This is a genomic window from Bacillus sp. J14TS2, from assembly GCF_018333015.1.
In the GTDB taxonomy this organism is placed as follows: domain Bacteria; phylum Bacillota; class Bacilli; order Bacillales; family Bacillaceae_C; genus Lederbergia.
In genome coordinates this window covers 115,344-173,014 of record NZ_BORE01000007.1, presented here as the reverse complement: position 1 = coordinate 173,014, position 57,671 = coordinate 115,344, and the positions used below count along the sequence as shown (strand labels likewise).

Genomic DNA, 57,671 nt, shown 5'->3' with positions numbered 1-57,671 from the left:
CGGCTTGAGATAGCCCGGGAACTCTTGCTTACTACAAATGAGACAGCATCTAAGATTAGTGAATCGGTTGGAATGCATAATATTACGTATTTCTCCACCCTGTTCAAGAAAAAGTATGGAATGTCCCCCGCCACTTACCGTGAGCAGCACACATCCATCAGAAAAATAGAATAGGGGTAAGGTCATGGGAAGTGATACTTTGACAAAGTAGATACCAGTTTGGGTATACTTAAACTGTTATACTGGTTAAACCGATCCAACCTATCACAATGAAGCAACAATAAGAGAATAAAAAGGAGGTTAAGACAATGCTAGCGACAATAAAGCAAGTGAACGATGGATATATGGCTCAATTTGAGCGTCACTTTCAACATTCTGTGGACAGGGTTTGGGCGATGCTGACAGACAATCAAAAGTTGAAGCTTTGGTTTCCAGAATTATCAATTATAGAACTACGTGAGGGAGGAAGCATTCAGTTTGATATGCAAGATGGGACATATGAAGAAATGACCATCACCTCTTATTCTCCGCAGTCTATTTTAGCCTTCACATGGGCGGATGATCTAGTTCGCTTTGAGCTATACGAAGAGTCTGCAGGCTGTTTTTGTATTATGAAGGAAGAGCTTCAAACGATTACAGAGCATACCCCGCGAGATCTTGCCGGTTGGCATGTATGCCTTGATGTAATTCAAGCCTTATTAGACGGGCGGGAGATCGAGACAAGAAAACAGGAATGGGAGAAATGGTACGAGCAATATCGGGAGGCTGTGCACAAGCTGAGCTAAAATGGAATTGAAGATAGACTAAGGGAGGGATAGCCTGAATGGCTATCCTAATTCTTGTCCTGTGACGACGATATAAACAATCAAAAATATGTTTAACACAATGATGATGGCTGTGCAAATCCAAGCAAGAACTTTGATCCACGTACGATTAGCGAATTCCCCCATTTTTTCCCTGCTGTTTGTAAAAACAACAAGCGGGACAACGGCAAAGGGAAGTTGCAGGCTTAAGACTACTTGGCTCCAAAGTAAAAGATCAGCTGTTCCACGTGAACCCGCAATCCAAGTAACAACAAATGCAGGTACTACGGCGATTAGGCGTGTGATAATTCGACGAAGCCAAGGAGAGATTTTTAACTGAATAAAGCCTTCCATCACAATTTGTCCTGATAGCGTTCCAGTTATGGTTGAGTTCTGTCCTGATGCTAGAAGAGCAACAGCGAATAAGGTACTGGCTATCCCAATTCCAACCGTCGGGCTTAAAAGTCGATAGGCTTCTTCAATTTCTGAGACTTGAATTCCTTTTCCATGAAAAGCAGCGGCTCCAAGGATTAAGATCGCTGAATTGATAAGAAAGGCTACTGTCAAGGAAAAGCTAGAGTCCATGACAGAGAACTTGATCGCTTCTTTTTTTCCAGGTGTTGTTCGTTTATATTGTCGTGTTTGGACTATTGCTGAATGTAAGTACAGATTATGCGGCATCACTGTTGCTCCTAAAATTCCGAGTGAAATAAATAGCATTTCTGGGTTCACAACAATCTCCGGATCAGGGATATATCCTTTTAAAAGAGCGGAAATTTCTGGTTTAGAAGCAATCACTTCAAATACGAAGACAGCGAATATCGTGACCATTAACACTATCACAATTGATTCAATAATACGGAATCCCTTTTTTTGTAATAATAATAGTAATAAGACATCCAATGTTGTAATCAAAATACCAACAAGCAATGGGATACCGAAAAGCAAGTTCAAGGCAATGGCTGACCCAATGACTTCAGCTAAATCTGTCGCAATAATAGCAAGCTCGGTTAGAATCCACAGCACAAAAGAGAGCTTTTTACCTGTTGCATCTCGTGTTGCTTGAGCCAAATCTCGTCCTGTCACAATCCCAAGTTTAGCGGACAATGTTTGTAAAAGAATCGCCATTAAATTAGCAATGAGAATAATGGACAGTAATGTGTAACCAAATCGCGCTCCACCTGCAATAGAAGTGGCCCAATTACCAGGATCTACGTATCCAACAGCCACGAGTGAACCAGGACCGGCAAAAGCAAAAAACTTTCTCCAAAAACCGGCATTTTCCGGGATGCGGACAGAGTTATTCACCTCTTCTAAGCTACGATTAGAACTATGCTGCAACCAACCACGACGTGAGTTTGATGATGGATCATGTTCGTTCAAGTTACCACCTCATAAAATATGCGATAGGGAAAGTAACTTTCCTTAGGGCAAATGTTGTAGTATAAATACCTTTAGACGGAATTTCTATCATATAGATATAATACCCATTTAATGCATTTTTAACATTTACCTTATAAGATTTTAGTGTGGAGAGAAGTTTGTGGTATAAAAGGGGCTGCGAGGAAATCCCCACAGCTCGGGAACTTTTGGGGCAGGCAATCTCTTTCTTAGCAAGTCCTCTTTTCGCCAATGACTCGTATTCTTTTATAATCAGCCAGCCAATGCCCATTTTGGAACATCGTTGCCTGTAGATGTTTTTCCGTACCTTCGATAAGCTTGTCCTTTTCGTCTGTGGTTAATCCCTTGAAAAGGGAATCGCCAAACATATTAAGCCATTTTTTTAATCCGTCTTTCCCCTCCAAAGGAGTTGGACGATCAAAATGCTGAGCAAAAGTTACGTGGAACCCCGCTTTTTCCATTAAAGTTGTATATTCTCCAATGCTAGGGAAATACCAAGGAATTCGCCTTTCCCCCTCTTTAATTCCATTCTTTTGAAACTGAAGAAGTAGAGCATCGACAATTTTTTGTACATTGCCTTTTCCTCCAAACTCTGCGATCAATCGTCCGCCGGGGACTAAGGCTTTATATATAGAGGAAAGAACTTCTTCGGGAGGTTGAATCCAATGCAAAGTAGCATTAGAGAACACTGCATCAAACTCGTCCTGGTAGGGGAGGGAGCGCGCATCCTCTACTTTAAAAGGAATATGGGGATATTTCTCTTTTGCTTCCGCAATCATGTTGCTGGATTGATCGACCCCAAAGACTTGAGCCCCTAAATCAGTAATTTGCTGGGCTAAATCCCCAGTACCACAGCCTAGATCCAAAATTCTCTCTCCATTTTGCGGGGCTAATAATGTTATAATACTTTCCCCAAACTTTGATACAAACGAATGACTTTGATCATATAGTTTTGAATTCCATGCATCATGAACGTTTTTCATCTCTATTCCTCCTATTCCCATTTTGTAATGATATTATATCGATTAAGTTCTATAATGAAAATAAACAATTTTAGCTGTAATAAATAACAGTTTGTTATCGGAGTGGATGTATCGTGGAGATAAAATGGATAAAAACCTTTTTAGCAGCCGCTGAATATGAAAACTTCAGAAAGGCATCAGAGGAGTTGTATTTGACACAACCTGCCGTGTCTAAACATATTAGGCAATTGGAGAAAACGCTCCATACAGCTTTATTTAAAAGGGAAGGGAAAGGTGTTAATCTTACAGCGGCAGGTCTTATATTTCTCCCGATTGCAAAGAAAATCTCGGAAACGTTTGACCAAGGAATGGATGACTTTGAATCATGGAAACAAGGATACACCCGTAAACTAACAATGGTAGCGGCACCGCAAATCGCGTCATCCTTTTTGCCCACATTATTGCGTTTATTTATGGAGCAACATCCAGAGATAGAAGTTATGATTCATGTTTTGAAATCATATGACATTGGCGAAGAAGTAAGCGCGGGAAGAGCAGATATCGGATTAACAAGAATTCAGCCGATCCAGTCAAATATACGTTATGAAATGATTCATGAAGAGAGAGTGCTTTTAGTAGGAAGTCCATTTATGCCACAAAAAGATAGTGAGAATGAGACGAATGCTCTCCGGACTTATCGACTGATTACAGATAATCACCCAGACTATTGGGATGACCTTTTACCGTTAATTAAAGGTTTTTATCCTTATGTACAGACAATGCCGGTTCATCAAATAGAAGGAACGAAGCGATTTATTAAGGAAGGACTTGGTGTCTCTTATTTACCTTATTCCATGGTTAAGGATGAATTAGAGCTAGGAGGGTTGAGGGAGATTCCATCTATTCATATCCAACCGCCGACTTCTAAAACTTATTTGATCTCGAAGGTGGACACGGAGGAAGCCCAATTGTTTTCTCGGTTTTTAAAAGTGATGGTGGCCAGGCTATAACGTGTGGCATAATTTCGAAAGGTGGTCTTTAAAGTGATAAAAGCGATAATATTCGATTTAGACGGGACATTATTGAATCGACAAGCATCTGTCGAAAGGTTTATTCACCATCAATATGAACGGTTATATGAGTCTCTTTGTCATATACCAGAGAAACAATATATATCTAGATTCATAGAGCTAGATGATCGTGGATATGTATGGAAGGACAAGGTCTATCAACAAATGGTTGAGACATTTTCTATTCAAAAAATAACTTGGGAAGAGTTATTAGCGGATTATGTTAGTAATTTTCATAAGCAGTGTGTCGCTTTTCCCAACCTAATTCCGATGCTTGAACAATTGCAAGGTAGACTTTCACTTGGCATGATCACGAATGGAAAAGGGACATTTCAGCTGGAAAACATCCGGGCTTTAAACATTGAAGCTTATTTTAGCTCGATTTTGATATCTGAATGTGAAGGGATCAGTAAACCAGATCCAAAAATTTTTCAAAAGGCTGCCAATGAATTGGGATTGTCTCCAAGTGACTGTATCTATGTAGGAGATCATCCCGCCAATGATGTCAAGGGAGCGCAAGCTGTTGGAATGAAGGCGATTTGGAAGAGGGATCCCTATTTTAGAGAGGCGGAAGCCGATTATATAATAGAGGATTTAGAGGAAATACCCCTTCTATTAGGGGTTGGGGAGTAGAATGCTAGAAACTCGAGAAGCTGTGCTTCAATGTATTCGACAAGACACTTGGATGATGGAGATCTTAAAAAATGCTAAAAGCTTAGAACTGCCTGATTGGTGGATTTGTGCTGGATTTGTCCGCTCAAAAATATGGGATCAATTGCATGATTTCTCTGTCCGTACTCCACTTGCGGATATCGACGTGATTTACTTTGATCGATCGGATCCGAATGAGCGAATTGAAAAGGAGTATGAAAAAAGGCTAGCAGAATTATCTTCCCATATCCCTTGGTCTGTTAAAAATCAAGCAAGGATGCATCAGGTAAGCAAGATGTCTCCATATACTTCGAGTATTGATGGAATGGCAAAATTCCCAGAAACGGTAACAGCTTTAGGAGTCAAACTCGATGAAAAAGGGGAAGTTGTATTAACGACGCCATGGGGTTTAGACGATGTGCTGAAAATGGAAGTCAGACCCACAAAATATTATACAAAAAATAGTGGTAGGGAAGCCATCTATGCCCGTCGTATTGCTGCAAAAAATTGGTCGCAGACTTGGCCTTATCTAAAGGTTTATGATACAGCTGGAAAACTCATAAGTGACCAATAGGATAAAAAACGATTAGAGATCTCTACAGATTTTGGTAAATTCGAAGAACAAGTAGGGTATTTCCTTGCAAAATAAGGAAAGGAGCAATTATGAGCAGATTGCTCCTTACAGAAATATTTTTACTGTTCTTTGGTTTCCTGTAAAAAGGCTTCTTCCTCTTCCGAACTCAAAATGCCTGTTGCTTCTCCAATTGTGCCTCCCTGTAATTGCCAAATCGCATTATGGTCTTGGTCCACTTTAGAAAAGTCGTCTTCTCGCCATCGTTCTAAAATTTCCCTATAAACATTCTTATTCTTTAAATCTGCTTTATCTAAACCTTGCCATAACCAGTCAATACGCTCAGAAGTAATTTCATAAAAACCCCACTTCTCATCAGCAATGACTTTTTGATGGGACATTTTATGAAGGTAATTTCGATAATCTTCGTCTGTTAACTCCTCTTGTGTACTATTTTTTCCGAAAGGATTGGGAGCCTCTGTGTCCACTTTCACAACTTCCTCCTCTTCAGAAGTTGAAGCAGCACGGACCTCTGTTCCTCGCCTTTCCTTGTTTGTTTTATCTGCTGATTGAGATGAATCTGTGTATACAAGGATAACGAAAATTCCCACCATAACAACGATAAGTCCAATTGCGGACCAAACGATTTTTTTATACACGCAATAATCCTCCTTTAGCAAAATAAAGTATAATTGCATAATCAGCTTTTAAAGGGTTTCTTCTTATATTCGGTATAAATCATGAATTACCTGCAAAATATTAGTACTCGAAAAATAGAGGATCTAGCGTTATAATACTATAGTTAAATACTCAAACTTGAAAGAGAGTGTTACGTATGGGACGTAAATGGAATAATATTAAAGAGAAAAAGGCACTTAAGGATAAAAATACAAGTCGGATCTATGCGAAATTTGGACGGGAAATCTACGTAGCGGCAAAACAGGGTGAACCAGACCCAGAGGCAAATCAAGCTTTAAAAGTCGTTTTGGAACGAGCTAAAACATACAATGTACCGAAAACGATTATTGATCGTGCCATCGAAAAGGCAAAAGGTGGTTCAGAGGAAAACTATTCAGAGCTTCGTTATGAAGGCTTCGGTCCAAATGGATCAATGATTATTGCTGATGCTCTCACCAATAATGTGAACCGAACAGCATCCGAGGTTCGATCAGCGTTTGGAAAAAATGGCGGTAATATGGGAGTAAGCGGTTCTGTTGCATACATGTTTGAACCCACTGCTGTATTTGGCTTTGATGGGAAAACTGCTGATGATGTATTAGAAATTCTAATGGAAGCTGAAATCGATGTTCGCGATATCATCGAGGAAGAGGACACAGTGATCGTGTATGCGGAGCCAGATCAGTTTCATGCTGTACAAGAGACTTTGGAACAAGCGGGCATTACAGAGTTTTCTGTTGCTGAATTAACGATGCTTGCTCAAAATGAAGTGTCTTTGACAGAAGAGGACCAAGAGCAGTTTGAAAAATTGATTGATGTGTTAGAAGACTTGGAAGATGTTCAACAAGTGCATCATAATGTAGCATTGGATGACTAGTTCTGAAAGGCTGTTCAAAAGGTTCGGATTTATCCTCTTTTTGAACAGCTTTTTGTTTTCTAGTCCTCACTGGAATCTCTTATTTAAGTGGACAATAAGGTAACGGTGAATAAAAGCAGCGTGATGACGCATAAAGACAAAGTACGACGAATAAACTCCGTTCTATGATGGATAAATCCCCTCAGCTTCCACAATAGTGAAAAAATACGCCTCAATAACGTGGATATCTCGCCAAATTTCTGTATCATTAGACAAATCCGATTTTGTAAGCGATAATTTTTATATAGAAGTTCGACTTCCCGATTATGGAGGTGCTACAAAGATGAAAAACGAACAGGAAAATAAAAATCAAATGGAAGATCTGATTAAATCTATATATGAAGCTTTAGCAAAAGCAAAAATCCCCGGAAAGGTAAAAGATAAAATCCGTGTGGAGTTGGATCATTTAAAATCTTTTACATTGGATGCACGACCTGCTCGCTTTGCAATTGTTGGGCGGAGAGGAGCTGGAAAGTCTAGTCTCATTAATGCGATTTTTAGTGAAAAAAGAGCGGAAATCGGTGATGTCAAGGCGCGAACAGGAGCTGGGAAGTGGCATCGTTATCAATCAGATGCTGGAGCACTTGAAATATTGGACACACGAGGCTTAGGAGAGGCAGATGATCCGGAAGAGGCTTTCTCGAAAGACACTGCATTCGAGGAAGTACAGTCCTCAATCAAGGAAAAATGCCCGGATGCGATTTTATTTTTGAGTAAGGCAAAAGAAGTGAGCTCACGGATTGATGAGGATTTGTTGCAATTATTAGAATTGAAAAAGACGATTCAAGAGGTACATGAATTTGACGTACCGATTATTGGGGTTGTAACACAAGTCGATGAGCTAAGCCCAAAATCAGCGGACAAGCCACCATTCGATCATCCAGTCAAACAGGAAAATATTCAAGAAGCGATTCAAGTACTAGAGGAGAAATTGCGCGAAGCTGTTTCGAATCCTGTGCAGGTTATCCCTGTCGCTGCCTATATGGAATTTGATAATGACGAAATTGCTTACGATATTCGTTGGAATATTGATCGCTTATTGGACTATTTAATTGAACAGCTGCCAAATGAGGCACAAATGGTACTAGCGAAATTATCCAAGATAAAGTCCGTGCAAAAAAAGGTTGCCCGGCGGTTGGGAAAGAGTATAGCCGGTATAACGGGGGCGATCGGGGCTAGTCCAATTCCAGGACCTGATCTGCCGATTATTACTGGCCTACAAACAACGATGATCGCTTCGATAGCACTAATTTCCGGTCAAAAACTCGGAAAAAAATCGGTTGTAGAATTTATGGGCGCCTTAGGCCTTAACGTTGCGACTGGGATTGTTTTACGTCAGATAGCCAGACAATTGGTGAAATTTATTCCCGTTGCGGGAAGTGTGATCTCTGGGGCCATTGCAACAGCTGGAACCTACGCTTTATGTGAGGCAGCCATAGCTTATTTTATTGATGGAAAATCAATGAAACAGGTTAAGGAAACCTTTGATGAAGAATTTGAAGAGAAGAAAAAGGAACAATGAGCTAGATGAGGCGGTCCTTGATTGCCTCATTTTTAATTTCTGAATAGGCGAAAAATCAGGAGAAGGGCTCAAGAGAAGAGAGGATAGTGAATTTGGAGGTGGGCAGATGACTTATTATGCTTATTTTGCATCGCATGCACCGTTATCAACGGAAGCAATTGGATATCAGCCAATCCGTGAAAATGTTTATGCTTCTGAGCTTGATTTTACGGGGTTATGGTTTGAGGAAAATATGGATGAAACCACTCAAAAAAGATATCCATTTTCGAAACTTGTGCGTCTTCGCTATCAAACAAGATGCACTTCAAATCATTTACCGATAGAAGGAAACTATCGCCCCAATCATCCATTTTGCAAGAAAATTTCTGTTCTCCTATATGAATATATTTTAAGGGCTTTAGAAGATAGTCCTATTGTAGTTTATTATATTTCATTGGATAGCCATGAGAATGAAGAGTTTAATACGGTTAAAACGGTCCACTTATCGGAAATTCAAACTCATGAGGACCTCCATATCAATGATCGCGATTGTTTGCGAATTATTCGTGACGATCCGATTTTAGAGTATTTAGAGGATGAATCTGGATTTATCTATGTAAAATCACCCTGAATATATACAAAGGTATCTAAAATCAGATAGAATGATAAACTATTCTATGGAAAATGGTGAATAATTTCTAAGATCTTAAAGAAGGAGTTTTGAATAAGATTGGATATCCCTATTTTATATGAAGATAATCACCTACTTGCCGTTGAAAAACCGGTCAATATCCCCGTACAGGCAGACCAAACCGGAGATCCGGATTTATTGACTATGTTAAAAGCAGATATAAAAATTCGATACCAGAAGCCCGGGAATGTATATTTGGGGCTTGTGCATCGACTGGATCGCCCAGTCGGAGGTGTAATGGTATTCGCAAAAACGTCGAAGGCTGCTTCAAGATTATCAGACGCCATTCGTAGGCGGGCTTTTGATAAAACGTATCTAGCAATAGTCAGGGGAACCCCGCAGGACAAACAAGCCAAATTGCTACATCATCTATGGAAGGACCAAAAGAAAAATCAAGTGTATGTCGTTCCAGAAAATGACGCACGAGGGAAAAAGGCGATACTGGACTATAAAGTAATCGGAGAGGCAAAAGGTATGAGCCTTTTAGAAATCAAGCTTCACACTGGCCGTCCTCACCAAATTAGAGTTCAACTCTCTACTATTGGCTGTCCTTTATACGGAGATCAGAAGTATGGACAAACCGTGAACAAGCCTGGTCAGCAGATTGCTCTTTGGGCATCTGAACTTGGATTTGAACACCCAACGACAAAGGAATGGGTAAAAGTATCGCAAGCACCGCCTCATCATTTCCCTTGGAATACATGGGAGTATCAACAACAATCATAAAAACGGGATACCCTCTTCATTCAGGGTCTCCCGTTTTTCTCTTTGTCTCACATTCTATATGCAAGCAGGACTCTTAGAATACTCGGCAAGCTAAAAAAGGAAAGTCAGAACAAGAGTATAACAAAGACAACAATATAAAACCTCCCCATATATTAAGTTAAGAGACCTAGTATGATATACTTATGTTGTTAGTCTCATATAATATAGTACAAGTGACCCACATATGTAATTGTCTTGCTAAACAAGTTCCATTCAAGAAAACGGTAATTTCTAACTAAAATAAAGCTCATGTGATTCGACGTAAAGTGGAATTTATTGGAAGGGCTTACAAATATTTACATCTCTATATTCAATGAAGAACTAAATGGTGTTTTAAGCAATAAGTTTAAGGGGGTGGAATAGTTGCTTCAACCAAAGGTGCTTATTGTAGATGATGACGATGATATTCGCAGAATGCTTCATATGTATTTGGTGAAGAATGGCTATGATGTTTTAGAAGCTAAAAATGGTGAAATCGCCATAGCCCTTACGAAAGAGGAGGAGCCCGACATTTTAATACTGGATGTTACGATGCCAGGTATGGATGGGTTTGAAGTATGCAGAATAATTAGACAGAAGAGTGATGTTCCCATTTTATTTTTAAGTGCAAGGGAGGATGATATTGATAAAATAGTAGGCCTTAGTATTGGAGGAGACGATTTTGTTACGAAACCGATTAGTCCCCCTGTTTTCATTGCCAAAATTAAGGCCCATTTGCGCCGTAGTCAGCAGATAAATGATTCAAAAACGGATTTAAGAAAGCAAAAACTTTATTATCCTGGCTTGTTGATTGATCCAGAGCGCTATACGGTGAAAAGAAACAACCTAGTTGTTCATTTATCAGCAAAGGAATACAAGATTTTAAGTCTTTTAGCCACGAATCCTAACAGAGTATATACACCTGAGGAAATCTTTGAACTAGTCTGGGAGAAGAATAGCTTTGGCGATCATAGAACCGTTATGGTTCATATTAGTAATATCCGTAAGAAAATTGAAGCTGATCCTGTAAATCCAGTGTACATTCTGACTGTAAGAGGAATTGGCTATAGATTTAATGGACCCTAAACCTTATAAAGGAAAGGTGTTGTGAAAGCTAAAATGCCTAATTCGTTACTGAGCTACTTAGCAATGCTTTTCATTTCAAAGTATGTTCTTTTTCATGAGCCATATAGGCTCTAATTTGTTCGATCGTGATCCCTGATTTTTTGGCCATAAGCATTAATTCCACCCATTCTTTATCTAATGGTTTTTTGGAAGGATAAGAATGACAGGTTACCTTGTTCGCGCTCGTTCTCATACAATCACTCCCTCGTATTATATGTATACAATACACGAGCTTTTCTAAACTGTATTTAAAATTGTTTAAAGATTTGTTAAAGTTTTTCCGTCAAGACTAGGAAATTAAATCGGGCTAACAATCTAGATTTCTTAGTATTAAGAAAGCGGGGTGTGCAAGGTTGAATCAAAACGATCCTTTTTACTTACCAGGCTATGATATGATCGAAACCATGGAGATCAATGAATCCTGGCATTTTGTTAAGGCGATTGAACATCATTCGAAAAAGGCTTTTTTGATAAAAAAAATGGTCGGAAAACAAATATATCCTGAGGGTTTTCAGATGGCGGTTCATGAATATCATATCAAGACGAGCCATCCGCTTAAAGGGATTTTAAAGCCTATTTCTCTTCAAAGACACGGCAGACAACCCTTGCTGATTACAGAGTTTTTCCCGTTTTCCTCGTTAGAAAAGCTTTTGCAAAGAACAGATATGAACATGGATCGTTTCTTTAAGATAGCGATTAAGTTAGTCACGGTCATAAATGAGTTGCATAATGGTCAGATTATTCATAAGGCGATTCATCCTGGAAATATCTTAATTGGTTCGAAGCAAGGTGATGTGAAGTTAACAGGTTTTCAACATGCTGTTGCTATAAAACGTGAAAGTTATCGTGCGCATATCAACCCTAGCTTATTAGGAAAAGAAATTGCTTATATTTCACCTGAGCAAACGGGGAGAATTAATCGCTTTCTTGATCATCGTTCTGATTTATATTCGTTGGGCGTTGTTTTTTATGAGATGCTAACAGGACGTGTACCGTTTGTTGGACAGGACTCACTTGAGCTTATTTATGCACATATTGCTAAAAATCCTATCCCGCCAAATGAAGTCAACGCGGAAATCCCTGAATTTCTCTCCGAAATGGTGATGAAATTATTAGAAAAGTTACCTGAATCCCGTTACCAAAGTGCGTATGGACTAAGAGAAGACCTTTTGGAATTGAGTCGGCTTTATTCCAAAACAATGGATTCTAAAAACTACTTTACCTTAGCTCAAAAGGACTCTCCTCAACAATTTGACTTAGGAGAAAGATTATTTGGAAGAGAAGCAGAAAAAAGGGCTCTTATGGACAGCTTTCAAGATTGTTGCCAAGGGAAGAGTGCCTTTGTTCTAATTGCGGGAATTTCGGGTGTGGGCAAAACAGCATTAGTGAATGAAGTGCGGGAACCACTTGTGCGCAATAAGGGTTATTTTATTTCTGGAAAGTTCGATTTATTAAATCGACAAACGCCATACGCTCCTCTTATCGCAGCATTTAAGGATTTAATGAAACAAGTTTTATCAGAAGGGGAAGCGAAAACAGTCATATGGAAGGAATGCCTTTTAGGGGAACTTCGTTCACATTTACCGATTATCGCCTCCTTATTACCTGAGATTCAATGGCTTGTTGGGCAGCAGCCAAAGCCAGATTCAAGGTCAGCTATAGAAGTTCACAATCAAATTCTGTTTGCCTTTTATCAGTTGATTCGAGTCTTTGCAACGAAGGAGCATCCACTTGTTTTATTTATGGATGATCTACAATGGGCAGATCAAGCGACATTGGATTTATTACATTATATTTTGCTTCATAATAAAGAACAATGTCTTTTGGTGATGGGAGCATACCGTCCTAACGAGGTAGATTCCATGCACCCCTTTAAGGTAACAACAGATGAGCTAGCAGCAAAAGAGGTGCAAATTCGTACGATTGAGTTAGAACCATTAGAAATGGCCGCGATGTGTGAATGGATCCAATATCTTTTTCTTTGTACAGATGAACAAGCACATCAATTGGCGATGTTTATACAAAGAATTACAAAAGGAAATCCCTTTTTTGCTCAACAATTGTTTCAGTCCTTTTATGATCATCAGTTATTAGTTTTTGCTGAAGATAAAATGAGGTGGATTATCGATTTCGATCAATTAACAAAACTACCTATTCAAGATGATATGGCTAATTATATTATGGAGCGATTTTACCGCCTTCCTTTAGAAACACAAGAAATTTTAGCAGTGGCTTCCTGTATTGGTAATCAATTTGCCCTTCATATTTTAAGTGCAATTTTTCATGAAGAAAAATCCAACATTGCCAGACAGCTTATGCGTGCAATCAATGAAGGTCTAATTTTGCCACTAGACCCAAGATATAAATGGACTTATTCAACCCAAGTGAAAGATGGGGAAGAAAAGCTTCCCCTTTTATATAAGTTTTTACACGATAAAGTTCAACAAGCTGTTTATTCTACTATGACCTTGGCAGATCGAGAGAAAAGCCATATGACAATTGGAAGATTGCTTGTGTCCTATTATCAACAAGAGAATACATTTGAGGAACATATATTTGATATCGTGAATCATTTAAATGCTTGTCATCATCACCTAGAAAAAGAAGAGATAGTACGATTAGCTGAATGGAACACGCTGGCAGGAGAAAAGGCCAAAAAGGGAGCGGCTTTTAAAGCTGCGCATTCTTTTTATCAACAGGCTTATGAATTATTAAATAGAGCAGAGGGAAAACCCGCGGATTCTATCTTTTCAAACGTCATCCTCGGTCTTGGCGAATTAGCCTATGCCAATAACCAGTTTGAAGAGGCTGAGTCCAGGTTTAATCAAGCGATCGATCTTGTACAAACAAGGGAAGAAAAACTTAAAATTTATAACTTGAAAATCACCCTGTATACTCACCAGCATCGTGTGGAAGAAGCAGTTGCTTCAGGATTAACAGCTCTGAAACTATTTGGATGGCATTTAAACGATAAGCCAGGTAAATTGGCGGTCGCAAAAGAGTATATTCAGTCTAAACTAATGTTAAGAAATAGAAAAGCGGAGGAATTAAAACAATTACCGAAAATGACGAATGAAGAACATAGGTTGATTGTCCAAACATTTATTAATATGAACGCCCCTGCTTTTCATATCAACCAAAATTTAGCGACATTATTAATGTTAAAGGCCTTTAACTTCATTCTAAGACATGGAACAACCGATTTAGCTATGCTTGTCTATAATAATTATGCATTAATTCTAAGTGCGGGCTTTCAAAATTTTCAAGCAAGCTATGAATTTGGCAGGCTTGCCTTACATCATGCGAAGGAAAGCGGTAATGCTCATTTATTAGGGAGAGTGTATTTTGTATTCGCTAGTTTTATCAATCATTGGAAACATCCCCTCATTAATAGTGAACAATCATTAGTAAAATCGCAGCAATATTGTATTGAATCAGGGAATTTCCATTTGGCTGGAGCTAATAGCTCGTTTATTTGTATGTCCAATTTTTTAAAAGGACATGACCTGCTTGAAACGGCAGAAACCATTGAACAACAATTACAATTTTCTAACCAAATTCAATATGATTTATCTAAAGGCTATTTAAATGAAATGAATGATTGGATTGCCTATTTAAATGGGCATACACATCGACCTGATTGGTACCAAAATCAATTTATTGAGGATGAATCGGCAGAAGTTGTTCATTACACAATGCGTTTGCAAATGTCCTATTTGCTGGATGATCAGCCCGCTGCTGAGCGTTTAATGGATAAATTGAATAAATTAGTGGATCGTTCGCTCACTTTAGTGATTGCCCCGGAATATTACTTTTATGAAGCTCTATGGTTAGCTAGAATGTATCCTACTTCCAATCGACGGAAAAGGCTTCAGATAAAAAGGAGAATCAAAACCATTATTGGTTTATTTCACCGGTGGAAAACATATGCTCCAGAAAATTATGAGCATAAATATTTGCTGATAAAAGCAAGGGAATTGCAGTTGAAAGGAAAAGTGAGTCAAGCAGGACATTATTTTGAACAAGCGGTCAACTTGGCACAAAAAAATGGGTTTAATCAGGATGAGGCGATTGCTTGTGAATGTGCAGAGAATCATTACTGGGAATGTAGCTACCAGCGTTTTTCCAAACTGTATTTATCGGCTGCCATCAAAGCATTTGAAAAGTGGGGAGCACCTAGAAAAGCTGGAAAACTAAGGGAAACCTATTATGAACGGTTCAGTGAACATCATGAAGAGCTATTCGACGTCAATCAGTCAACCACTTCATATCTTGATATGACAACGATTTTGCAGGCGGCAAGAACACTATCGGGAGAAATGGTGATGGAAAAATTATTGGCAAAGCTAATAAAGATTGTCTTTATAAACAGTGGGGCACAACAAGGATTACTGTTTTTGAAAAGGGATGATCATTTGCAGCTTGTTGCCAAAGGGAAAGCTGATGGAGAGGTTGTTATTGTAGATGGCAATTTGCAAGAAGATTACCCACGGGCGATTTTTAATTATGTGGAGAAAAGCCTTGAACCCATTGTTTTATATGATGCGAGAAAAGAGGAGAGATTTGGACAGGACCCCTATATGAAAGCACATACCCCTATATCTGTTCTATGCTTCCCTATTTTACATTTAGGGAATCTGACGGGGATTTTATATCTTGAAAATAATACATTAGCCGGAGCCTTTTCAAAAGATAGAATCGAAATTTTGAACGTTCTTGCTTCCCAAGCAGCTGTTTCGCTTGAAAATGCTGCTCTATATGGAAGTTTGGAGAAAAAGGTACGGGAAAGGACAGCTCTTCTAGAAACAGCACACAATCATCTTGAGAAGGCAAATGATAAATTAGAAAAGGCCGGGCAGATTCGTCGTCGTTTTCTCTCTGATATTTCTCATGATTTAAGATCCCCTATCACTTCTATTCAAGGATATATAGAAGGGATATTAGATAGAACTATTGATCCGCTTGATCACGAAGAGGTGCTGAAAAGAAGTCATCATCACATTGTAACGTTAAATCAGATGATTCAGGATTTATTTGAATTGGCCAAAATGGAGTCAGGAGAGATTTCATTTGAAATGGAATATATTCCAGTAGATCAACTATTTGCTTATCTTAAAAAGCAGATGGAGGGAGAAATTCGAGAGGCAGGACTTCAATTTGAAGCAAAAATTCAAGACCCACTCCAAGAAGAATACCCTCTAGTTGAAGTAAATGAGAGGAAGTTGGAACAAGTTCTCCAAAACCTTGTTGCAAATGCCGTCGTATTTACGAAAGCTGGTAAGATATCCTTTGAGCTAGTTTATGATAGGGATCTGCGCAGAATTTCCTTCATGTTGAGGGATACAGGGCGTGGTATTCCTGAGGATGAACTTCCGTATATATTTGATCGCTTTTATACCAGATCAGCTAATGGGAATGGTTTAGGTCTTGCGATATGCAAAGAAATCATTCGTTACCATAAAGGTGAAATGGAAGTAGCGAGTGAAGTAAACGTAGGAACTTGCTTTACCTTTCATCTACCTGTGTATGTTTTGCAAGAGCATGAGTTATTGGATTTCGCGTAATCCTCTAAAGGACCAAGTATATTTTTTTCAAGTGTAGTTAAAAATATACAAAAATGGAGCCTGGAGTGAGGATGGATGATTGTACTGGACACAGAAATTGAAGGGAAAACAGCAAAATTCGGTGAGATGATGGAACATCTTTGCCCTTTAGGCTATTGCCTTGGGGGAAATTGGGATTATGATAAGGGGCATTTTGATTCAATATTATGGCGAGAAGGTGGAGAAACCATCTATATGCGGATTCCTTTCCATGTTGTAGATGGGATGCTTGATGAGTATCGCGCTCGTATTCAATTTGATAAACCCTATGTAATCAAACATGTTGTGAATATTGGCTTAGATCGAGATGAGAGCTCTTTACTTACGACAACGGGGATAAATCAGTTTCAAGAACCACTTGATCGAGATGGAGATATACAGCGCCCACAGAAATGGGAAGAAGTAGGGGAAGCTGCCATTAACGAAATCTTAAATGGAATTCACCCGATTTCATCTTGACGGAAAGGGGCTGTCCCCAAAGTCGAAAATCTCCAAAAAGGCTCCCTTGCCGCGGGCATCGCTTCAGCCTCCTCGCTTCGTGGGGTCTTCAGCTGATGCTATTCCCGCAGGCGTGTCGCCGTTTTTGGAGATTTTCTTAGCGTTTGAAAAAGAAGGAGGGATATTTCATTTCTCTCTTCCTTTTTTGTTGCTGAATACTTATTGGACAGCCCCTTTTATGTAGAAAAAGTCGCTCAAAGATCTATCTGCTGGCATTTATTATCCTTCACTCACTGGGATGGCGACATTATAATACTCTTCTAGTGTGATGTCTTGCTCAACGATTTCCTTCGCCAAGTCTTTTCCAATATAGCGAATATGCCATGGTTCATACATATATCCAGTCAAGTTTTCTTTATCCTTTGGATAGCGAATAATAAATCCATATTCATGAGCATGATCCGCTATCCATTTGGCTTCCGCTGTATCTGCAAAGCAATCCTCGATCACGCACTCTGCAGATATACCCGAGAGATCAATTGCTAATCCCGTTTGGTGTTCACTATGCCCGGGCCTAGCACTATAACGATCTGCTTCCTCTTTCCCATCTGCGTTTACATAATTATTATAAACCGTCATTTGTGTTTCTTGTGAGCGATACCCTGAAGCACCAGCTAAGTAAATCTCATCTTTTTCAGCGCCCGCAAACATTTTTTCTAATGCCTTGGCTGCCTCCTTGCGCATTTTTCGCTTTTCAATTTTCTCCGAAAAAACAAAAGGGACATCTGGATAGACTAAATCATCAGGCTCATAATTATCAGGTAATTTGTATTGTTTGTTAACGAGAATGGCGATTTCCTTAGGCTCAGCCACAACTTGGATCGCTTCATCATGATAAGTGGTTGGGTCCACCTTAGCCGCATTTGCATAAGGATTATCCTTTTCTTTATCCTTGCGTTGATCCTTTTTATCCTGATCGGAAGTTTGATCCTTTTCTGCTGGAGGTGGATTTTTGTCCTTATCAGGGTTGTTTTGTTTGTCTTGATTTGAACTAGGCGCAGGCTTTTCTTCAACAACAGGTTTTTCTTCCTTTAAAAATCCGTCACATCCTGTCAGAATGCCTCCGGTTAAAAAGGAAATAAAAGTAATAGATAATAAGATTCGAAGTGATTTCATATATGTTCCTCCCAATATTCTATTCTAACTGTTTTTTGTGTCAATTACCAATCCCTTTTATGTTTAATCGTAATGGTTCTGGTAAAAAATTTACTAGTAATAAGTAAAATTTACAAACTCAGGGAAATATGGTTTACTTAGTAAAAGACCTTTTAGATTTGGGGTTATGGGGGGACGAAATTGGTTGGCTTAAAAGATATAGCAAGAGCGGCAAATGTGTCTGTTTCCACTGTGTCGAATGTTTTGAACGGGAGAAAGAATGTTGGCAAGGAAACGAAAGACCGTATTCTAAGACTCTGTGAGGAAATGGGATATCAGCCGAATATTATGGGAAAAAGTTTAAAAACTGGTCAAACGAATACGATTGTGTTTAACTTTAGCGATTTTGAACGAAGTTTTTACTTGAAGATCATTAAAGGAATCCATGATTATTTAAGTGAAAACGATTTTGATCTAATCGTTTGTACGACGAATTCAAGTAAAAACTTTATGCGTGGTAACTTCACAAGAGGTGCCATTGTCTTGGATAAAAAGATGGCTGATTCCTTTCTTGCATCAACAGCAAATAGCCAATTTCCCATCGTCGTCATGGATAGAATGCTTGAAAGCGAAAACATTAAGAGCGTGATTACAGAGAATTATAGTGTGATGTCCGAATTGACTCAAGTTCTGATCGATAAGGGATTCCGCCATTTCGGATATCTTGGTGGGATGGAAACCTCTCTGGATCATCAGGAAAGATATCAAGCATTTACGGATACGTTAGCTAAGAATAATATCACCTTTCAAAGAACAAATTATTATCACGGAGATTTCTCAGAACAAAGCGGCTACCGTGCAACCAATATTTTAATTCTTAGTAATCAATTGCCGGAAATTCTCATGTGCGCAAACGATAATATGGCCATTGGGGCGATAAAGGCACTCAGGGAAAATCATTATGATATTCCTAAAGATATATCAATTACTGGCTTTGATGATAGCAGCAATGCGGAGAATTTTGATTTGACCACAGTCACGATTCCGCGTTACGAAAGTGGATATATTGCTGCCAAGGAATTAGTAGAAATGATTCACGGGACAGCCAATAAAGAGGACTTTAAAATTACTGCAAAAATAAATTGGCGAGGGAGTGTCAAATAAAGTGGAACTCCTATTCAATGTTTTTTCATCTCCACTTGTTCCCTTCAAAGTCTTAAATGGAGGTTTACTGCTCATTCATTAGGGATAAATAAAGAGATAGTAGAGCGAATATGATTATTCGTTCTTTTTTATGAATAAAAAAGTAAATTTTATTTAATATATAAGGGAGGATAAATAAAAGGATAAAATTTTTAATAAAACATGGATAAATTTATTGACTTTCGTGGTGAAAACGCTACAATACTAGTATAACGTTTTACTTATTATTTTATAAGGGGATGAAGGTGTGAGAAAGGTAAACAAAACATTTACTTTTTTAATGGCTATATTGATCGTTGCTGCAGTTGCTTTGGCAGGGTGTGGCTCAACAGGTGGTGAAGGTGGAAAAGGAAAATCTTCTGGCCCAACTATTACTATCTTTAATAGTAAGGTTGAAATCGTCGATCAATTGGAAGCACTCGCAAAGGAATATACAGAGGAAACAGGTGTGAAGGTGGAAGTGTTAGGTGCTGCTGGTGACCAATATATGCAGCAACTACAAACGAAACTAACGAGTAATCAAGGCCCGTCCATTTTCAGTGTAAGTCCAGATAAAGCTGAAAAGCTTAAATCTTATCTTTATGATTTGAGCAATGAAGATTATGTGCAGTATATTGCGCCGGATATGGAACTGAAAATAGATGACAAAATTGTTGGTATTCCATATGGGGTAGAGGGATACGGAATCATATATAACAAAGATATGGTTGACCCTAAAGATGTGACAGATTATGATTCTTTTGTAAGCGCATTGGAAAAGTTTAAGGATCAGGACATCAATGGTTTTGGGCTTTCTCAAGAAGCTTATTTCCTTATTGGCCATATTTTAAATACGCCATTTGCTTTACAAGATGATCCACTTGCCTATATTGAAGAATTAAATAAGGGTGAGGTGAAAATGGCGGATACAAAGGAATTTCAGGATTTTGCCAAATTTATGGAGGCCATAAAAGCGAATGCAAAGAATCCTGTCGAAGTGACTTATGATGGTGAGATTGGTGATTTTGCTACTGGTAAATCAGCGATGATTCATCAAGGAAACTGGGCATATGGAATGTTCGAGGATTATGATTTAGATTTTGAACTCGGAATGATGCCTTTTCCGCTTGAAGGAAATGACAAAATTGCTGTTGGGGTAGGAAATAACTGGGCAATTAATAATCAAAAAGATGAAGAAGAAATTAAAGCAGCCAGTGATTTCTTGAACTGGATGTTTACAAGTGAGACAGGACAACGATATATTGTCGAAGAATTTGGCTTTATTCCAGCAATGACAAATATTGAAGCAAAAGATCTTGATCCATTATCCCAAATTGTGCTTGAAGCTTCCAATAGTGGGGAAACCATTACTTGGGCACATAGTTATTTTCCAGCAAATGTGGTGGTCAATGATCTTACACCGGTAACACAGGAATTTTTCTTATCAAAGGATATGACAGGTCAGCAATTCCTTGAAAAACTAGATGCTGCATGGGCAAATGGTGTGAAATAGGAGCTTGTTAAAGGCAAATTGAATAATTCGTAAACAAAAAAGGCCCTTCGTGAAATGTATGTTATCGCTCGTGAAAAATACATTAAGGCGACGGGCCTTTCACTTTTTTGATTATTAGGAAAGAAGGGATTGACTTGAATAAGAAAAAGATGGACAGAGTCTGGTTTGCATTGTTCACTGTTCCACTACTATTAATTTTTGCTACGGTTGTCATTATTCCGTTTTTGATTGGGATTTATTATTCATTTTTTGATTGGGATGGTATCCCTTCTAATCCGAAAACCTTTGTGGGATTCGGAAACTTTGTGCAATTATTTGATGATCCTCGTTTTCTTAGTTCCGCGTGGAAAACAATTAAATTTACGGTATTAGCACTTATTTCTGTCAATGTCTTAGGGGTTACTTTTGCTTTATTGGTGACTACGAAGCTGCGGACATCGAAAGCAGCAAGGACGTTGCTATTTATGCCTAATTTGATTGGCGGCTTAATCCTCGGTTATATTTGGCAATTTATTTTCACAGATGTTTTTAGAACAATGGGAGAATCAACTGGAATAACAGGTATTTTCTTCAATTGGCTCTTAGATTCAAATTATGCTCTTTATGCACTGGTGGCTGTTTTTACATGGCAAATGGCTGGTTATACGATGATTATTTATCTTGCAGGTATTCAGGGAATTCCGAACGAGTTAATAGAGGCGGCCCGTGTCGATGGAGCTAATTTTTGGCAAAGACTAACGAAGATCATTTTCCCATTACTAATGCCGTCTTTTACAATTGCATTGTTTCTCACTCTCGCTAATGCGTTCAAGATTTATGATGTAAATTTATCTTTAACGAATGGAGGACCGGTAAACTCCACGGAATTATTTGCGATGAATATATTCAATGAAATCTTCGGATACAGTCATTATGGATATGGACAAGCAAAGGCAATTGTATTCTTTGTTGTTGTAGCGGCCATTACATTAACACAGGTTTATATGACGAAGAAGAAAGAGGTGCAAATGTAAAATGAAGAAGACAGGGAAAATAGTATTGGAAATCTTGCTTGTTTTAGTTGCACTTGCTTTTTTATCGCCTGTTTATATAATGCTTGTCAATTCATTTAAAAATCGGGAAGAGCTTTATAGTAATGCACTTGCATTTCCTTCCCAATTTAGTTTTCAGTACTACCAAACAGCAATGGAAAAGATGAATTTTCTACTTGCGCTGAAAAATTCATTGTTTGTGACGATTGTTTCCATTATTATCATTGTTATTTTGGCGTCCATGACAGCTTGGATGTTAGTAAGAACAGACAATAAACTGAGTAAGGTTATTTTTATGACTTTTGTGGCAACTATGCTTATCCCTTTCCAAACATTAATGATGCCTTTAATGGAATTCATGGGGATCATTCGCGATACACTTCATATCCCAATGTTGAATACCCATGGTGGGTTGATTTACATGAATATTGGTTTCCATGCCAGTTTGTCTGTTTTCCTTTACCATGGTTTTATTAAATCGATTCCGGTTTCTTTAGAAGAAGCAGCAACGATTGATGGTTGTTCAAAATTTGGTGTGTTTTGGCGAATTGTCTTTCCAATGCTTAAACCAATTACTGTAACTGTCATGATTTTGAATGTCATCAGCATTTGGAATGATTACCTCTTACCATCCTTGGCACTCTCTGATAAGGCGTTGCGAACGATTCCGTTAACAACCTTCTATTTCTTTGGTGAATTTACGATTCAATGGAATTTAGCGATGGCAGGCTTAACCATGACGATTATTCCAGTTGTTATCTTCTATGCATTTTCACAAAAACACATTATCAAAGGGATTGGTGAAGGAGCAATTAAATAAGAAAGAAGTGGGGTATATGGAAAAGTTTACAGAAATCTATAAGACGGCGATATCTTGGACGAAGGAAGCTGGCAAAAATATTAAAGAAAGTCTGAACGAGCAGTTACATGTGGAGTACAAGACTTCTGAAGCCGATTTGGTAACGGAGAAGGATCGCGAAATTGAAGAGTTTTTTATTCATAAAATTAAAGAACGATATCCAAGTCACTATATCATTGGAGAGGAAGGGATGGGAGAAGATACTTCCTTCAATCCAACGGAAGAGATCGTTTGGTTAATTGATCCTATTGATGGAACGACAAGCTTTGTCCATCAAAGGGAGAACTTTGCTATTTCAGTAGCCGTATATGAAAAGGGTCATCCGCGAGTAGGCATTATCTATGATCCCATTAGGGAAGAGTGCTACCACGCCTTACATGAGCATGGTGCATTCAAAAATGAGGAAAGACTCGAGAAGGTAGGAGAGACTACAGTAAAGCATTCTCTTTTAGGGATTGATAGCAGTTGGCTTGTACCAAATGACCAATATGATTATCGAAAGTTTCATTCATTAATTCAAGATCTTAGAGGAACAAGGGTGATCGGATCAGCTGCTTTAGAAATGGCGGCAGTTGCGAGTGGAAAGCTAAATGGTTTTATCAGTTTACGGTTATCTCCATGGGATTTTGCCGCAGGCATAGTTTTATTGGGAGAGCTGGGCGTTACAGCTACTACGATTGAGAATAAACCAATTAATCTATTTGAGAAAACATCTATTTGTGCAGGCAATCCAACTTTTCATAAGCAACTTATGCAGGAGTATCTAGAGACAGAGTAAATAATTTTTGAAGGGTATGTATGACATGAATAACAAGAAGCTAGTGTATGAAATCTCAGATTTTAGTCTAGAAAACGATGGATTATTAGTGAATGAAACTTTATTTCACAATGCGAACGGATACTTAGGTGTCCGTTCTAATTTTGAAGAAGGTTATCCCGAATCATTTCAGTCAATCCGGGGAAGTTATATCAACGGTTTTTATGATTTGGCTGCGATGAAGCAGGCAGAAAAACTTTATGGGTTTGTCGAGGAAAAGCAGACAATGGTGAATGTGGTTGATACTCAGGGGATAAAGCTAAGGATTGACCAAGAGCTTTTTAGTATGTTCGAAGGAGAAGTACTCGAGAGTTCACGAACATTGGATATGGGAAAGGGGATAACAAGAAGAACGATTCTTTGGCGTTCTCCCAAAGGTCACGAAGTCGAAATCGTTGTAACAAGGATGGCATCCTTTGTTTTGCTACCTCTATTTACGATCCAATATGATGTCACAGCTAAGAATTTCACAGGGGATCTCCAATTTCTTTCCTCGCATATTGGGAATGTCCAAAACTATTTCAATCCAGATGATCCACGGGTAGCGGGAGAGAGCTTTCGCCATATTCATGTAGAGAAAGTGGAAGAGAGGGACGGTGTTTCCCTGATTCAATCTCGAACATCGGCATCTGCCTTACAAGTTGTCACAGCGGTTCAGCATCGCTTGTCAAAGAAAGGGGAAATCGACTATCACAATTATGGTGAGTCGATTGACTGTGAGTTGAAAACATCGATTGAAGCGGGGGAGACAGTTTCTTTAAGAAAATATACTGTTTTTTCCGATTCGATTCGTGAAGAAAATCCATATGCCCATGCTTTACTAGTAATGGAAGAGGCAGCTGCGGGAGCCATTGAAACGTGGTACCAAAAGCAAGAACAGTTCCTAGCGAACTACTGGGAATATGCAAGTGTGGATATTGACGGTGATGAAGAATTAAGCATGGCTATGTATTATAATCTCTATCAGTTGCTGCAATCAGCTGGAAAAGACCAGTATAGCAATATTGCTGCTAAAGGTCTGAGTGGTGAGGGCTATGAAGGCCATTATTTCTGGGATACGGAAATGTATATTCAACCGTTCTTTTTGCTGACACAACCGGAAATGGCGAAAAGCTTAATTCAGTATCGCTATAATATTTTAGATTCTGCCAGGGAGCATGCTCGGATTATGGGGCATACCAAAGGTGCTTTATATCCTTGGAGAACAATCTCTGGGAAGGAATGCTCGGGATATTATCCTTCAGGATCCGCACAATACCATATTAATGGGGATATCGCTTATTCAGTAATCAATTACTATCTAGTAACCAAGGATCTCGACTTTATCGCAAAATATGGAGCAGAAATGATCTTTGAAACAGCTCGATTATGGCTTGATGCTGGTCACTTTTATCAAGGCCGATTTATGATTCATGATGTGACAGGTCCTGATGAATATACTTGTGTTGTTAATAATAATTACTATACCAATGCTTTAGCACAATACCATTTACAATGGGCCGTGAAGTTTTACAAGCTACTGCAAACAAATGGTCAGACAGCTGTATATGAAAAGATTCGACTATTACCGAAAGAAATAGAGGAATTCTCAAAAGCAGCAGAGCAGATGTATTTACCATATGATTCAGAGTTGGGTATTAATCCGCAAGATGATTCGTTCTTAAGCAAGCGAGTTTGGGATTTGGAACACACGCCGAAAGATCATTTCCCATTATTACTCCATTATCATCCTTTACATCTCTATCGTCATCAGGTGTGTAAACAAGCTGATACGGTATTGGCTCATTTTATTGTCGAGGATGCGCAAAGCTTACGTACGATTGAAAACTCCTTTCATTATTATGAAAAGATTACGACACATGATTCTTCTTTATCGACGTGTATTTTTAGTATTATGGCGGCTAAATTAAAGGAATATGAGAAAGCATACGATTACTTCGGAGAATCGGCGAAGCTTGATCTGTTTAATACGCATAAAAATACCAAGGACGGTATTCATACGGCGAATATGGGCGGAAACTATATGGCGATTGTCTATGGATTTGCAGGCTTACGCATTAAGGAAACAGGCTATCACTTTGCTCCGTTTTTGCCTGAGAAATGGACAGGTTATGAATTTAAAGTTCATTATGAAGACAGTGTAATCAAGGTAAAGGTCGACTCGGGGTCCTGTCAGTTCACACTTGTAAGCGGAAGTGAAAAAACGATTCATGTATATGGACAAGCTTATCAGCTAAAAGAGCAATTGAGCCTGTCGCTGGAGGGGAAATAAATGAAGCATACATGTGCGATTTTTGATTTGGATGGTGTCTTAGTCGATACTGCAAAATATCATTATTTAGCGTGGAAGGAACTTGCTGACCGACTTGGCTTTTCCTTCACCCTTCAGGATAATGAGCGGCTCAAAGGTGTGTCGAGGATGGCCTCGCTAGATATTTTATTAGAGGTTGGCCAAATGACAGAGCGTTTCACGCAAGCGGAGAAAGAAAGTTTAGCAGAGGAGAAAAATAACCGCTATGTAGAGTTTATTTCTAAGCTAGATGAATCAGAACTGCTGGAAGGTTCCCTCGCTTTATTGGAGACATTAAAAGCAAAAGGGATAAAAATTGCTTTAGGTTCTGCAAGTAAGAATGCAAGCATGATTTTAGAGAATGTCGGAATTACCTCTTTCTTCGATGTGATTGTTGATGGAAATGCTGTCTCCAAGGCAAAGCCAGATCCAGAAGTATTTACAATAGGGGCAGATCAACTAAACGTGCCTTACGAACAATGTGTGGTGTTTGAAGACTCACAGGCTGGGTTAGAAGCAGCTAAAGCGGTTGGAATGCTTGCGCTCGGAGTGGGCCAAGGACAGGATCTCCCTCAAGCAGATGTTGTTTATTCAACTTTAAAAAAATTCCCGGTCGAGGTATACTTTTAGGAAAAAGAGTAGAGGTGTTGTGCATTGATCCATGAAGTGATTCGAATACAGACTGAGCAATCAGAGGCAAAGCTTTACACGTATGTGTTGGATAACTCACCAGAAATTGATCAAAACCGAAAAAGGCCGGCTGTCATCATTTGTCCAGGTGGCGGGTATGTTAAGACTTCTGACCGTGAGGCAGAGCCAGTGGCGATTCGGCTGAATGCGATGGGTTTTCATGTCTTTATTTTAAGGTATAGTGTTCAACCAGCTATCTTCCCAACAGCCTTAACTGAACTGGCTACAGCAGTAGCCCATGTGAGAACAAGAGCGCAAGAGTGGAATATTGACCCTCAAAAAGTAATTGTTTCTGGCTTTTCAGCCGGTGGGCATTTAGCCGCAAGTCTCGGTGTCTTCTGGGAGAAAGAATTTTTAGCTAAAAGCGTACAAGTCGACAAGCAACTCTACAAACCAAACGGACTTATTTTGAGTTATCCTGTCATCACATCGGGGGCTCATGCTCATCAAGGCTCATTCGACGCTTTACTAGGAGATCAGCATGAAGAATTACGAGAGAAGCTTTCCTTGGAAAAGCAGGTAAATGCTGAAACACCGCCTACATTCCTATGGCATACATTTGAGGATGCTGGTGTCCCGGTGGAAAACTCGATGCTCTTTGCTGTTGCTTTAAGAAAGCATAGCATTCCCTTCGAGTTACATATTTATCCTCGTGGGGGACATGGGCTTTCCCTGGCGAATGAAGAGAGTATGAGTGTTCAGAACAATTTTGGTATCCAAGAAGAATGCCAAAATTGGATCGACATGGCAGGGGTGTGGATTCGGAATTTAAAATAGGGATGGAAGAAGGAACTTTCTCAAAAATCGCCAAAAAGGCTCCCTTGCAACAGGCATTATTTCAGTCTCCTCGCTTCGCTGTGGTGGTCTTGATGCTATTCCGCAGGTGTGGCGCCGTTTTTGGCGTTTTTTTTTAGAGTTCATTCATCGATAAAAACAAAGAGAGAGATTCATTCTTTTTTCGTTGGTGACAACTTATTGTCACTAGCAATTCCGACCGTTTCACATTCTAAAAAGTCGCATAAGTAGAGAAAGAACCAGTTAAAGTTTACTAATAACACTTTGGCTGGTTCTTTCAATTCTAAATATTGTGTTGGATCTCCATGACCCTTTCCATAGATAGACCAGTAGATTCAACAACAAATGCTATATCTAACCCTTTCTCCAAAAGGCGTCGGGCCATGGCTTGCTTTCTTTGCTCTAATTCCCTTCGCTCTTGCTCCAACTCTTGCTGTCCTAGTTCCAGCTCTTGCTTCTCTTGTTCCAGCTCTTGTTGTCCTAGTTCCAGCTCTTGTTGTCCTTGTTCTAGCTCTTGTTGTCCTTGTTCTAGCTCTTGTTGTCCTAGTTCCAACTTTTGCTGCCCTTGTTCAACCTTCCGTTGTAATGATTCCATACTGCTTTTGAAGGCTTCCTCATCCATTACCCGCTTTAAACGCGATTCATAAGCTAGTCGCTGCTTTTGGTTGAGGCTTAATGCCGTCCAGCTTTCGAAAGCCGAGTATAGAAGCTCATCCTTCATCGCGATCTCCTCCAATTCCTTATAGATTTTATTATAAACCTTGTTCTGCCTGCGATCGACCATCCCCAGCATCAGTAGCCACCTAGCTAGCACATCATTCCAAGGGTCGAGCTTATCACCTTGCCAATCCTTTATGAGCTTTGTCATTTCAATGAAGTGGAATTCCATTACATTCGTTAACTTGAATCGTTTTTCATCCTCGTATAAATGGAACGAAGTATGAAAATGATCTGTCTGCTCAAAGAGATCGAAATTCAGGATATTGATCGTGATGACGGGTTGTAAAACATGATAATCCATCCCTTTTTCAAGAGGATTTCGGTATGCACCGGCCCAGTAATAGATAGAACGTTTGATCATATCATATTTATTTGTGAATTGGATTTCAACATGTATCTGTTCATCTATATCTGTCACAACTAATAAATCTAGTCTCGACTGCTTATCATCGACATATTCACCACCCGCTTCCGTATTCGTAAATAGGATATCTTTGATTATACCCCTGCCTGTTTTTTGTAGAATCGAGTTCAAAAAGACAACCGTGATCTCCTTATTTTTTTCGTTGCCAAAAAGTTGCTTAAAAGCAAAATCGACTTTTAAATCCATGAGTTTCTTGAGTGATATTTTTTTGAGAAATCTTGTTTGTGGGTTTTCTTTTGCATAATCATTGGGCTTTTCTCGCAGTTGAATAAATGTGGGGGGATAAGTAGATTGTTCATAGCTTAAGGCTGGGTCTGCCATAAGGACACGTCCTTTATATTTGATGAGGACTGACTGAGTAGAAAAATCTAATTATATAATATCAGAAATTTATGTATGGAACAAGGGTTCCTATTGCTTTTATCTTAAATTTCCTTATCTAGCCTTAAAAGTTAGTAAATTGATACAACGATTAATCGTTTAGCCATTCCTCTTCCCCTAATTATGGTAATATTTACATAGATAGTTTTATGAAGCGTTTGTGTTGGCAAGGGAGGGACAATGTTGCTGAGAGAGAATAATCAACAGCCGATCACACAGGCAGATTATGAAAAATATATTTTTGAAACGTATTATCAAGAGGTTTATAAGGCTGTTTATTTTATTATCCATGATCAGTACCTCGCTGAGGATCTTACTCAAGAGGCTTTTATAAAGGCATTTCGAAATTTCCATAGCTTAAAAAGAGATACGAAAATAAAAGCGTGGCTAGTGACGATTGCTACACGAACGGCGATTGATCATATAAGAAAAGAAAAAAAGCGAAACGATTATCTCACAGATGACGTCTATATATTAGATAGAAATTCCAATGAAAATCATTCTGGATCTCCTGTAGAGGGAAAAGTGGAAAGACGGATGCTCAAACAATTGATTAAACGATGCATTTCTGTTCTAAGACCTCCAGCTTATAAAGAAGTGCTGCTGCTGAAGTTTGAGTACGACTTAAAGGAGGAGGAAATCGCAGCATTGTTGAATATTAGCCAAAGCGCGGTGAAATCTCGCCTTCATCGTGCGAAGAAGAAGTTGAAAAAAGAATTGCAAAATCATGATGAGTTTAGGGATGGTGGTCATTTTGAGTAAAGAAAAAGGTGATTCTCTGGACCAACTGATCAAAGAAGTGATTAATGAAGAGATGGAACGGACGCCAACTCCCACGTATTCTTCGGGAGAGGCATGGAAGAAGCTAGAAGAGGCCCGAAAGAAACATCCTGTGCGTCAGCCGAGAAGCTTTAAGAAGGTGTGGATGTATGCCGCATCCATTCTTGTTATTCTTGCCTCCATTACTCTATTTTCGACCTCTCAAGGTTTAGCCTCCCCAATGTTAACCCAATTTTTCCAAGAGGCTCAAGGAAAAATGGCTCATTTATTTTTGAAAGTGGGGGAGGATACAGGATTTGGTGACCCTCCTCAAACAGGAGAATCAGAAGAGGGTTCCGTGGTGGTGGAATCGGAGATTGAATCTGTCCAAATGAGTTTGCAAGAAGCACAGCAGGAAACCGCATTTCCAATTGCGGTGCCCACCTATATACCGAAAGCCTATCATTTAGAAAATGTGACTGTTATGAAGGGAGAGAATGAATTAAGTCAAGAAATTTACTTGCATTATGAAGGCGTTGATGAGAAGGGCTTTTTAATCAATCAACAAGAAATTGGCGAGGCCTTTGGGATGGGAGCGGTATTTGACAATGAAGACGCCCAAATTGAGAATATCATTGTGAATGGACAACAAGGCCAGCTCGTAACTGTCCAAGATGATTTCAGTGAATTATTTTGGGTAAAAGACGACCAAATGTATTATTCCATAAGCGGAAATTTGTCAAAACAGGAGATTATAGAAATTGCGGAATCGATGGACTAAGGAAAGAAATGTCTCCCTCTCTAATCTTGGAGAATTAGCTGAGATCAGCAGGGGGTTTTTCTGTGCCCAGCTCTAATTATCCGAAAAAGAACTAGTATTAGAGAATTCTCTATCACTAGTTCTTTTTTTATCTTTTATAGAGAGTCTAGCTGATTATTTCACTTCAATATAGGTTGAAATACTAGTGGCACTTTCCACTTTGCTCCCTTTCTGTACCCAATGGAAGCATGAGGCTCGATACCTTCCTTTTGCTACGGTCACTTTTTGCTGTCCTGAGACAATAGTGCCTTTTGACTTGTACTCCCCTAAATTAGATAGGTTAACCCAGGCCCCTTTTTGCGCGTCCCATTTTTGCAAAGTAATTCTTACACCAATGACATCAACAGATGTACGGGCTGTTGTATTGGCGCTGACTGTGACAGTTGTACCTGATCCACTAATGGTACTTTTGCCACCGGCTAAATATTGATTGGCAAGGAGCCGAATCGAAGAGTTTTCGATACTTCCTTCTCCGTAATTTGGATTAGTCGAAGGCTCCCCTGTTGTTGGAATCATAGAAGCATCCTCATTTTCAGCAGCGAAAGTGGGACTGGACATAAAGACTAGCATGAGAACAGCGGAAAACAGTGATATTAAGAACCTACTCTTCCTCATTTTACTTCATCCTCTCCTATATATTCATTATAACTAACGAATAAGTAGAGGAAAGGTTACGACTTTTATGAAAGTTTTTGAAAAATAGTTCGAAAGACCCTAGGGGAAACCAGTATTTAGAAATAATAATCGACTTCATCTGGTAAAACAATCCCAAAATATGTTTGCAATGCTTGTTTGTATTCTTCATAGGAAGCTGGAGTAAAAGCGTGCACTTGATCATCTGTAAAAATACGAAACTCTTTACCTGATACAGAGTTTCGGCCTGCTTTGGTACGGATCGCTAGCATGGCTTCTTTAGTGAAAATGGAATCAGGCGCATGTTCACACCAAAAGGAGGCCATAATATAATCCTTTGCCAGCTGCGGCTCTTCCGTGAAAGAAAAGATCTCTCGCCACTGCTCTTTCTTTTTCTCATACAGCATCCAGCCAAACTCCGGAACTTTTTCAAGTTTATATACTTCATCTCCCTGGGTCTGTATCAACCCTTCCACCATTTCGATTGGCCTTCTTGGGACAATGCCCCCAACACCGACATCACATAAATAGAATTTCCCCTCTGCCTTTACTTTTAAAACATGATGACGGCGCTTTGGAGGTAAATTTGGCTCATCTCGCCAAAAACGAGCGAAGTAATCGGTCACAGAAAATCCAAGTTCATGTAATAGCCAGCTAAATAAGGCATTAAGCTCGAAACAATAGCCACCCCTGCGTTGGATCACGATTTTTTTATACAAATCGGCAATGTTTAATGATAACGAGATCTTTTGTAAGATATCTAAATTTTCATATGGGACTGTATGTAGATGATTTTCTTGCAGCTTGGCTAGAGTTTGAGCACTGGTATCCAATGTCCCTTTATACCCAATCCGTTCTAAATAAGTCTTTACATTTAAATTTTCTTGCATCCTCATACCCCTTTCCCTTTTTTAAGCTTACACTTATTGTAGTGAATGCTTTCAGAAAAGGAAAGGGGGAGTAGAATCAATGCTCAACACGATGACGGTGACTTGGTAATCGAATCGCGAGAATAACGACCAATGAGCAAAAGATCAGACAAACTAGTGCGACATTATGTAAATGTTGCGTATCTAAATGACCATTAAAGGCAATGCCAAGCAAGCTTGAGGAGAGAATCGATCCGAGATAACGACTTGTTTGAAATAATCCTGAAGCAGAGCCGGTATCTTCTGGTTTTACATGTTCATATAACGCAGTTTGCATGGAAATATTATTAAATCCATTACTAGTCCCTAATACGACCATAATTACGAGCAACCACAACAAGGAAGAGTTTTCTTGTAAGGTTAGCAATAAAGCTGTTCCAATCAATAAAATGATCGCTCCGATAACAAGCGGCCTTTTGGAACCATGTTGATCAATCATTTTTCCAGCGAAAGGGGCAATGATGACGCCCGCTCCGGCAAGGGCCAACATAATTAAGCCGGTATTTCTTTCGCTATAATGATGAACCTGTTGCAAAAAGGTCGGAAAACCAAAGAAATAACAATAATACACTAAGTTAATACTGATAAATTGTAAATAGATTAAGGAAACCGTGGGATTTCTTTTTAATGACGGTAGGTCAATAAAAGGTTCTTCTTGTCGCTTTTCATATTGATAAAAGCTGATTGCGCCCAATATGAAAATGCCTAGTGCCCACCAATGAATTTTATTTTCGAGCGATAGAAGGAATAAAATCAATCCAATAATTGCGAAAATAAATAGGAAAATGCCAATGAAATCAATTCGTCTTAGTTCAACTTTTCCCTGGCTAGTATTCGGTAAAATAAAAATAGCCAATATAAAAGCAGTAAGAATAAAGGGGAAATTGATAATAAAAATCGATGGCCAATCCCAGCTTTCAATTAGAAATCCACCAATTGAAGGGCCAAAGGCGGCAGAGGTGGAAGCGAAAATAGACAAGGTGGCTAATGCTTTAGCCTGTCCCTTTGTAATATGTGTACGCACCATACTCATTCCACTTGGAAACAAGGTTGAACTGCCGATCGCCATTAAAGCACGACAACCGAGCAAAAAGGGGAAATTAGGTGAAAAGGGAGCGAGTATGGCAGAGCATGCGACAAGCAATAATCCGGACAAAAATAATTTTTTCGGTCCAAACATATCACTTAATTTTCCCATCACTGGCTGGCCTGCAGCACTTGCAATGTAAAAAATGGAAATCAGCCAAGAAGCGTCTGCGAACGTCAAAGCAAACTCATGCTGCATCCGAGTTAGTGCAACAGAAATCATCGATGAATTAAGCGGATTAAGCAACGTACCTAGACCAATAGTAAGGACAAACAACCATGTTTTATGTGTTTTTACTGCCAAAGTCATCACACCAATGCTGTCAAAATAGTATACCAAAACAACTTAACGCATTTTACGTATAATTTCAACTTTATCCAAGCTTCAGGAATTCGGGAAAAACGTTAAAAAACCTAATATGGTCACCAGAACCATTTCTGGTAAATCCAACTTACGATATAGAAAGTTGAACCAAGGACAATGTTTGCCCATCCTAAAAAAAGGGTGACTTTTTTCTCCTTTTTCTGGTTGGTTGTTGAATGTGTTTTTACATCTAATAGGAGGATGATTATTCCTGTTAGAATGAAGAGGCTAATCAGGTAGTAGCCATAACTGATATCCAACATGTCCATTAACTCCTTTCATGCAGTAAATCTAAGCGAACTGTAGCAATGTTTAATTAGATTTAATACCAGATTGTTGAATTTCGGTGTCCACCTCGATGTCAAAGTCGACCTCTTTAAAAACCTGCCGCCAATTTTCTTTTGTTTTTATATGTTTCTTCCAATAGGCAGGTTGTTTTGCTCGTACGTGTTCACCGAAACCAAAGATGTCAGATTCCTCTCTTTGCATTTTTCGGATTAATTTTTTCAAGGAGGCTGTTGTAGCCTTATTGGTTTGTTTTTCAATTTTTTTGATTAAGTCGATACTGGCAAGATTCACATCACTTTTTGCATCTTCATCAATTTCATTTTCATAGCGAATTTTAATACGGATTTTAGGTTTCCCGTCTTTAATGCTTACTTTCATTCTGGAATAACGGCGAATAGCGCGTACTAGTACCTTGTCGTCAGTGCCTGGAACGTTGATGAAGACCCCGTAGCCTCCTTGCTTTTCCCCAAGGATACCCATGAATTGGCCAATTTCAATCGGCTCAATCGTTCCTTTCATTTTATCTTCATGAAAATAAGCAAATCCTTTGATGGCTATATTCTCCGCTTTGTGTATTTTTAAATAGGGTAAGGCGCCATCTTGCCCTTTACTTGAGAGTGTTCTCCAAAATATTCCCATATCAGAGGAAGGGATTTTCCCTAATTTTTCGGAATTGCTTACCATATCTGTTAAGTATAAAGCAGGCACTCGTTCCAATTTTGGCGCGATTTCCATATACTTTTCTGCCTTTTCCTCCGAAATGACCATCCAAGTTGTTCTTCTCACTTGCGCATTGCGTCGGAAAAAGTCATTGAGTTCTTTCACTCCCTCTTTAGCAATTTCTTGGTTGATAACAAGGATGCGCAAATGACCTAAAAATAGCTGGTCGGCTAGTTCTTGCTGCAAATTTAATAAAGCATCATCGACTGTATGACCTACAGTGCTAATCACCCACACTGGCGCTTTATCTTCTCCGCCTGTTGTTTCAGGGCCTAAGGGAATTCGTCCCGGAACAGAAACCTGAGCTGTGACCTTCAGTAACTTATCGGTTGCTGGTTGGGATCCAGGCATGTGAGTAATATATCCCTCTTCTTTTTCTTCACCCGGCTCGGCTTTATCGATCGCAATCGCCAGTACAGTGGCCCTTTTTTCAATATCGATACTGTCCCAGCATCCTCCGAGGAGTGGAATCAACAGGGAAATTATGATAAAGACAAGAATTGATTTATAGCTCATTTCCCTGCTCCTTTCTTCTTCTTTGGCACTTTGCGGATTTTGGCGACAATTAATAAAATAAATGGAAAAATAAAAGTGAGGATAAGTCCCAATATGCCAAATACTTTTATATATCGATACATTTCGATCGTTTCAACGGGAAACATCGCTACGAAGAAGATAATCGGCAATAGAAAAAGTGCCAGCGCTTTATGGTCCCGCAGGCGCAAAAATTGTTTCAGCGCCTGGGTTGTCAGCATATAATTCGAAAAGATCGTTGTAAACACCGCCGTTACCCAAATGGCCAAGAAAACGACATCAAGACGTTGTAATGTATTGCCAGGAAGGGAGGTCGCCCGCGCGAGCCCTAGTGTCGGCCACATGATCGTTTTTATTTCTTCTACTCCAAAGAGGGCGATGCAAGCGACAATAATCATGATGAAAAAGCCACCAGAAATGGCTACTCCCCAAAAACTAGCCTTTAGTGCCTTTTTCGGCTTCTGCATAAGCGGGATTAGGATCGCCAAAACAAAGGAGCCTTGAAATAATGCTGCTATTTCTGGAATACCTGTCATCATTTTGAAGCCATTTCCCAGTACTGGTTGGAGAAAAAGGGTATTGGCATCTTTTAGAGAGACCAATGTAATAATTAATAGTGGGACTAATATAACAGGTAAGTAGAAGCTATGAATATAAGTAAAGGTGTTCATATCTCCCCGAGTAAAAATCACGGCCATTACTAGCATGACAATCACGGTCACTTCAAGTGGTGTTCTTGGTAAGACAGATGTTACGACTACTGCTCCGAATTCTCTTGCTGCAAAACCAGTTAACAGGATAAAAAAGGCGATAATCATAAAGATATATAGCCACCCCAACCATTTTCCAAGGATGTGTTTACTGTACTCCACGAACGTTTCATCTGGAAACAGATTCCCAACCTTTGCAATGCCCCACATCCCAACAAAAACGAAAATGGCGGATAAAAGTATTAAAAGTGGAGCTCCCGTATCAGCAGATTGTACGGCAACAAGGGGAAGCCGTAAAACCCCAACTCCGATGATGGTACTAACTAGTATCGCAATTATTTGGCCCACTGTTATATTTCTCGTTGGTTCCATTGTTTCTTCCCCCCATTATTTGTTTCGCTTATTCAATGGATTAAGAGGTTGGCTGGGCTTTGATTTAATCTCTTCTTTACTCACTTTTACACGAGTCTTATTTTTTGGTTGAAACATTTTCGGCCTTTTTGGCATCCACCAAAACGGAAAGCGAATCACACTGTCCTTCATTCCTTGTGTATTCCAAGGAGAGGTTGGACTAAGATAAGGAACACCGAATGACTTCAGAGAGAGCATGTGATTTAAGACCATAATCAATCCAACCATTAGTCCATATAATCCGAATAGTCCAGCGAGAATCGCTAATGGAAAACGGAGTAATCGCAAGGCAAATGCTGCACTATAAACCGGAGTTGCAAACGAAGCAATCGTTGTAACCGCTATGACTACGACTGTGATTGGACTTGATAGGCCTGCTTGCACCGCGGCATCACCAACAATTAAAACACCGACAATCGATAAAGCATTCCCGATCTGTTTTGGTAACCGTACAGTGGCTTCCCGTAATATTTCCATTGCTACTTCCAAGAGTAGCACCTCAATGACAGCAGGGTACGGAACCCCCGATCTTCCTCCTGCGACAGCGACCGCAAAATCAGTTGGTAATAATTCTGGATTAAAGGAAATAAAAGAGACATATAAACCTGGAACAATTAGGGAAAAGACAAGGGCAAACATGCGAATAAATCGTTGAAAACTCCCCATCGCAAAACGGGTCGAATAATCTTCTGTTGCCTGATAGAACTGGTTAAATACAGCAGGCACTAACATAGCGAAGGGAGAGCCATCGACAAGAATGGCGACCCTTCCCTCGATTAAATTTCCAACCGCACTGTCTGGCCGTTCCGTTAATAAAGTTTGAGTAAAGGGAGTATAATGATTATCTTCAATATATTGCTCGATATAGCCAACATCTAAGACGGCATCGATATCGATCTTCTTTAGGCGTTTTTCTACTTCATCAACTAGAGCTTGATCGCTTATTCCTTTTAAATAACAAATCGCGACTTTAGATTTCGTTAGCCTTCCAACCTTTAGCGACTTTACACAAAAATCTGCTGTCGGTAATCGATAGCGTAACAAGCCAATATTCGTTCCTAATCGTTCAATAAAGCCTTCCCTGGGTCCAATAATGACTTGTTCTGTTTCAGGCTGAGAGACAGCTCTTTTTTCAATATAACGTGTGTCAATATGAATAGCTTCATAAGCACTGTCTATTGCAAGGATCGTTTCTCCTGCTAAAATGGCGTCCACTAGCTTTACTAGATGTGATTCCTTTCCAAGTTGCCCATGATAGATAATTTGCTCCGATAATGTTGAAAGAAGTGCAGCTGGTTCAAGTTCCTTGATATCTATCTGGGTAGGCAATTCCATTAGAGGCTTTAACAGTTCATGGTTAATGGTTTGTTGTTCAACGAGGTTGGAAATATAAAATAAAGCAGCCGAATGTGTCCCATAGATGGAAAAACGACGAATAATCAGATCATCATTATCTCCTAATAATGATTTGATAAAAGCAATCGTATCATCTAAGTTTCCATTTATCTCATCATCCTTATACTGCTCAATGCGAGAGTGAGGAATATTTACATGCGTTTTTTTCTCTTTTTTTCTTTTTCGTTTCCAAAGCGACATAGACATTCCTTCTATCTCCTTGTGATTATTAAGTCTATTGTCAGTATGTGCAGTGGAAGGGTAAATATGTAAGCTGATCTTTCGAAATAGAAGATCATTCAAGTGAGGTAAGTGTGATATAAGGCTATTAGTTATGAAATAAATGAAGATAAGGAAGTAAAAGATAGATATTATCCTACAATATCATTTATACTGTATATATATTTTTAAGAGGATGCTTAGAGAAGTCTGGTTAAATTAGCTTCTTTGAACACATATTTAAAAAGGAAAGGTTGATGTCTTATGACACAGTCTAGTTCGGTAAAATTAACGTCTTTATCTTCAAAAGGAGGATGTGGTTGTAAGATTGGTCCTACGGATTTGTCAGAGGTGATTCGTATGCTGCCACCTGCCAAGCATGATCCGAATTTGCTGGTTGGCCTTGATACGAGTGATGATGCCGGGGTCTACCGACTCACGGATGACTTAGCGATCGTTCAAACATTAGACTTTTTTACACCTATTGTTGATGATCCTTATGCCTTTGGACAAGTCGCAGCTACCAATGCGATTAGTGACATCTACGCGATGGGAGGGACACCTATCACTGCGTTAAATATTGTTGCATTCCCCATCGCGACATTAGAAAAAGAGATTTTGGCTGATATTTTAAAGGGAGCGGCAGATAAGCTTCAGGAAGCAGGCGTCACTTTAGTTGGAGGTCATTCAATCGATGATCAAGAGCCGAAGTTTGGCCTCGCCGTGACAGGAACCGTCCACCCGGATAAGATTAGAACGAATGCTGGCGCTCAAGCAGGAGACCGATTAATTTTAACCAAGCCAATTGGAGTAGGGATTCTATCGTCTTCTTTGAAAAAGGGCTTATTGAAAGAGGAAGAAATCACTAATCTAACAAATGTAATGACGACTTTGAATAAGACAGCGGCAGAGACAATGGCTCATTATGATATTCATGCTTGTACAGATGTTACAGGTTTTGGATTACTCGGCCATGCTTCAGAGATGGCAAAAGGAAGTGCAGTAGGCTTGCATATTAAAAAGAGCCAAGTACCTGTGCTGAAACGAGTGAGAGAATTGGCTGAACAGGGCGTGATACCTGGTGGTACGAAAAACAATTTTTCCCACTTAGAAGGATCAGTTACCTTTCCAGAGTCAATGGATCAGGTAGATCAATGGATTTTGTGTGATGCAGTCACTTCTGGTGGGCTACTTATTAGTGTAGCGCATGATGATTCAGAGGCATTATTAGCAGACTTACAACAAAATGGGGTAGAGGCTTCCCTAATTGGTGAGGTTGTGGCGGATCATACAGGACACGTGATCATAGACTTTTAAATGATTGAACAAAGAGAGAAAGGGTGAGCTGTCCGCACGAAATGTGATCAGGTTGGTTACATTTTATGGAAATGGGGATAATAGGCAAAATGCTATCAAAATTTCGATCCCAAAAAAGGACACCGATATGAAAAACAGTTTAAATATTTATAGGAAAGATTTAAAAAATATTGTCACCAATTGGGCTGCCATGATCCTTATTGGTGGGCTTGCCATTTTGCCTTCATTATATGCATGGTTCAATATTGCCGCTATGTGGGATCCGTATTCTAATACGGGGAATCTTCCCATCGGGATTGTTAACGAGGATAAAGGGGCAACCGTTCGCGATCAAGAGATTAATGCAGGGAAAGAAGTCGTTGACAATCTTAAGGATAATAAAAATATGCAATGGCATTTTACCAATCGAAAAGATGCCATGGATAAAGTGGAATATGGAGATTATTTTGCGATTGTCATTATTCCTGAAGACTTCTCGGAAAAGTTAGGAACCGTACTATCAGATGAGCCTAAGAAGGCCCAGATGGAGTATTATGTCAATGAAAAGTTAAATGCTGTTTCACCGAAAATAACCGAAAAAGGCGCATCTGTTATAGCGGATGAAGTGAGTAGTAAATTTGTTTCAACAGTCAATGGAATTATTTTTGACCTATTTAATAATTTAGGTATTGAATTAGAGGGTAATTTACCGGATATTGAGAAGTTTGAGGATTATATTTTTACCCTAGAGGAAAATCTTCCGGAAATTCATAGAATGTTGAACGAGTCGTTAGGTGATGCGAATTCTGCTGGGGACATTCTGAATAAGACGCAAGGAGCGCTCCCTGAAGCAAAGGAATATACAAATACTGGTTTAACGACGATTAATCAGACCTTGGGCTATATGAATGAAGCGGAAGAGCGTTTAAATTCGATCGCACCGAAAGTGAAAGAGAATGTCGCAAAGGTCCAATCGATCACTGATCAAATCAATCAGCTTTTAGATAAAGCTAAAGAAAGCAAGATTGATATCAATGAAGGAAAAAAAGTGCAGGAAAATATAGAACAACAGCTTGATAATGCGATTGCCACGTTGAATACAGTTGAGAAGGCTTTACAGCAGTTACAGGATACCAATGCTCAACTACCTCCACCATCTGATTCTGATGAAGAGGCAGAGGAAGGGCAGCCATCCGATCAACTTTCGCAGGAACAAATAGATCAAGCAATTTCCCAAACAGCCGAACTGCGACAATCATTGGAACAATTACGTACTGATGTTAATCAAATGGATCAATTCTTAAATAATACAGAAGCCGCTAGTAAAGTAGTCGATCAAATTCATCAAGCTGCAGCAGATACAAACATTAAGCTGGACGAATTTGTGAAAGAATATCAAAATAATATTGAGCCGACGATTTTAGAAGAAGTAGGAAAAGCCAAAGGCACATTAACCGGAGCTAAAGGAATTTTGGAAGAAATTCAATCGACCTTGCCAGAAGTGGAAAGGGTGTTGAATAGTACTCAAAAGAACTTAAAAGAAGGAAAAGGCATGCTTGAATATGCCTCCGGTGAATTCCCATATGTCAACGATAAGGTAAAACAATTAGCGGATAAGATTCGAGAGGTGCAAAAGGATACAGATATTAATGAAATTATCCAGTTATTGCGCAATGATCCTTCCGCGGAACAAAGCTTTTTTGAAGAACCAGTATTGTTGAACCAAAATGAATTGTTTCCAATCGAAAATTATGGAACAGGCATGACACCGTTCTATACTGTATTAGCTGGGTGGGTAGGAGCATTATTACTTATTTCCTTGCTAGCAGTAGATGTGCATAATGAGGGTTTATACACTGGGAGACAAATTTACTTTGGACGCTTTTTCACATTCTGGACGATTGGTATTGTGCAAACGATAGTGGTGACGTTGGGAGACTTATTTCTGATTGGCGTGAATGCCAAGCATCCTGTTTGGCTTGTCTTATTCGGTCTCCTCGTTAGTTCAGTCTTTATTTTAATCGTGTATTCTCTTGTCTCGGTATTTGGAAATGTTGGAAAGGCATTGGCCATTGTGTTGCTTGTCTTACAAATTTCGGGATCAGGCGGGACATACCCTGTTGAGCTGTTGCCTAAGTTTTTCCAAGTTATTAACCCCTATTTGCCGTTCACTTATGCGGTTGATTTAATGCGTGAAGCTGTAGGTGGAATTGTTTGGGGAAGGGCGTTAAGAGATATTGGTGTACTTGTCCTTTGCGGAGTGCTTGCGATCATCTTTGGAGCATTCTTAAAAGAGCCCATTAATAAGAAGACTAAAAAATTCCTAGAGAAATCAAAGGAATCGGGACTAGTCCACTAAGAGTAGGATATATGTAAGGGAGAGAGGTAAAAATCATGCATCGAAACATAACGATTGAGGAATTGCTGAAGTTAGCAAATCAGAATAAAGTGACGATGATTGATGTCCGCTCACCGTCAGAATTCCAAAATGCTACGATTCCAGGTAGCATTAACATCCCTTTCTTTACAGATCAAGAAAGGGCTGAGGTAGGCACATTATATAAACAGGTGAGTCCAGAGGCTGCACAAGAGCGGGGGTTAGAAATAATCTCCGCAAAGCTCCCTGCATTTGTTCAGAGCTTTAAAGAGATTGAGGGTGAAAAGGCTGTATTTTGCTGGCGTGGAGGCATGCGCAGCAAAACCACGGCTACGGTACTTGAATTGATGAAGATCCATGTATTGCGCTTGGAAGAAGGATTCAGGTCCTACCGTAAATGGGTTGTAGAGCGATTAGAGACAATCGATTTTACTCCACATGCTTATATTTTAGATGGAAATACAGGTATAGGGAAAACAGTCATTCTTCGGGAACTTCAAAAAGAGGGATTTCCGGTGATTGACCTAGAAAAGTTAGCTAATCACCGCGGGTCCATCTTTGGTGGAATTGGTCTTGAACCGCATAATCAAAAGGTGTTCGACTCTTTGTTAGTACAGAGGATGGACCAACTAAAAGACTCATCCTCTGTTTTGCTTGAGGGGGAGAGTAGAAGGGTTGGGAAGGCCCTTTTACCTCCTGTTATAGAAGCATTAAAAGATAAAGGTACCCATATTTTCATTAACCTGCCGATAGAAGAAAGAATTCAAACGATATTAGATGATTATCAGCCCTGGGAGCACCAGCAAGAGTGCATAGAAGCATTTCAGCGTATAAAAGCGAGGATTCATACACCTATAGCGGAAGAAGTGGAACAAGCTTTACAAAATGAGAACTATTCCTTGGTCGTCCGTCGGTTACTAGAATACTATTATGATCCTCGTTATCAACATGCAGCTGAACAATACCCGGAAGCACAAAAGATCACGATCCATGTGAAGAATATTGAAGAGGCAAAAGAAAAGATTCAGCAAATCGTCAGCAAACAGCGGATTTCCCATAGTGGGTAATCCGCTGTTTTAAGTTAGGATATCGTAAACTTAGGCCAACAGGAAGTTAGTCAGAACAGCGTTGCGCCAGGACGGCGCGAACTTAGGCCAACAGGAAGTTGGTCAGAACAGCGTTGCGCCAGGATGGCGCGAACTTAGCTGTTCATCCTTTCTCATCCTTTCCTATCCTTTCCTATCCTTTTTCATCCTTATCAGGCTCCAAGCTTGTCCAGCCTTCGTTAAACAAATTGAACCTGTACTCCGATTTCCTCCCATGCCCGCAAGTCTAACTCCTCTGCCTCTTTTCCGGTAATAATATTATGGATGTGATTAGAGCTCGCAACTTTATGCAAGGAGACACTGCCTATTTTTGTATGATCTGCTACAACAATGACTTGCTTCGATGCTCGAATCATCCCTCGCTTTGCTGATACAAGGGATTCATCAAAATGGGTAAGGCCTTTTTGATGATGCAGAGCGGGAGTGCCGATAAAAGCTTTATGGACATGTAATGTTTGCAGTACTTCATCGGTAATCATCCCATTTAGCATATAACTATCTGGGAATAAGATTCCGCCTGTCACAATGACTTTAATAGAGGGAGCCGATCGAAGGATCGCGGCAATATTAATATCATTCGTGATGACAGTTAGATTTCTTTTGTTCGTAATTGATTTTGCGATATGAACAGTAGTTGTTCCAGAATCAAGAATAATATTTTCTCCATCTTCAACCATTTGTGCGGCCGATTGTCCGATTCGTATCTTTTCCTCAAGCTGAGCGGATTCTCGTTCTTGGAAGGGAGGTTCGGAGTGAACTTCCTCCTCCATAATGACGCCTCCATGTGTCCTTTTTAAATGTCCCTCTTTCACAAGTGTGTTTAAATCTCTTCGAATTGTGGCTTCATGAACTTGGAAATGCTCTGCTAAAGCAGATACAGTAGCTACACTGTGTTCTTTAAGATATTGCAAAATATTTTGATGCCTTTCTAATGGTAGCATTGCCTTTCCTCCCAATCTCAGGGTTCTTCCTTTTATCATAAACAAAAACGAATGAACATAAAAGTGAAACCTCAATCAGTGGGAAGAAAGAAAATCCCCACTGATTGAAGGTTCACTTTATTGATAAAAGAGAAAAAGAACTATACGGCTTTTATTTGCTTTATTGTGTTGATATTTTTGTTTTTTATGAATATAATGTACAAAAGTAAACAAAAATGAACAACCAGGAGGGATACTTTTGAATTTAATTGATTCAAAGGCTTATAGATTAACAGAGCCAGGTGAGATTACGGAGGTGATGCTTCAACATGAACTTTCCAATGGCTATGTGGTAATTAAACCAGTCCTAGCTAGTGTATGTCATGCAGATCTTCGTTATTATACGGGACAAAGGAGAAAAAATGCCTTGAAGGAAAAACTGCCAATGGCTTTATTCCATGAAGGGATTGGGGAAGTTGTGCTCTCAAGAGATGATTCTTTGCAAGTCGGTCAAAGGGTTGTTATTGTCCCTACCATTCCAGGCCGACTCTTACATGAGCAGGAATCAGAGGAAACCGAGAGATCTATAGGTGATAATTATTCCAAAAATGGCGTTTTCCTTGGAAGCGGTTACGATGGAATTGGGCAAAGCCAATTGATTTTACCAGCGGAAAATGCTATTCCGATTCCTAGAGAGGTACCGGATCGCATTGCCTTGCTTGCTGAATTAAACTCTGTATCTCTGCATGCACTTCGTTATGTTCAAGACGTGCTGCACGAAGGAAGAGTAGCCGTATTTGGAGATGGACCAGTAGGGTATTTAACCGCCGCTATGCTTCATTATATTTTTAAAATTCCAAAGGAAAGACTAATCGTTTTCGGAGCTGTAGCGGAGAAGCTAGAACAATTTGGGTTTGCTAGTACGTATCTTGTTCATCATTTCGATTTTAAACAATATCCAAAAGTGACAACTGTTATTGAATGTACAGGAGGTCGGTTTAGTGAACAGGCGATCAATCAAGCGATCGATTTAATTGAACCACAAGGAAAGATGGTCCTATTGGGTGTAACAGAAGAAAAAGTTCCGATCAATACGAGAGATCTTTTAGAAAAGGGATTGACCTTGTATGGGAGCTCTAGAAGTACAGCAAAAGATTTTCAGCAACTGATGGAGGCTTTTCGAAATTATGAGTACCAACAAGCTTTGAGGAAGCTATTACCGGAAAAAGACTATCTTATTCGGCATGCAGAGGATATGAAAAAAATGATGGATGAAACCGCAGAACATAAAGGTTGGAAAAAAACTGTTATGGCTTTTGAGTGGTAGCCTTCCTCTATAATAAGAAAGGACCATGCAATCTAATCATTGGATGGTCCTTTCTGTAAGAAAAATACAAAGAAGGTTTAACTTAAGAATACTCTCTTATTTTGTTACCATAGCGATTAAATCATCAATAGTTCCAATGCATTTCTCAACTTCAGATAGATGGTAAAAGGTACTGGTAGTTTCGAAATTATTTACTTCGTCATTTGGGGAATAGAGGAGTATTCTTTTTCTTTGTCCAAGTGCAATACCGAATTCAATATGACTACTTTTCCCTGCTGGTAATAACACAATAATAAAATCCGCTTCCATCACAGCGTCTCTTTCTTGGCATCCTATTTCTTTTAGGTCCTCAAAAGTTGATGCTCTGATGTTTTTTGTCCAATCATATGTTTGAATATACCCTTTACTCTTTAACTCATTACTAACATAACGAACTGTATCAATATTTATAAAGCTGGATGCAATATAAAATTTCTTCATCATTAACAAGCTCCTTGTTAAGTTGGACTGCCAGGGGCATCTTCAAGTAGACATATATATTGTAAATCATCCATTAGATTCAATAAAGAGAGAGAAAGAATTAAAACGAACAACTGATGTGAAATTGCTGGATTGGAGGACATGCAAAAATGCAACCTGGTGTAACATTAGGAGGTAATGTTATGGTAGCATCAGGAGACGCTGCAACAAAAATCATTCGGTGATAATGTATTGCTGGCAGAAGTTCCAGTCAGAAACGTAAAAAACTTTGGAAGGAAAGTCCGTCCTGATCTTTGAGTTAAAAGACATAAAGAGGGATTTAGTTCATTCTTGAGAGGCATTGTTGAAGAGACTTATACCCAAGGAAAATTAAGGTTAATTCTGATATCCTAGGGTAATTAAAATAGGTTTTTTGTATATGGTACATTGCAGATAAGGAGAATTTTATGAAAATTCAAATGGAATTTCTAATGCGCTTTTTAGCTTATCCTGTTTTTTTTCTAATCATGGTTACACTTCTTTGTGTAATAAGGGGAAACTGGGAAGACCTTCATAAAACCGTTGGCATACTTCTAGCCTACTATATTCTTATGTCTATTTGGTTTTATTTTGATTTGAAAAAATGGAGTAAAAAGAAATAGCTTCTAGTAGGATTTACTAGTTTTCTAAAAACGGAGAAGGTGGGATTCGAACCCACGCGACAGTTGCCCGTCCTAACGCATTTCGAGTGCGTCCCCTTCAGCCGGACTTGGGTACTTCTCCAATCCAATGAATGGTGCTGGCGAACCTCCGACCTCATCATTATGAGTGAGTGTATGCGCCAATCAACGTGATTTATTTTACTACTAAATACATTACTTGGCAACACATTCATAATAAATTGACAACAACTGAAAACAATAGATAATTTGGCCACCGCCATCAAGTTGTCGAGAAGCTTAATAATGAAGCATCTAGTTGTTGTCAGTTCATTTGCTTCGTATCCATATAGTAAGGCTATCTTTTCTATATAAATCATAAATAACTTAACGGACCATTAAGATATTAGCGTTTAGTGTTGTGTTTTTAAACTTTACTTGCGAAACAACATCAATCATGATAAAATGCAAATGTCAGAATATTCAGCATGAGTGCAAGTTGGACTAAAATGACTGAACTAAAAAATAAAACCATTATGGAGGTATATAGTTATGCGGCAATTTAAAAGAACTGGAGAGGAAATAAATATGATAAATGAAAAGAGGAAATTACTGAATGAAAATTTTAAATATAGGGATCCTTGCACATGTCGATGCAGGGAAGACGACCCTTACTGAAAATATTCTATATGAAACAAAGGTTATAAATGAGCTGGGAAGAGTGGATAAAGGCAATACTCAGACGGACTCTATGGACCTGGAGCGGAGAAGAGGCATCACAATTAAAGCCTCGACGGTATCTTTCACCATCCAGGATCTTAAGGTGAATCTAATAGATACACCGGGGCATGCTGATTTCATATCAGAGGTGGAGCGATCTATTAGCATCCTTGACGGCGCAATACTCGTGATCTCAGCCGTTGAAGGGATACAGGCGCAAACCAAGATCCTGATGAACAGTCTGATGAAGCTAAAGATACCTACTCTGCTGTTTATTAATAAGATCGATAGAAGTGGGGCCGATTCTTCTAAAGTTATCCAAAGCATTGAGGAGAAATTAACTAATCGTGCTATCCCATTATATATGGGAGTAAACGAAGGAACGGATACTGCTCAAGCTGAAAGTTATGATTTCGGAAGTGAAGCGTTTGTAGAAAAATGCATTGATGTACTATCGATGAATAACGAAGCGCTGCTTGAGGATTATGTTAACGGAAAAGTGCAGACTAAGGCAACTTTAAGGCATGAGATTAGTCAACAGTCGAAAGAGGGAAAGGTTTTCCCAGTATTCATTGGATCAGCGGTAAAAGGTATCGGTGTCAAAGCGCTGATTGATAGTTTAGAAGCTTTCCTTCCTGTAAATTGTAGTCGGGATACAGCAGGAGATCCTCAACCTCTTTCTGCGGTGGTTTTTAAGATAGAGAGAGAGCATACGGGAGAAAAGAAAGCATATGTCAGGGTGTTCTCAGGTGTACTTCGGGTTAGAGAGGAAGTCCTTGTAAGCAGGAGAAATAGTGAGGGTGAGCTAGAGCCATCTACAGATAAGGCCAAAATGCTTAACGCGCTTCGAGATGGCAAGACGCTTCATGCAGAAAAGATTGAAGCGGGTGACATCGGGATTATTCATGGCCTTAAATCCCTTAAAATCGGTGATGTCCTTGGAGAATGGTCGGATAGAATTAGAAATGTCTCTTTTGCTGAGCCAAATATGGAGACAAGGATAGAGGCCCTTCATAGTGAAGATACTCAAAAATTGTTTGAAGTGCTGACTTCTATGGCAGAGGAAGACCCGCTTATTAAGATATCAAGGGATGATTTTAATCGAGAAATCTATATCTCGCTTTTCGGTGAAGTACAGAAGGAAGTCATTAAAACGGTACTTCAGGAGCAAGAGAATATAGAGGTTGGTTTTTCTGAAACGAGGATCATATGTATGGAGAAGCCTGAGGCTGTTGGAAGTGCGGTCGAGGTTATGGGAAGTAAAGGAAATCCATTTTATGCAACGGTAGGATTTAGAGTTGAACCTAGTGAGCAAAATAGTGGGATCATTTATAAGCTCGATGTGGAACTAGGCTCCCTCCCCTTATCGTTCCAAAAAGCGATAGAGGATACAGTGTATCATGTATTGAAACAGGGGTTATATGGTTGGGAAGTGACGGACGTCATCATAACGTTGACACACACTGCTTATGCTAGCCCCGTAAGCACAGCGGGGGATTTTAGAAACTTAACGCCGCTTGTTCTGATGGAGGCCTTGTCAAAGGCTGGTACAGAGGTTTATGAACCCATTAATAGCTTTGAACTTAGAGTGCCTGCACAAGCTTTAAGTAAGGCCATATTTAATCTTTCAACAATGAAGGCAGATTTTAATGAGCCTGCATTAAAGAATGAAACAGTTCTCCTAACAGGAAGCATACCGGTCGCAACAACAGAACCATTTAAGGTCGGTCTTCACTCCTATACGGAGGGGGAGGGCATCTTTATCGCTAGGCCGTCTGGCTATAAAAAAATTGATGGTGAGATACCAACAAGAAAGCGAAGCGACTATAATCCCCTGAATAAAAAAGAATATTTGATGCATGTGCAGAATGCTGTGAGAAAATAGAAGTTTGCCAGAGTTGGTTCGATTTGAACAATAGCCTGGTATTAAGTGTGAATAGAGAAAGCCGCATTTTTATGAATAAATGCGGCTTTTTTATGATGGAAATTCCCAACATTGTAAAGGTGATTTCCTGATCGCTTGAGTTCACTCAGCTTAAAAGGCTGCTGCCATTAGATAAAGAAATCCTTAGTTCTTTGGTTTTGAATTTCTTAATATTATAAAAACGACCAATACAACAAAAGCGATTATTATAAAAATACCAGGTCCAAATACCATGTTTAACCCTCCCTTTTCATTATATATCAGATACCTCAATAGTAGTTTTTCCGGACACAACTCTAGTCTTAATAGTCGTCTATGACTCCACCTTAAAGTTTTTGAGTATATTTTTGCTATTATTTGGAATTACCAAGTAAATCCATATGTCTATATACAAAGACGTGGAATATGTTAATATCGCTTCACTTTTTTAAAATTTAGGATCCTATGATCACACTGGAAGCTGGTAAGGGATTCGGGCCGACGTGGGGGTTGTGAGTGTCGATTAAGAAGAATCTATAAAAAAAGCGAACCCCTAAAATTTCGAGGTTCGCATGATATCAACGTTTATTGGCTATGCTGGCGAGAGGGTTCGAACCTCCGACCTCATCATTACGAGTGATGTGCACTACCAACTGTGCTACGCCAGCACTAAATCCTAGAACATATTAAATAATAATACTTTTTTTCGAGAATTTCAATAAAAAAGCCGGTAGGCAGGTTTTACCAGTACTTGAAGGATTTTGACACAAATTTACCAGCAAAATGCCGGCAAATTTGCTAAACTGTTTAGCGATTTATCGGTCGTACATATTTTCTTTTCAGAAACAATGATGCCTGCCCAATAAAGATGCCAAATAGTACAACGATGACACCAACCCATTGTATCGATGTCACTGTTTCATGCAGGACAAAGGTTGAGAGAACAATAGCAGTGGGTAATTCTGCGGCTGAAAGAATTGTACCAAGCCCTGGTCCAACATGAGGCATTCCGATTGAAAATAGTAATGGTGGTAACATCACTCCGAAAAAGCCAAGTAAAAGCCCATATGGTGCTAGACCAAGCAGGATTTCTCCATGGAAGATAAAAGCTGGTGGAAATAAAATGAACACCGTGCATAAAGCCCCCGTCGATAGTAGTGCACTTTTGAAAATTGGGTGTAGCTGGTTTCCTACAGCCCCACTGACCAAAATAAAAGCAGAAAATGAACAGGCGGCTAGCATGCCCCATCCCAAGCCGATCCAAGACAGTTCTTTTCCACCACTAGCAAGAAGCCCCGTGGCGAGGACTGAACCAAAAAGTAAAATAATAATAGAGATTAATTTATTTCGATTTGGCTTTACTTTATAGATGATCCATTCAAGCACTGTTCCAATCCAGACAAATTGAAATAGAAAAATAATGGCGAGAGAGGCGTCCACTGTTTGTAGGGATTTATAGTAAAAGATTCCCGTTAAACCCATTGGAATCCCTGAAATGATTATTTTCATTGTTTGCTTGAAAGATAAATGAGTTTTCTTCTTTTTTATAAATAGAACGAGCACCCAAGTAAGGATTGTGCCGAATAAGTATTGTCCCCCAGAAACTTCTGCCATGGTGAAGCCAGCTGCATAAGCTAATTTTACAAAAGTCGATAAGACCCCATAACAACATCCACCGAAAAAGACTAGGAGTGCATAATGCCATGCTTTCATTCCCATCACTCCTTTTAAAAAATCATAACCAACATCCATTATAAACATTTTTGCGGATAAAATCACATTCATTTGCATGATTAAGATTATCTTCTATTGCTTACACTTTGCAAGATTTGTCATTATCCACTCTATTATTATCATAAAGGAGTCGATTTGTTCTTTTACATCTCCAACGAATACTGTTTTCAATAGTGAGTCTAGGTTAGGAGGGTGTCTTTTTAAGTTGTTAATATGTGCCCAAACTGCTCCTGAAGGAGGCATAGGTTGATGATTTATTGCCCATAGACCTTCTAACATCACCCATGTCGATGTATTGATGACATACGACGCCTTAAAATGATCCTCTTCTTGATTCGCCGCACTAATCTTATGGTATGAACTTTTTAGCCAATGTAAAATTGCATTTGTCTGGTGCTCGGAAATTTTGTAGGAATTATACTTTTCAAGGGCAATCCTTTTTAATTCAATGAACTGTCCCTTTTTGTCATATATAACTTTCCCATCCAAGTATGAATAAATCTCCATTGGATTTTTTTCTAGTTTTACTTGAGCTTGTTTGAAGTTTGTATATTTGTATTCAATTAATATATTGCCCTTTACTTCTGTTTGGAATGGTTGGCTATGTTCGTTTTCGAGGAGGAACAATAAGTCTAAATCTGATTCCGGATAGGCATCCCCCCTTGCAACTGAACCAATAAGCATGAAGCCAATGCATTCATGTTTAGGTTGGTATTCTTTCAATATCTCTTTTACCAATTTTTTGTGGGAACTGTATTGAATAAATTCTAATTGATCCATAAAATACCTCCAATATAGATGCTCCTTTTATAATAACTTTGACAGATGTTTAATTTCTGCTTCGGATAGGCATTGAGTTGGATCTACCTTTGTTTCCATTATCTTTTTCACTTTCAAAGGCCTATGTATAAGCCACTCCACCCCTGCTTCCATCGTTGTATTAGGATGAGGGAAGATGTCAGTTGGGGTGAGAGGCTCGTCAATGATATAGAGATACCCGGCCATGGAGCCATTATGGAAAAAACCTCCTTGATCATCCATAGAAACTACCGTGGGTTTATGTGAGAATATTTTAGCAATTTCACTGTTTTGTGTAATTGTACTACCTTCAAGTAATTCCGTAAGTATGATCGGGGATCCGTGAAACCACGGTTTGCTTTTATCCCAATTCATATGAACACCTCCTTCTATTCAATTCACGACTAGAGGCCATAATTCCTGCCAAAAAAAGGGATGCCCAACAGTAGAATGAGGTTTAAAAAACAGTTCCTGAAGGCATCCTTTGTTTTGATATTATTTGCTTTTTTTGAGACGGGTATCCAAAACTTTCCATCCAATTCCTCCTTCCAAATTAAATTATAGTAAACAATAAGACGGTAATCCTTGCAATTTATGCACGGAAATATCAAGCCGAACTCGGCGATAACTTTCGCTTTTAAAAATCTTCTCTAGCTTTCTAAAGAATACCTTCTTACCTTATCCAACCCTTTTTATCACGAATTATAGACAGTAGTACCCACACTGATTGAAGTTTTACTATATTTATTTCCCATTGCAGGGTTTAAAATTGTTTTTTCGTCTATATAAATATCTAAGAAGACAATGATCATTTCATTAGGCACTGTTTGGTAGCCTATATTTGAAAATAGAGAAAGGGATGGAAGTGAATGAAAAAAATATTGTTTTTCCCCTTATTAACAATGCCGTCTGGGCACCATCAAGTAGCAGAAACGATGATCAGTTATTTACAAAAGAGAAATAAAGCGATGCTTTGTAAAAAAATTGATTTATTAAGCGCTTGGAATCCCGTGCTTGAAAGCATGGTAACAAAAACGTATTTGGGGTGGATTCACTTCTTTCCAAAAAGCTATGCATGGACATATAAAAAAATGGCCCATAGCTCACAAACAGAGCATGATTATAAAAAGTATTATGACCATCTATTTTTAAAGAAAATGAAGGCAATTCTTTTGCTGGAGAAACCTGATCTCATTATTTGCACTCATGCGTTTCCTTCACATCTTTTAAGTATTTTAAAAAAGGATCATCAATTAACGATTCCAGTTATGAATGTATATACAGATTTTTTTATTAATGATGTGTGGGGAATAGAAGGGATTGATTATCATTTAGTATCGAATTCTGCGATGAAGCAGCAATTATTAGCTTCAAATCATGTATCAGAAAGCAGGGTTTGGATTACGGGGATTCCTATCGGGGAACAATTTAGTAAAAGAAAGAATAAAATGCTTGCCAATCAGCAAAAATGGAAAGTGCTCATTTCAGGAGGAAGTGTGGGACTTGGAGGAATTCTGAGTTTACTAAAGTTAGCAAGCCCGAATGGAGAGGGAAAGATCATATATTATGTACTATGCGGTAAAAATAAAAGGTTGTTTCAACAACTTCAGAAATTAGATAGGAATAATGTTCAGCCTATTCCTTATATCTCCGACAAAGCAAAAATGAATGCCCTATATGAACGTGTTGATGCGATTATTACAAAGCCCGGTGGTGTTACGATCAGTGAATCATTGAGGAAGGGTCTGCCGATTTTTATCCATTCAGCCTTACCAGGGCAAGAAGAAATTAATTTACAGCTTTTAAAGGATAGGAAGTTGATTCTGGAATTAAATCCTGCACAACCTTTGGATACATCAATTCTATCTTTCTTCCAGGATACATCCTTAATGGCGCAAATTCAGCATTCCATTCACCGCTATCTCAATGAAATAGAGGTTGGATATCCCTCTGATATTGTTCGGTTAATTCATTATATCCTGCATCCTGATCAGAAGAATGCTATACAGAATACAAAAATAGCGGTTGAAAATCCTGAATAGCAGAAGGAAGGAATACATTCATGATTCAACAGTTTTTAGAATGGCTCCAAACTTTGGGAATACCTGGATTATTTTTCGTTATGTTTTTAGAAGGTTCATCTTTACCATTCCCCGGTTTAATACTTGTCCTCTCTTATGGATATATCCTAGCGCCTAGCTATATTCAGATCGTTTTTATTGCTTTCGGGATGAGCTTTTCATATACTTTGGCTAGCTTAATGCCCTATTATGTAGGGAAAAAGCTGGGTGGACATTTTCCTAAGCGATTTAGAAAAGGATTAGAAAAGGGAGCAGCCTATTTTAATCGTTACGGTATTTGGAGTGTTACTCTATCACGTCCCTTTGGCATTGGAAATTATATATCTTATATCGCCGGAATGAGCAAGGTTCAATTATATAAGTATATAATATTGACTTTTATAGGAATTTACCCATGGTCTTATGTTATGATTTTTCTAGGGAATTATTTTAAAGGGAATTATCAAGCCTTTCAACAGTTTTTTGAATCATACAGCTTCTATGGCTATGGTATCATCATAATCGGAATAGCCATTATAGGTTTGATTACATATACAAGAATAACCCACAGAAAAAGGGATTTTTCGAGAAGGAAAGAGGGAGGAGAAGAAAGTTGAAACAAACAGGACTTTCACTAGGAGGAGGTTCTTTACGGGGAGTCGCTCATATTGGTGCTTTAAAGGAACTGGTGGACCAAGGGATTTCGATTACTCATATTGCCGGCACTAGTGCAGGGGCCGTTGTGGGCGGTCTTTATGCTTGTGGGGTTCAACCGGAGATGATGAAAAATATCGTGCAACAATTATCCGTTCGTCGTTATCTTGATTTTGCTCTTAACCGAAAAGGAATGTTAAAAGGGGATCGGATTTATCAAAGCTTACTAAATTGGACGGAAGGAAGGCATTTTTCGGATTTAGACATCCCATTTGCGGTTATCTGTGTTGATTTGATCTCAGGTGAGATGATGGTCATTGATTCAGGAGAGGTAGCTATGGCGATACGGGCAAGCATGTCGATCCCCGGTATATTTTCTCCAGTTGAGATGAATGATCGATTACTCGTGGATGGCTATGTTCTAAATAATAATCCGGCTGATATTGTTCGTAAAATGGGCGCTAAAAATGTAACATCTGTTAGAGTGCGCAGCACAAATCCACACTACCCTACCAATCTTTTGTCTGTTGTGAATCGTTATATTGATATAGCGAGTCAAAAAAATACAGATCGGTGTTTGGAACAGTATACAGATCTATTAATTGATATTGATTTACAAGATATTGGTCGATTTGCTGTTAAATCGTTAGAGCGTTCCATCACGCTGGGCCAATACGAAACAAAGAAAATATTGCGCCATCATGAAGATAAAATGAATCGAGAGAATGTTATTTATATGGATGATTGGTTGAATAGACGGCAGGGATGATGGCTAGTACGAATCAGCGGACAGTATGCCAACTGAAGATATAGACGAGGCTGGGGTATAATTAAAATTCACAGACGAACAATGCATTAGGGGGGCGACTAGTGACGATCACGTCATGTGACCAACGCTGATACTTAGAACATCATGTTCGTCGAAAAGGCATCGGTGAGATCCCGCAAAGGCTAAGTACGCACCATCCTGTATGAAATTCACTTGCACTAGTACGACCATGCCTTCGTGATCTACATCCTGTAGGGCTGAGGAAGCTCACCAACCGCCTGTGGAAAGCGAGTATATTTCCGAAGCGGGTGATATGGCACCCTAGTAGTTCGTTTTTTCCCCAGCCTCATTATATTTATCATCTTGATGAAGGACGTCTTTTAATTCATCCTCTACGGTAGAATCAGCTAATTTGACATTTGAGCGATAGGCGGCCCGAATGATAAGATGGCCGGCGACAGGGGAAGTTAGAAAGACAAAGACAATCCCCAATATGAGGCGAATATTGACGAGAGATTCGGTAAACAAAAAGTATAGAAACGCCCCTACTAAAGTGAGAAGGACGGCTAAGGTAGAGCTTTTCGTGGCAGCATGTGAACGGGTATAAACATCTGGAAACCGAATAATGCCAATAGCACTAATTACGCTAATAATACTTCCAATCAGCATCAGGAAAACCGTTATAAACTCACTTATCTCGTTTCCGTTCAATGATAACACCTCTTACAATAAATTTTGAAAAGGCAATCGTACTAATAAAGGATAAGATCCCGAGTACGAGGATTACCTCTAAAAAGGACTTCGTTTTAAGAGCGATGGATATGACAGCTATGACAGCAATTAGGTTTACACCAATCATATCAAGAGCAATCACTCGGTCTGGAATTGAAGGACCTTTAATAATCCGATACAGAGCAATGGCAATGGCGATTCCGAATAATGAGAGTGTTGTAAATAACATGATTTTGATCATTAGCGTGTCACCTCCATGATAGCTTTTTCAAATTTTCCTAAGGAACGTAGAAGAAAATCCTTATATCTTTCAATATCTAAAGCATGGATATAAAGTGTATCTCCTTCTGGAGAGACCTCCATAACGACAGATCCAGGAGTCAAGGTGAGGAGCATGGAAAGTGTCGTGACTTCCCAATCACTTTTCAAGGCTGTTTTATAAGTGAAAATTCCTGGTTGAATATCAATTTTCGGACTTAATATATGCCTCATAACAAGAAAGGCTGATTGAAACAATTCGGAGTTAAAAATAAAAAATAGTTTTAATACATAATAAAATCTTTGTAAATAAAATTGCTTTTTAAAGAAGCGCTGCATCAGAAACACGATGACAATTCCGACTAGATACCCAGCAAAAAATGTGGATAAATGTAATTCATCTTCATCTGTCAGTAGCATCCAGAGAAAGGCAATAAATAAATTCATAATAAATTGAGCGGGCATATTGCTTCACCTCATTTTTAAAGAAAGTATAAACATGGTTAGTGTTTAGATCTAGTCAGCGCCTAGCCTCTCAAGGCTCGCAGGATGCGAGTCCATCGGCGAAGACATGCGGACGTGGCGACCTTAGCCGATGTTCCACGAAATAACCTGAGCCAATGAAAGACAAAGAACGCCTTTCTTTGTCTCAGAACATTTGCTTGTCGAAGGTAGCGGGCGCCTTGCGCTTTTGTTGTTGTTAAGGAAACTATAAAATTCTTGGCTTGTGGATAAGTTATAATTTTGAGTTTTGTCATCCAGCTCCAGCGCCTAGCCCCTCGAGGTCAAATAACCCTGAACCTATGAAGGGAAAAAGCCCCTTCCTAGGTTCAGGAACATTTGCTTGTCGGAGGCCAACAGGATGCTGGTCAGAAAGGTGTTGCGCCAGGACGGCGCGAATTTAGCCTTTCTTCCTAGTTCAAGGCGCTTGCGCTTTTGTTCTTGTTAAGGAAACTATAAAATTGCCGCTTGTGGATAACTAGCTTATGTTGCGGTTCGGCATCCAGCTCCAGCGCCCAGCGACTAGCAAACTTTCAGCTTCTTCCTACGATAAGTCAACATCCATTCGCTTTCCAAGCTCATGGTGTTTCCTTTATCTCGTCAGAAGCTTAAAAAGTTTGTACGTCGCTAAACGGGCGCTTGCGCTTTTGTTCTCTCTATGGAATTTTTCCTTCAAGTATTGCCTCGATATAAATATGTGGATTTGTTAATGTGTGAGCTGCATCACGCACATATGGAGCAAGGTATTCCGTGCCAAATCCTAGTCCGATTGTGCCGACTGTCAGAAGTAGGCAAGGGATAATCAACCCTTTCCTTAACGGCATTTCATCTTCTATTTGAATAATGGTTTCTCCCCAAAAGCTATTAAGAAAAACACGGAGCAGTGAATATAGAACAAAAATACTTGAAATAATCGCGAGCGCTGTAAGGAGATAATGACCTGTATCAATCGCGCCTTTTCCGACCAAAACTTTTCCAATGAATCCACTAAGCGGTGGAACTCCTGCTAGGGATAGAGTGACGATCAAGAACAGCCAGCCTAGTAAAGGATAGTTCCCTATAAGTCCGCTCATTTTATCAATTCTAGCTGTTCCCGTTAAAGCAATAATGGTTCCTCCTAACAAGAATAATAATCCTTTCACGACCATATCGTGAATTAGATAATAAATGGAACCTTCTATTGACACTGCTGTGGATACAGCAAGTCCTACTAATATAAATCCAACAGCAATGACGACATTAAAAGAAATAATTTGGCGAAGATCCTTAAAGGCGATCGCACCAATACTACCAGCGATTAATGTGAGACCGGCCATCACACCGATGATTGTGTGGGTAATCGCAGGCTCATGATAAAATAACAAGGTGAAAATGCGAAACAGAGAGTAGATTCCCACCTTCGTTAGCAAGGCTCCAAATAATGCAGCAATCGCTGTAGGTGGAGCACTATATGCACCCGGAAGCCAGAAGTATAGCAATAAGCCTGCTTTTAAGCTAAAGACAACAAGAAATAAAATAC

The 57,671-nt window shown here is 39.2% G+C and carries 53 protein-coding genes and 2 tRNA genes (2 of these 55 cut by a window edge); 31 read left to right on the top strand and 24 right to left on the bottom strand.

Translation table 11 applies throughout. From position 1 onward, the window contains the following. A protein-coding gene (locus KI375_RS12540) for a helix-turn-helix domain-containing protein (RefSeq protein ID WP_212973840.1) crosses the window boundary here: on the top strand, positions 1–174 show its 3' end. 2,139 nt of this gene lie to the left of the window's left edge; only the last 174 of its 2,313 coding nucleotides appear in the window; its start codon lies off the left edge, out of view; it ends in the stop codon at positions 172–174. Between the two features lie 134 nt (positions 175–308). Then, complete coding sequence (locus KI375_RS12535; RefSeq protein ID WP_212973839.1) at positions 309–785, top strand: SRPBCC family protein; 477 nt, start codon at positions 309–311, stop codon at positions 783–785. 42 nt (positions 786–827) lie between these two features. Here KI375_RS12535 and KI375_RS12530 read toward each other — a convergent pair whose 3' ends face one another. Both KI375_RS12530 and KI375_RS12525 read right to left on the bottom strand, forming a co-directional pair. Continuing rightward, positions 828–2,186 (bottom strand): Nramp family divalent metal transporter, encoded by a 1,359-nt coding sequence (locus KI375_RS12530; protein ID WP_212973838.1) that lies wholly within the window; start codon positions 2,184–2,186, stop codon positions 828–830. A gap of 227 nt (positions 2,187–2,413) precedes the next feature. Then, on the bottom strand, positions 2,414–3,187 hold the full coding sequence (locus tag KI375_RS12525; RefSeq protein ID WP_212973837.1) for a class I SAM-dependent methyltransferase: 774 nt from the start codon (positions 3,185–3,187) through the stop codon (positions 2,414–2,416). A 113-nt stretch (positions 3,188–3,300) separates the two neighbouring features. Here KI375_RS12525 and KI375_RS12520 point away from each other — a divergent pair, with 113 nt between their 5' ends. The 3 genes from KI375_RS12520 to KI375_RS12510 are packed head-to-tail and all read left to right on the top strand — an operon-like array spanning position 3,301 to position 5,461. Then, positions 3,301–4,176 carry a LysR family transcriptional regulator gene (locus KI375_RS12520; RefSeq protein WP_212973836.1) on the top strand — a complete coding sequence of 292 codons (876 nt, stop codon included), beginning with the start codon at positions 3,301–3,303 and terminating at the stop codon, positions 4,174–4,176. A 33-nt stretch (positions 4,177–4,209) separates the two neighbouring features. Then, entirely contained in the window at positions 4,210–4,869 is a 660-nt protein-coding gene (locus tag KI375_RS12515; protein ID WP_212973835.1) for an HAD family hydrolase, read from the top strand. A gap of 1 nt (position 4,870) precedes the next feature. Beyond that, the gene (locus tag KI375_RS12510) at positions 4,871–5,461 is read left to right on the top strand and encodes a nucleotidyltransferase family protein (RefSeq protein WP_212973834.1); all 591 of its coding nucleotides are present in this window, start codon (positions 4,871–4,873) and stop codon (positions 5,459–5,461) included. Positions 5,462–5,580: 119 nt separating this feature from the next. On the opposite strand, the gene KI375_RS12505 is transcribed toward KI375_RS12510, so the two are convergent. Further along, positions 5,581–6,117, bottom strand: coding sequence for a DUF6241 domain-containing protein (locus KI375_RS12505; protein WP_212973833.1), 537 nt, complete (start codon positions 6,115–6,117; stop codon positions 5,581–5,583). A gap of 176 nt (positions 6,118–6,293) precedes the next feature. On the opposite strand from KI375_RS12505, the gene KI375_RS12500 reads away from it, so the two are divergent. The 5 genes from KI375_RS12500 (at position 6,294) to KI375_RS12480 (ending at position 11,074) form a co-directional block, all read left to right on the top strand. Further along, complete coding sequence (locus KI375_RS12500; protein ID WP_212973832.1) at positions 6,294–7,013, top strand: YebC/PmpR family DNA-binding transcriptional regulator; 720 nt, start codon at positions 6,294–6,296, stop codon at positions 7,011–7,013. 322 nt (positions 7,014–7,335) lie between these two features. Next, complete coding sequence (locus tag KI375_RS12495) at positions 7,336–8,574, top strand: GTPase family protein (RefSeq protein ID WP_212973831.1); 1,239 nt, start codon at positions 7,336–7,338, stop codon at positions 8,572–8,574. Between the two features lie 106 nt (positions 8,575–8,680). Beyond that, a complete protein-coding gene (locus KI375_RS12490; RefSeq protein WP_212973830.1) occupies positions 8,681–9,184 on the top strand; it encodes a hypothetical protein in 504 nt (167 codons plus the stop codon). Between the two features lie 99 nt (positions 9,185–9,283). After that, entirely contained in the window at positions 9,284–9,970 is a 687-nt protein-coding gene (locus KI375_RS12485; RefSeq protein ID WP_212973829.1) for an RluA family pseudouridine synthase, read from the top strand. A gap of 402 nt (positions 9,971–10,372) precedes the next feature. Next, complete coding sequence (locus KI375_RS12480) at positions 10,373–11,074, top strand: response regulator transcription factor (protein WP_212973828.1); 702 nt, start codon at positions 10,373–10,375, stop codon at positions 11,072–11,074. A 70-nt stretch (positions 11,075–11,144) separates the two neighbouring features. On the opposite strand, the gene KI375_RS12475 is transcribed toward KI375_RS12480, so the two are convergent. Then, complete coding sequence (locus tag KI375_RS12475; protein WP_212973827.1) at positions 11,145–11,306, bottom strand: anti-repressor SinI family protein; 162 nt, start codon at positions 11,304–11,306, stop codon at positions 11,145–11,147. A gap of 160 nt (positions 11,307–11,466) precedes the next feature. On the opposite strand from KI375_RS12475, the gene KI375_RS12470 reads away from it, so the two are divergent. Both KI375_RS12470 and KI375_RS12465 read left to right on the top strand, forming a co-directional pair. Next, entirely contained in the window at positions 11,467–16,677 is a 5,211-nt protein-coding gene (locus KI375_RS12470) for an ATP-binding sensor histidine kinase (RefSeq protein ID WP_212973826.1), read from the top strand. 75 nt (positions 16,678–16,752) lie between these two features. After that, the gene (locus tag KI375_RS12465) at positions 16,753–17,175 is read left to right on the top strand and encodes a YugN family protein (protein WP_212973825.1); all 423 of its coding nucleotides are present in this window, start codon (positions 16,753–16,755) and stop codon (positions 17,173–17,175) included. Between the two features lie 258 nt (positions 17,176–17,433). On the opposite strand, the gene KI375_RS12460 is transcribed toward KI375_RS12465, so the two are convergent. Continuing rightward, entirely contained in the window at positions 17,434–18,330 is an 897-nt protein-coding gene (locus KI375_RS12460; protein WP_212973824.1) for a M15 family metallopeptidase, read from the bottom strand. A gap of 180 nt (positions 18,331–18,510) precedes the next feature. On the opposite strand from KI375_RS12460, the gene KI375_RS12455 reads away from it, so the two are divergent. The 8 genes from KI375_RS12455 (at position 18,511) to KI375_RS12420 (ending at position 27,468) form a co-directional block, all read left to right on the top strand. After that, complete coding sequence (locus tag KI375_RS12455; protein WP_212973823.1) at positions 18,511–19,473, top strand: LacI family DNA-binding transcriptional regulator; 963 nt, start codon at positions 18,511–18,513, stop codon at positions 19,471–19,473. A 286-nt stretch (positions 19,474–19,759) separates the two neighbouring features. Further along, the gene (locus tag KI375_RS12450; protein WP_212973822.1) at positions 19,760–21,004 is read left to right on the top strand and encodes an ABC transporter substrate-binding protein; all 1,245 of its coding nucleotides are present in this window, start codon (positions 19,760–19,762) and stop codon (positions 21,002–21,004) included. 149 nt (positions 21,005–21,153) lie between these two features. Continuing rightward, positions 21,154–22,017, top strand: coding sequence for a carbohydrate ABC transporter permease (locus tag KI375_RS12445; protein WP_212973969.1), 864 nt, complete (start codon positions 21,154–21,156; stop codon positions 22,015–22,017). A gap of 1 nt (position 22,018) precedes the next feature. Then, a complete protein-coding gene (locus KI375_RS12440) occupies positions 22,019–22,855 on the top strand; it encodes a carbohydrate ABC transporter permease (RefSeq protein WP_212973821.1) in 837 nt (278 codons plus the stop codon). A 16-nt stretch (positions 22,856–22,871) separates the two neighbouring features. After that, positions 22,872–23,672, top strand: coding sequence for an inositol monophosphatase family protein (locus KI375_RS12435; RefSeq protein WP_212973820.1), 801 nt, complete (start codon positions 22,872–22,874; stop codon positions 23,670–23,672). Positions 23,673–23,697: 25 nt separating this feature from the next. Further along, entirely contained in the window at positions 23,698–25,983 is a 2,286-nt protein-coding gene (locus KI375_RS12430) for a glycoside hydrolase family 65 protein (protein ID WP_212973819.1), read from the top strand. Further along, positions 25,984–26,631 (top strand): beta-phosphoglucomutase, encoded by a 648-nt coding sequence (pgmB, locus tag KI375_RS12425; protein ID WP_212973818.1) that lies wholly within the window; start codon positions 25,984–25,986, stop codon positions 26,629–26,631. A gap of 24 nt (positions 26,632–26,655) precedes the next feature. Continuing rightward, positions 26,656–27,468, top strand: a complete 813-nt coding sequence (locus KI375_RS12420; protein ID WP_212973817.1) for an alpha/beta hydrolase — start codon at positions 26,656–26,658, stop codon at positions 27,466–27,468. Positions 27,469–27,769: 301 nt separating this feature from the next. Here KI375_RS12420 and KI375_RS12415 read toward each other — a convergent pair whose 3' ends face one another. Then, positions 27,770–28,951: an Rpn family recombination-promoting nuclease/putative transposase gene (locus KI375_RS12415; protein WP_244852598.1), complete on the bottom strand. Its 1,182-nt coding sequence runs from the start codon at positions 28,949–28,951 to the stop codon at positions 27,770–27,772. A gap of 243 nt (positions 28,952–29,194) precedes the next feature. Here KI375_RS12415 and KI375_RS12410 point away from each other — a divergent pair, with 243 nt between their 5' ends. Further along, positions 29,195–29,773: an RNA polymerase sigma factor gene (locus tag KI375_RS12410; protein ID WP_212973816.1), complete on the top strand. Its 579-nt coding sequence runs from the start codon at positions 29,195–29,197 to the stop codon at positions 29,771–29,773. After that, positions 29,766–30,551 (top strand): DUF4367 domain-containing protein, encoded by a 786-nt coding sequence (locus tag KI375_RS12405; protein ID WP_212973815.1) that lies wholly within the window; start codon positions 29,766–29,768, stop codon positions 30,549–30,551. The genes KI375_RS12410 and KI375_RS12405 overlap by 8 nt, the downstream gene beginning before the upstream one ends. Positions 30,552–30,704: 153 nt before the next feature. On the opposite strand, the gene KI375_RS12400 is transcribed toward KI375_RS12405, so the two are convergent. From KI375_RS12400 to KI375_RS12370, 7 genes are all read right to left on the bottom strand, one after another. Beyond that, positions 30,705–31,205 carry a DUF6147 family protein gene (locus KI375_RS12400; protein WP_212973814.1) on the bottom strand — a complete coding sequence of 167 codons (501 nt, stop codon included), beginning with the start codon at positions 31,203–31,205 and terminating at the stop codon, positions 30,705–30,707. 116 nt (positions 31,206–31,321) lie between these two features. Next, entirely contained in the window at positions 31,322–32,113 is a 792-nt protein-coding gene (locus KI375_RS12395; RefSeq protein WP_374706842.1) for an arylamine N-acetyltransferase family protein, read from the bottom strand. Positions 32,114–32,189: 76 nt separating this feature from the next. Further along, the gene (locus KI375_RS12390; protein ID WP_212973812.1) at positions 32,190–33,542 is read right to left on the bottom strand and encodes an MFS transporter; all 1,353 of its coding nucleotides are present in this window, start codon (positions 33,540–33,542) and stop codon (positions 32,190–32,192) included. Between the two features lie 119 nt (positions 33,543–33,661). Beyond that, on the bottom strand, positions 33,662–33,865 hold the full coding sequence (locus tag KI375_RS12385; protein ID WP_212973811.1) for a CLC_0170 family protein: 204 nt from the start codon (positions 33,863–33,865) through the stop codon (positions 33,662–33,664). Between the two features lie 49 nt (positions 33,866–33,914). Beyond that, positions 33,915–35,126 (bottom strand): Ger(x)C family spore germination protein, encoded by a 1,212-nt coding sequence (locus tag KI375_RS12380; RefSeq protein WP_212973810.1) that lies wholly within the window; start codon positions 35,124–35,126, stop codon positions 33,915–33,917. Next, positions 35,123–36,226: a GerAB/ArcD/ProY family transporter gene (locus KI375_RS12375; protein ID WP_212973809.1), complete on the bottom strand. Its 1,104-nt coding sequence runs from the start codon at positions 36,224–36,226 to the stop codon at positions 35,123–35,125. The genes KI375_RS12380 and KI375_RS12375 overlap by 4 nt, the downstream gene beginning before the upstream one ends. Positions 36,227–36,241: 15 nt before the next feature. Then, entirely contained in the window at positions 36,242–37,861 is a 1,620-nt protein-coding gene (locus KI375_RS12370) for a spore germination protein (protein ID WP_212973808.1), read from the bottom strand. Between the two features lie 282 nt (positions 37,862–38,143). On the opposite strand from KI375_RS12370, the gene selD reads away from it, so the two are divergent. The 3 genes from selD (at position 38,144) to mnmH (ending at position 42,619) form a co-directional block, all read left to right on the top strand. Beyond that, a complete protein-coding gene (gene selD / locus KI375_RS12365) occupies positions 38,144–39,196 on the top strand; it encodes a selenide, water dikinase SelD (protein WP_212973807.1) in 1,053 nt (350 codons plus the stop codon). Between the two features lie 127 nt (positions 39,197–39,323). Continuing rightward, on the top strand, positions 39,324–41,534 hold the full coding sequence (locus KI375_RS12360; protein ID WP_212973806.1) for a YhgE/Pip domain-containing protein: 2,211 nt from the start codon (positions 39,324–39,326) through the stop codon (positions 41,532–41,534). Positions 41,535–41,569: 35 nt separating this feature from the next. After that, a complete protein-coding gene (gene mnmH, locus KI375_RS12355; protein WP_212973805.1) occupies positions 41,570–42,619 on the top strand; it encodes a tRNA 2-selenouridine(34) synthase MnmH in 1,050 nt (349 codons plus the stop codon). A gap of 218 nt (positions 42,620–42,837) precedes the next feature. Here the strand turns inward: mnmH and KI375_RS12350 are convergent, their stop codons facing one another. Further along, positions 42,838–43,599, bottom strand: a complete 762-nt coding sequence (locus KI375_RS12350) for a DeoR/GlpR family DNA-binding transcription regulator (protein WP_212973804.1) — start codon at positions 43,597–43,599, stop codon at positions 42,838–42,840. A gap of 298 nt (positions 43,600–43,897) precedes the next feature. On the opposite strand from KI375_RS12350, the gene KI375_RS12345 reads away from it, so the two are divergent. Then, positions 43,898–44,905 carry a zinc-binding dehydrogenase gene (locus KI375_RS12345; protein WP_212973967.1) on the top strand — a complete coding sequence of 336 codons (1,008 nt, stop codon included), beginning with the start codon at positions 43,898–43,900 and terminating at the stop codon, positions 44,903–44,905. A gap of 96 nt (positions 44,906–45,001) precedes the next feature. On the opposite strand, the gene KI375_RS12340 is transcribed toward KI375_RS12345, so the two are convergent. Further along, positions 45,002–45,385 (bottom strand): group-specific protein, encoded by a 384-nt coding sequence (locus KI375_RS12340; protein ID WP_212973966.1) that lies wholly within the window; start codon positions 45,383–45,385, stop codon positions 45,002–45,004. A gap of 446 nt (positions 45,386–45,831) precedes the next feature. On the opposite strand from KI375_RS12340, the gene KI375_RS12335 reads away from it, so the two are divergent. Next, a complete protein-coding gene (locus KI375_RS12335) occupies positions 45,832–46,026 on the top strand; it encodes a hypothetical protein (protein WP_212973803.1) in 195 nt (64 codons plus the stop codon). Positions 46,027–46,057: 31 nt separating this feature from the next. Here the strand turns inward: KI375_RS12335 and KI375_RS12330 are convergent. After that, positions 46,058–46,147 (bottom strand) — tRNA-Ser (locus tag KI375_RS12330). Between the two features lie 492 nt (positions 46,148–46,639). Between KI375_RS12330 and KI375_RS12325 the strand changes: the two genes are divergently transcribed. After that, positions 46,640–48,628: an elongation factor G gene (locus KI375_RS12325; protein ID WP_212973802.1), complete on the top strand. Its 1,989-nt coding sequence runs from the start codon at positions 46,640–46,642 to the stop codon at positions 48,626–48,628. Positions 48,629–49,241: 613 nt separating this feature from the next. Here the strand turns inward: KI375_RS12325 and KI375_RS12320 are convergent. From KI375_RS12320 to KI375_RS12305, 4 genes are all read right to left on the bottom strand, one after another. After that, positions 49,242–49,314: transfer RNA gene (locus KI375_RS12320), tRNA-Thr, on the bottom strand. A gap of 139 nt (positions 49,315–49,453) precedes the next feature. Then, positions 49,454–50,359: an EamA family transporter gene (locus KI375_RS12315; protein ID WP_212973965.1), complete on the bottom strand. Its 906-nt coding sequence runs from the start codon at positions 50,357–50,359 to the stop codon at positions 49,454–49,456. A 93-nt stretch (positions 50,360–50,452) separates the two neighbouring features. After that, on the bottom strand, positions 50,453–51,160 hold the full coding sequence (locus KI375_RS12310) for a nucleotidyltransferase domain-containing protein (RefSeq protein ID WP_212973801.1): 708 nt from the start codon (positions 51,158–51,160) through the stop codon (positions 50,453–50,455). A gap of 27 nt (positions 51,161–51,187) precedes the next feature. After that, positions 51,188–51,553, bottom strand: a complete 366-nt coding sequence (locus KI375_RS12305) for a hypothetical protein (protein ID WP_212973800.1) — start codon at positions 51,551–51,553, stop codon at positions 51,188–51,190. Positions 51,554–52,047: 494 nt separating this feature from the next. Between KI375_RS12305 and KI375_RS12300 the strand changes: the two genes are divergently transcribed. From KI375_RS12300 to KI375_RS12290, 3 genes are read left to right on the top strand one after another with little or no spacing between them, the layout of a single operon-like run. After that, positions 52,048–53,220, top strand: coding sequence for an MGDG synthase family glycosyltransferase (locus KI375_RS12300; RefSeq protein WP_212973799.1), 1,173 nt, complete (start codon positions 52,048–52,050; stop codon positions 53,218–53,220). A 20-nt stretch (positions 53,221–53,240) separates the two neighbouring features. Continuing rightward, on the top strand, positions 53,241–53,855 hold the full coding sequence (locus KI375_RS12295) for a DedA family protein (RefSeq protein ID WP_212973798.1): 615 nt from the start codon (positions 53,241–53,243) through the stop codon (positions 53,853–53,855). Next, entirely contained in the window at positions 53,852–54,661 is an 810-nt protein-coding gene (locus tag KI375_RS12290; RefSeq protein ID WP_212973797.1) for a patatin-like phospholipase family protein, read from the top strand. The genes KI375_RS12295 and KI375_RS12290 overlap by 4 nt, the downstream gene beginning before the upstream one ends. Positions 54,662–54,982: 321 nt before the next feature. On the opposite strand, the gene KI375_RS12285 is transcribed toward KI375_RS12290, so the two are convergent. The 4 genes from KI375_RS12285 to KI375_RS12270 form a co-directional block, all read right to left on the bottom strand. Next, on the bottom strand, positions 54,983–55,372 hold the full coding sequence (locus tag KI375_RS12285) for a Na+/H+ antiporter subunit G (protein ID WP_212973796.1): 390 nt from the start codon (positions 55,370–55,372) through the stop codon (positions 54,983–54,985). After that, entirely contained in the window at positions 55,350–55,634 is a 285-nt protein-coding gene (locus KI375_RS12280; RefSeq protein WP_212973795.1) for a Na(+)/H(+) antiporter subunit F1, read from the bottom strand. Before KI375_RS12280 ends, KI375_RS12285 begins: the two co-directional genes overlap by 23 nt. Further along, entirely contained in the window at positions 55,634–56,116 is a 483-nt protein-coding gene (locus tag KI375_RS12275) for a Na+/H+ antiporter subunit E (RefSeq protein WP_212973794.1), read from the bottom strand. Before KI375_RS12275 ends, KI375_RS12280 begins: the two co-directional genes overlap by 1 nt. Positions 56,117–56,808: 692 nt before the next feature. After that, positions 56,809–57,671, bottom strand: the 3' portion of a protein-coding gene (locus tag KI375_RS12270; protein WP_212973793.1) for a Na+/H+ antiporter subunit D. The gene runs 625 nt beyond the window's last position; 863 of the gene's 1,488 nt are visible here — the last part of the coding sequence; its start codon lies off the right edge, out of view; the stop codon is at positions 56,809–56,811.

Coding starts and splice junctions, on each gene's coding strand:
- KI375_RS12535 (WP_212973839.1), top strand. CDS start 309: ATGCTAGCGACAATAAAGCAAGTGAACGATGGATATATGGCTCAATTT.
- KI375_RS12525 (WP_212973837.1), bottom strand. CDS start 3,187: ATGAAAAACGTTCATGATGCATGGAATTCAAAACTATATGATCAAAGT.
- KI375_RS12510 (WP_212973834.1), top strand. CDS start 4,871: ATGCTAGAAACTCGAGAAGCTGTGCTTCAATGTATTCGACAAGACACT.
- KI375_RS12500 (WP_212973832.1), top strand. CDS start 6,294: ATGGGACGTAAATGGAATAATATTAAAGAGAAAAAGGCACTTAAGGAT.
- KI375_RS12495 (WP_212973831.1), top strand. CDS start 7,336: ATGAAAAACGAACAGGAAAATAAAAATCAAATGGAAGATCTGATTAAA.
- KI375_RS12490 (WP_212973830.1), top strand. CDS start 8,681: ATGACTTATTATGCTTATTTTGCATCGCATGCACCGTTATCAACGGAA.
- KI375_RS12475 (WP_212973827.1), bottom strand. CDS start 11,306: ATGAGAACGAGCGCGAACAAGGTAACCTGTCATTCTTATCCTTCCAAA.
- KI375_RS12465 (WP_212973825.1), top strand. CDS start 16,753: ATGATTGTACTGGACACAGAAATTGAAGGGAAAACAGCAAAATTCGGT.
- KI375_RS12460 (WP_212973824.1), bottom strand. CDS start 18,330: ATGAAATCACTTCGAATCTTATTATCTATTACTTTTATTTCCTTTTTA.
- KI375_RS12445 (WP_212973969.1), top strand. CDS start 21,154: ATGGACAGAGTCTGGTTTGCATTGTTCACTGTTCCACTACTATTAATT.
- KI375_RS12440 (WP_212973821.1), top strand. CDS start 22,019: ATGAAGAAGACAGGGAAAATAGTATTGGAAATCTTGCTTGTTTTAGTT.
- KI375_RS12435 (WP_212973820.1), top strand. CDS start 22,872: ATGGAAAAGTTTACAGAAATCTATAAGACGGCGATATCTTGGACGAAG.
- KI375_RS12430 (WP_212973819.1), top strand. CDS start 23,698: ATGAATAACAAGAAGCTAGTGTATGAAATCTCAGATTTTAGTCTAGAA.
- pgmB (WP_212973818.1), top strand. CDS start 25,984: ATGAAGCATACATGTGCGATTTTTGATTTGGATGGTGTCTTAGTCGAT.
- KI375_RS12415 (WP_244852598.1), bottom strand. CDS start 28,951: ATGGCAGACCCAGCCTTAAGCTATGAACAATCTACTTATCCCCCCACA.
- KI375_RS12400 (WP_212973814.1), bottom strand. CDS start 31,205: ATGAGGAAGAGTAGGTTCTTAATATCACTGTTTTCCGCTGTTCTCATG.
- KI375_RS12395 (WP_374706842.1), bottom strand. CDS start 32,113: ATGCAAGAAAATTTAAATGTAAAGACTTATTTAGAACGGATTGGGTAT.
- KI375_RS12385 (WP_212973811.1), bottom strand. CDS start 33,865: ATGTTGGATATCAGTTATGGCTACTACCTGATTAGCCTCTTCATTCTA.
- KI375_RS12380 (WP_212973810.1), bottom strand. CDS start 35,126: ATGAGCTATAAATCAATTCTTGTCTTTATCATAATTTCCCTGTTGATT.
- KI375_RS12375 (WP_212973809.1), bottom strand. CDS start 36,226: ATGGAACCAACGAGAAATATAACAGTGGGCCAAATAATTGCGATACTA.
- KI375_RS12370 (WP_212973808.1), bottom strand. CDS start 37,861: ATGTCGCTTTGGAAACGAAAAAGAAAAAAAGAGAAAAAAACGCATGTA.
- selD (WP_212973807.1), top strand. CDS start 38,144: ATGACACAGTCTAGTTCGGTAAAATTAACGTCTTTATCTTCAAAAGGA.
- KI375_RS12360 (WP_212973806.1), top strand. CDS start 39,324: ATGAAAAACAGTTTAAATATTTATAGGAAAGATTTAAAAAATATTGTC.
- mnmH (WP_212973805.1), top strand. CDS start 41,570: ATGCATCGAAACATAACGATTGAGGAATTGCTGAAGTTAGCAAATCAG.
- KI375_RS12350 (WP_212973804.1), bottom strand. CDS start 43,599: ATGCTACCATTAGAAAGGCATCAAAATATTTTGCAATATCTTAAAGAA.
- KI375_RS12345 (WP_212973967.1), top strand. CDS start 43,898: ATGCTTCAACATGAACTTTCCAATGGCTATGTGGTAATTAAACCAGTC.
- KI375_RS12340 (WP_212973966.1), bottom strand. CDS start 45,385: ATGAAGAAATTTTATATTGCATCCAGCTTTATAAATATTGATACAGTT.
- KI375_RS12335 (WP_212973803.1), top strand. CDS start 45,832: ATGAAAATTCAAATGGAATTTCTAATGCGCTTTTTAGCTTATCCTGTT.
- KI375_RS12325 (WP_212973802.1), top strand. CDS start 46,640: ATGAAAATTTTAAATATAGGGATCCTTGCACATGTCGATGCAGGGAAG.
- KI375_RS12315 (WP_212973965.1), bottom strand. CDS start 50,359: ATGAAAGCATGGCATTATGCACTCCTAGTCTTTTTCGGTGGATGTTGT.
- KI375_RS12310 (WP_212973801.1), bottom strand. CDS start 51,160: ATGGATCAATTAGAATTTATTCAATACAGTTCCCACAAAAAATTGGTA.
- KI375_RS12305 (WP_212973800.1), bottom strand. CDS start 51,553: ATGAATTGGGATAAAAGCAAACCGTGGTTTCACGGATCCCCGATCATA.
- KI375_RS12300 (WP_212973799.1), top strand. CDS start 52,048: ATGAAAAAAATATTGTTTTTCCCCTTATTAACAATGCCGTCTGGGCAC.
- KI375_RS12295 (WP_212973798.1), top strand. CDS start 53,241: ATGATTCAACAGTTTTTAGAATGGCTCCAAACTTTGGGAATACCTGGA.
- KI375_RS12280 (WP_212973795.1), bottom strand. CDS start 55,634: ATGATCAAAATCATGTTATTTACAACACTCTCATTATTCGGAATCGCC.
- KI375_RS12275 (WP_212973794.1), bottom strand. CDS start 56,116: ATGCCCGCTCAATTTATTATGAATTTATTTATTGCCTTTCTCTGGATG.